Origin of the sequence: Rhizobium sp. Leaf453 (assembly GCF_001425605.1) — a bacterium.
Lineage (GTDB): Bacteria > Pseudomonadota > Alphaproteobacteria > Rhizobiales > Rhizobiaceae > Pararhizobium.
In genome coordinates this window covers 1-57,671 of the sequence record NZ_LMRG01000002.1, presented here as the reverse complement: position 1 = coordinate 57,671, position 57,671 = coordinate 1, and the positions used below count along the sequence as shown (strand labels likewise).

48 protein-coding genes are annotated in these 57,671 nt (G+C 60.8%); 30 read left to right on the top strand and 18 right to left on the bottom strand.

Annotation, left to right across the window (positions count from 1 at the left end; all coding sequences use genetic code 11):
• Positions 1 to 143: 143 nt before the first annotated feature.
• Entirely contained in the window at positions 144 to 1,079 is a 936-nt protein-coding gene (locus ASG68_RS04955) for a helix-turn-helix domain-containing protein (protein ID WP_062585060.1), read from the top strand.
• A 20-nt stretch (positions 1,080 to 1,099) separates the two neighbouring features.
• On the opposite strand, the gene ASG68_RS04950 is transcribed toward ASG68_RS04955, so the two are convergent.
• Positions 1,100 to 1,834: a TetR/AcrR family transcriptional regulator gene (locus ASG68_RS04950; protein ID WP_162243559.1), complete on the bottom strand. Its 735-nt coding sequence runs from the start codon at positions 1,832 to 1,834 to the stop codon at positions 1,100 to 1,102.
• 67 nt (positions 1,835 to 1,901) lie between these two features.
• Here ASG68_RS04950 and dctP point away from each other — a divergent pair, with 67 nt between their 5' ends.
• The 6 genes from dctP (at position 1,902) to ASG68_RS04920 (ending at position 8,148) form a co-directional block, all read left to right on the top strand.
• Positions 1,902 to 2,987: a TRAP transporter substrate-binding protein DctP gene (dctP, locus tag ASG68_RS04945; protein ID WP_062585053.1), complete on the top strand. Its 1,086-nt coding sequence runs from the start codon at positions 1,902 to 1,904 to the stop codon at positions 2,985 to 2,987.
• Positions 2,988 to 3,341: 354 nt separating this feature from the next.
• Positions 3,342 to 4,169, top strand: a complete 828-nt coding sequence (locus tag ASG68_RS04940) for a transporter substrate-binding domain-containing protein (RefSeq protein ID WP_062585049.1) — start codon at positions 3,342 to 3,344, stop codon at positions 4,167 to 4,169.
• A 69-nt stretch (positions 4,170 to 4,238) separates the two neighbouring features.
• The gene (locus tag ASG68_RS04935) at positions 4,239 to 5,519 is read left to right on the top strand and encodes an NAD(P)/FAD-dependent oxidoreductase (RefSeq protein WP_062585817.1); all 1,281 of its coding nucleotides are present in this window, start codon (positions 4,239 to 4,241) and stop codon (positions 5,517 to 5,519) included.
• A 15-nt stretch (positions 5,520 to 5,534) separates the two neighbouring features.
• A complete protein-coding gene (locus tag ASG68_RS04930; protein ID WP_062585047.1) occupies positions 5,535 to 6,506 on the top strand; it encodes an amino acid ABC transporter permease in 972 nt (323 codons plus the stop codon).
• Complete coding sequence (locus ASG68_RS04925; RefSeq protein ID WP_244484108.1) at positions 6,496 to 7,383, top strand: DMT family transporter; 888 nt, start codon at positions 6,496 to 6,498, stop codon at positions 7,381 to 7,383. The genes ASG68_RS04930 and ASG68_RS04925 overlap by 11 nt, the downstream gene beginning before the upstream one ends.
• A gap of 15 nt (positions 7,384 to 7,398) precedes the next feature.
• Entirely contained in the window at positions 7,399 to 8,148 is a 750-nt protein-coding gene (locus tag ASG68_RS04920) for an amino acid ABC transporter ATP-binding protein (protein WP_082478102.1), read from the top strand.
• A gap of 63 nt (positions 8,149 to 8,211) precedes the next feature.
• Here the strand turns inward: ASG68_RS04920 and ASG68_RS04915 are convergent, their stop codons facing one another.
• Complete coding sequence (locus tag ASG68_RS04915) at positions 8,212 to 9,024, bottom strand: PfkB family carbohydrate kinase (protein ID WP_062585814.1); 813 nt, start codon at positions 9,022 to 9,024, stop codon at positions 8,212 to 8,214.
• Positions 9,025 to 9,107: 83 nt separating this feature from the next.
• Positions 9,108 to 10,121 (bottom strand): SIS domain-containing protein, encoded by a 1,014-nt coding sequence (locus ASG68_RS04910; protein WP_062585043.1) that lies wholly within the window; start codon positions 10,119 to 10,121, stop codon positions 9,108 to 9,110.
• Positions 10,122 to 10,347: 226 nt separating this feature from the next.
• On the opposite strand from ASG68_RS04910, the gene ASG68_RS04905 reads away from it, so the two are divergent.
• Complete coding sequence (locus tag ASG68_RS04905; protein WP_062585041.1) at positions 10,348 to 11,079, top strand: GntR family transcriptional regulator; 732 nt, start codon at positions 10,348 to 10,350, stop codon at positions 11,077 to 11,079.
• Here ASG68_RS04905 and ASG68_RS31115 read toward each other — a convergent pair.
• Positions 11,056 to 11,274, bottom strand: a complete 219-nt coding sequence (locus tag ASG68_RS31115) for a hypothetical protein (protein WP_156384811.1) — start codon at positions 11,272 to 11,274, stop codon at positions 11,056 to 11,058. The two genes, ASG68_RS04905 and ASG68_RS31115, sit on opposite strands and share 24 nt — an antisense overlap.
• On the opposite strand from ASG68_RS31115, the gene ASG68_RS04900 reads away from it, so the two are divergent.
• The 10 genes from ASG68_RS04900 to ASG68_RS04855 all read left to right on the top strand — a co-directional run bounded on the left by ASG68_RS04900 (position 11,239) and on the right by ASG68_RS04855 (position 30,681).
• Positions 11,239 to 11,631: a hypothetical protein gene (locus tag ASG68_RS04900; RefSeq protein WP_062585039.1), complete on the top strand. Its 393-nt coding sequence runs from the start codon at positions 11,239 to 11,241 to the stop codon at positions 11,629 to 11,631. The genes ASG68_RS31115 and ASG68_RS04900 overlap by 36 nt on opposite strands.
• Before the next feature lie 233 nt (positions 11,632 to 11,864).
• Complete coding sequence (locus ASG68_RS04895) at positions 11,865 to 13,259, top strand: FAD/NAD(P)-binding protein (RefSeq protein ID WP_062585037.1); 1,395 nt, start codon at positions 11,865 to 11,867, stop codon at positions 13,257 to 13,259.
• A gap of 269 nt (positions 13,260 to 13,528) precedes the next feature.
• On the top strand, positions 13,529 to 18,982 hold the full coding sequence (locus tag ASG68_RS04890; RefSeq protein WP_062585035.1) for an alpha-2-macroglobulin family protein: 5,454 nt from the start codon (positions 13,529 to 13,531) through the stop codon (positions 18,980 to 18,982).
• 47 nt (positions 18,983 to 19,029) lie between these two features.
• On the top strand, positions 19,030 to 21,066 hold the full coding sequence (gene pbpC, locus ASG68_RS04885) for a penicillin-binding protein 1C (RefSeq protein ID WP_244484116.1): 2,037 nt from the start codon (positions 19,030 to 19,032) through the stop codon (positions 21,064 to 21,066).
• A gap of 187 nt (positions 21,067 to 21,253) precedes the next feature.
• Positions 21,254 to 22,180, top strand: coding sequence for a cellulose biosynthesis protein BcsN (gene bcsN / locus ASG68_RS04880; protein ID WP_062585031.1), 927 nt, complete (start codon positions 21,254 to 21,256; stop codon positions 22,178 to 22,180).
• A 105-nt stretch (positions 22,181 to 22,285) separates the two neighbouring features.
• Positions 22,286 to 24,472, top strand: a complete 2,187-nt coding sequence (gene bcsA / locus ASG68_RS04875; protein WP_062585028.1) for a UDP-forming cellulose synthase catalytic subunit — start codon at positions 22,286 to 22,288, stop codon at positions 24,470 to 24,472.
• Complete coding sequence (locus ASG68_RS04870; RefSeq protein WP_062585026.1) at positions 24,469 to 26,835, top strand: cellulose biosynthesis cyclic di-GMP-binding regulatory protein BcsB; 2,367 nt, start codon at positions 24,469 to 24,471, stop codon at positions 26,833 to 26,835. Before bcsA ends, ASG68_RS04870 begins: the two co-directional genes overlap by 4 nt.
• Positions 26,835 to 27,884, top strand: a complete 1,050-nt coding sequence (locus ASG68_RS04865) for a glycosyl hydrolase family 8 (protein WP_062585024.1) — start codon at positions 26,835 to 26,837, stop codon at positions 27,882 to 27,884. The genes ASG68_RS04870 and ASG68_RS04865 overlap by 1 nt, the downstream gene beginning before the upstream one ends.
• A complete protein-coding gene (locus tag ASG68_RS04860; RefSeq protein ID WP_062585022.1) occupies positions 27,881 to 30,067 on the top strand; it encodes a tetratricopeptide repeat protein in 2,187 nt (728 codons plus the stop codon). The genes ASG68_RS04865 and ASG68_RS04860 overlap by 4 nt, the downstream gene beginning before the upstream one ends.
• 62 nt (positions 30,068 to 30,129) lie before the next feature.
• Positions 30,130 to 30,681 carry a glutathione peroxidase gene (locus ASG68_RS04855; protein WP_062585020.1) on the top strand — a complete coding sequence of 184 codons (552 nt, stop codon included), beginning with the start codon at positions 30,130 to 30,132 and terminating at the stop codon, positions 30,679 to 30,681.
• Between the two features lie 17 nt (positions 30,682 to 30,698).
• Here ASG68_RS04855 and ASG68_RS04850 read toward each other — a convergent pair whose 3' ends face one another.
• From ASG68_RS04850 to ASG68_RS04825, 6 genes are all read right to left on the bottom strand, one after another.
• A complete protein-coding gene (locus ASG68_RS04850) occupies positions 30,699 to 32,408 on the bottom strand; it encodes a dihydroxyacetone kinase family protein (protein ID WP_062585018.1) in 1,710 nt (569 codons plus the stop codon).
• Positions 32,405 to 33,358: a sugar phosphate isomerase/epimerase family protein gene (locus ASG68_RS04845; protein ID WP_062585015.1), complete on the bottom strand. Its 954-nt coding sequence runs from the start codon at positions 33,356 to 33,358 to the stop codon at positions 32,405 to 32,407. The genes ASG68_RS04850 and ASG68_RS04845 overlap by 4 nt, the downstream gene beginning before the upstream one ends.
• A 38-nt stretch (positions 33,359 to 33,396) precedes the next feature.
• Positions 33,397 to 34,935 carry a tripartite tricarboxylate transporter permease gene (locus tag ASG68_RS04840; protein ID WP_062585014.1) on the bottom strand — a complete coding sequence of 513 codons (1,539 nt, stop codon included), beginning with the start codon at positions 34,933 to 34,935 and terminating at the stop codon, positions 33,397 to 33,399.
• A gap of 33 nt (positions 34,936 to 34,968) precedes the next feature.
• Positions 34,969 to 35,469, bottom strand: coding sequence for a tripartite tricarboxylate transporter TctB family protein (locus ASG68_RS04835; protein WP_062585011.1), 501 nt, complete (start codon positions 35,467 to 35,469; stop codon positions 34,969 to 34,971).
• Between the two features lie 61 nt (positions 35,470 to 35,530).
• Positions 35,531 to 36,520: a Bug family tripartite tricarboxylate transporter substrate binding protein gene (locus ASG68_RS04830; protein WP_062585009.1), complete on the bottom strand. Its 990-nt coding sequence runs from the start codon at positions 36,518 to 36,520 to the stop codon at positions 35,531 to 35,533.
• A gap of 71 nt (positions 36,521 to 36,591) precedes the next feature.
• Positions 36,592 to 37,620, bottom strand: a complete 1,029-nt coding sequence (locus ASG68_RS04825; RefSeq protein ID WP_062585007.1) for a 4-hydroxythreonine-4-phosphate dehydrogenase PdxA — start codon at positions 37,618 to 37,620, stop codon at positions 36,592 to 36,594.
• A gap of 183 nt (positions 37,621 to 37,803) precedes the next feature.
• On the opposite strand from ASG68_RS04825, the gene ASG68_RS04820 reads away from it, so the two are divergent.
• From ASG68_RS04820 to ASG68_RS04810, 3 genes are all read left to right on the top strand, one after another.
• On the top strand, positions 37,804 to 38,484 hold the full coding sequence (locus ASG68_RS04820) for a GntR family transcriptional regulator (RefSeq protein WP_062585812.1): 681 nt from the start codon (positions 37,804 to 37,806) through the stop codon (positions 38,482 to 38,484).
• A gap of 97 nt (positions 38,485 to 38,581) precedes the next feature.
• On the top strand, positions 38,582 to 38,803 hold the full coding sequence (locus ASG68_RS04815) for a hypothetical protein (RefSeq protein ID WP_062585005.1): 222 nt from the start codon (positions 38,582 to 38,584) through the stop codon (positions 38,801 to 38,803).
• A gap of 31 nt (positions 38,804 to 38,834) precedes the next feature.
• Entirely contained in the window at positions 38,835 to 39,041 is a 207-nt protein-coding gene (locus tag ASG68_RS04810; protein ID WP_062585002.1) for a hypothetical protein, read from the top strand.
• A gap of 77 nt (positions 39,042 to 39,118) precedes the next feature.
• Here ASG68_RS04810 and ASG68_RS04805 read toward each other — a convergent pair whose 3' ends face one another.
• The 4 genes from ASG68_RS04805 to ASG68_RS04790 all read right to left on the bottom strand — a co-directional run bounded on the left by ASG68_RS04805 (position 39,119) and on the right by ASG68_RS04790 (position 44,664).
• Positions 39,119 to 39,322 (bottom strand): hypothetical protein, encoded by a 204-nt coding sequence (locus ASG68_RS04805; RefSeq protein ID WP_062585000.1) that lies wholly within the window; start codon positions 39,320 to 39,322, stop codon positions 39,119 to 39,121.
• 120 nt (positions 39,323 to 39,442) lie between these two features.
• Entirely contained in the window at positions 39,443 to 41,713 is a 2,271-nt protein-coding gene (locus ASG68_RS04800; RefSeq protein ID WP_062609146.1) for an MHYT domain-containing protein, read from the bottom strand.
• A 380-nt stretch (positions 41,714 to 42,093) separates the two neighbouring features.
• Positions 42,094 to 42,852, bottom strand: a complete 759-nt coding sequence (locus ASG68_RS04795) for an alpha/beta fold hydrolase (RefSeq protein ID WP_062584996.1) — start codon at positions 42,850 to 42,852, stop codon at positions 42,094 to 42,096.
• A gap of 42 nt (positions 42,853 to 42,894) precedes the next feature.
• Entirely contained in the window at positions 42,895 to 44,664 is a 1,770-nt protein-coding gene (locus ASG68_RS04790) for a cytochrome c biogenesis protein DipZ (protein WP_062584994.1), read from the bottom strand.
• Between the two features lie 312 nt (positions 44,665 to 44,976).
• On the opposite strand from ASG68_RS04790, the gene ASG68_RS04785 reads away from it, so the two are divergent.
• The 7 genes from ASG68_RS04785 to ASG68_RS04760 all read left to right on the top strand — a co-directional run bounded on the left by ASG68_RS04785 (position 44,977) and on the right by ASG68_RS04760 (position 50,361).
• The gene (locus ASG68_RS04785) at positions 44,977 to 46,017 is read left to right on the top strand and encodes an alpha/beta fold hydrolase (protein ID WP_062584991.1); all 1,041 of its coding nucleotides are present in this window, start codon (positions 44,977 to 44,979) and stop codon (positions 46,015 to 46,017) included.
• Positions 46,018 to 46,106: 89 nt separating this feature from the next.
• Positions 46,107 to 46,847 (top strand): response regulator, encoded by a 741-nt coding sequence (locus ASG68_RS04780; RefSeq protein ID WP_062584990.1) that lies wholly within the window; start codon positions 46,107 to 46,109, stop codon positions 46,845 to 46,847.
• An 11-nt stretch (positions 46,848 to 46,858) separates the two neighbouring features.
• Positions 46,859 to 48,169 carry a sensor histidine kinase gene (locus ASG68_RS04775; RefSeq protein ID WP_244484107.1) on the top strand — a complete coding sequence of 437 codons (1,311 nt, stop codon included), beginning with the start codon at positions 46,859 to 46,861 and terminating at the stop codon, positions 48,167 to 48,169.
• Between the two features lie 148 nt (positions 48,170 to 48,317).
• On the top strand, positions 48,318 to 48,734 hold the full coding sequence (locus ASG68_RS04770) for an organic hydroperoxide resistance protein (RefSeq protein WP_062584984.1): 417 nt from the start codon (positions 48,318 to 48,320) through the stop codon (positions 48,732 to 48,734).
• A 15-nt stretch (positions 48,735 to 48,749) separates the two neighbouring features.
• A complete protein-coding gene (locus tag ASG68_RS32720; RefSeq protein WP_274534203.1) occupies positions 48,750 to 48,878 on the top strand; it encodes a hypothetical protein in 129 nt (42 codons plus the stop codon).
• A 91-nt stretch (positions 48,879 to 48,969) separates the two neighbouring features.
• On the top strand, positions 48,970 to 49,554 hold the full coding sequence (locus tag ASG68_RS04765) for a TetR/AcrR family transcriptional regulator (RefSeq protein WP_062584982.1): 585 nt from the start codon (positions 48,970 to 48,972) through the stop codon (positions 49,552 to 49,554).
• 60 nt (positions 49,555 to 49,614) lie between these two features.
• Positions 49,615 to 50,361 carry an SDR family NAD(P)-dependent oxidoreductase gene (locus ASG68_RS04760; protein ID WP_062584980.1) on the top strand — a complete coding sequence of 249 codons (747 nt, stop codon included), beginning with the start codon at positions 49,615 to 49,617 and terminating at the stop codon, positions 50,359 to 50,361.
• Positions 50,362 to 50,448: 87 nt separating this feature from the next.
• On the opposite strand, the gene ASG68_RS04755 is transcribed toward ASG68_RS04760, so the two are convergent.
• From ASG68_RS04755 to ASG68_RS04740, 4 genes are all read right to left on the bottom strand, one after another.
• Positions 50,449 to 51,468, bottom strand: coding sequence for a LacI family DNA-binding transcriptional regulator (locus ASG68_RS04755; RefSeq protein ID WP_062609155.1), 1,020 nt, complete (start codon positions 51,466 to 51,468; stop codon positions 50,449 to 50,451).
• Positions 51,469 to 51,618: 150 nt separating this feature from the next.
• Positions 51,619 to 52,629: a zinc-dependent alcohol dehydrogenase family protein gene (locus tag ASG68_RS04750; RefSeq protein ID WP_062609144.1), complete on the bottom strand. Its 1,011-nt coding sequence runs from the start codon at positions 52,627 to 52,629 to the stop codon at positions 51,619 to 51,621.
• An 11-nt stretch (positions 52,630 to 52,640) separates the two neighbouring features.
• Positions 52,641 to 53,411 (bottom strand): L-iditol 2-dehydrogenase, encoded by a 771-nt coding sequence (locus ASG68_RS04745; RefSeq protein ID WP_062585808.1) that lies wholly within the window; start codon positions 53,409 to 53,411, stop codon positions 52,641 to 52,643.
• Positions 53,412 to 53,546: 135 nt separating this feature from the next.
• Positions 53,547 to 54,860: an ABC transporter substrate-binding protein gene (locus tag ASG68_RS04740; RefSeq protein WP_062584975.1), complete on the bottom strand. Its 1,314-nt coding sequence runs from the start codon at positions 54,858 to 54,860 to the stop codon at positions 53,547 to 53,549.
• Between the two features lie 313 nt (positions 54,861 to 55,173).
• Between ASG68_RS04740 and ASG68_RS04735 the strand changes: the two genes are divergently transcribed.
• Together ASG68_RS04735 and ASG68_RS04730 are read left to right on the top strand one after the other, a co-directional pair.
• Complete coding sequence (locus tag ASG68_RS04735) at positions 55,174 to 56,166, top strand: sugar kinase (RefSeq protein ID WP_156373706.1); 993 nt, start codon at positions 55,174 to 55,176, stop codon at positions 56,164 to 56,166.
• A complete protein-coding gene (locus tag ASG68_RS04730) occupies positions 56,163 to 57,440 on the top strand; it encodes a D-tagatose-bisphosphate aldolase, class II, non-catalytic subunit (RefSeq protein WP_062584971.1) in 1,278 nt (425 codons plus the stop codon). Before ASG68_RS04735 ends, ASG68_RS04730 begins: the two co-directional genes overlap by 4 nt.
• Positions 57,441 to 57,671: the final 231 nt, after the last annotated feature.

Below are 57,671 nucleotides of genomic sequence, written 5' to 3'. Positions count from 1 at the left end.
AATTGGCCGTCAGATAATGACGCGCCGAACTCTGGTCCCTGTCCACCGATCTCCTCCCTGGTAATTCGGCGCCCATAGGCAATTTGTGACATGACATAATCGCATCTTTGTCCAAGAATGAATTGACGAAGGCGAGGAAAAAGATGGACGAAATTGAAGGTGGTATTCTTTCCAGCATTCCACCCGCTGCCTTGACCATGAGGCTGACGCGGGCGGCAATCCGGATGGAACATTCGCGCACCTGGCGGATCGACAAGGAAAATCCGGTCGACGATCTGGTCATCTGTCTCGAGGGCAGAGGGCATTATCTGGTCGACGGCGAACCGCGTGTGATGGAGCCGGGGGATACGATGCTGATCTCTCGTGGGCAACGTTTTGTCGGCTGGTGTGTGGGCGACACAGTTTACAAGGGGGTGGCGCAGCACTTTACCCTTGATATCTACGGACGGCACAACCTGATCGCGCAGATGGTTCTTCGTCCGAAAATCAGACTGAGCCGTTGGGCGATGCTTGAACCGCTCGTCCGCCATTACCGGCAAAGCGCACCGCCATCGTCGGTGACCTTGGGGCAGCATCACCTTTTCATGGTGCTGCTGATCGCCTTCATCGAGGATGCCTTTGTCGGATGGCGGGGCGGTGCAGCCTATCAGCCGGAGGGGGCCGACGCGCTTGATCTGGCCGTCATGAAAGCCGCCACCATGATTTCGGCCAATCCTCTCGATCTCGACATCGCCGCGCGCGCAATCGAGGAATCGCCCTACAATCGGGACTATTTCCTGCGCGAATTCCAGAAGCGTGTTGGAAGGACGCCGCGAAAATACCAGGAATTCAAGCGGATGGAACGTGCCATGCATATTCTCGAAGCGGGGACGACGGTGGGGGCCGCTGCCGTCGAGGTTGGATATACCGATCCCTATTATTTTTCGCGCATGTTCAAGAAAACGCTCGGGGTCAGCCCGCGGGATCATTTGCGTCGCATGCACCGCAGCCGGGTTGGTGGCCTGATGGGCCTGGACGAGACAGACCAGGAGCTCATGCTTTCCGGCAACTGGAAGGACGAGGCGTTCGCGGGACGATGATCGGGCTGGACCATGCCGTCCTATTGGGCGGCTGCTGCCTCGAGATAGGCTGTCGCGAGCAGGACTGCCTCGTCTCGAAGCCTCTCTAATACCTGTTGATCAGATGCCACTGCTCCGAAACTGCTGCGTGCCAGCCCGGCCAAAGCCGAAAGCAAGGTGAAGGCTGTCTGTCTGGTGTTTTGGAAGGATGCATCGGATGCATTTTCGAGCAGGTGAACCACGGCAGCTTGCAACCGTCTGTAGACATCCGGAGACAACCGGAATTGGTCGATGGCGCCTGCAACCCGGTAAAGGGCAGCGGTCGCATCCGGCCGGGACACCTTCACGGAAACATAGGCTTCGGCGATGTTTTTGGCCAATTCGCGCAACGATCGTTTGCCATCGTGCTTTCCCACATGTTCGATGGCGTCAGCCATCTCCTCGAAATGCAGCTGGAGGATGGCAAAGAGCAGCGATTCCTTGTTTGGAAAGTACTGGTAAAGCGTGCCGACCGACACACCGGCTCGTTCGGCCACCCGGGTGGTCGTCAGCCGTGTCAGCCCATCGGCAATCAAAACCTGAATCACGGCTTCGTGAATGGCATCGACCGTCGCGCCGGACCGCGCCTGAGCCGGTGATTTCCTTGGTTTCAGACGTTGCGGAACGGGCGGAGAAGCGTTTTTCAATATGCGAATTCCGGCCTCTGGGTCACTCAGATATAGTCTTGGAATAACGGAGCGGTCAACCGAAGGTCTTGAGACGCGACCTTCGATCATTGCCCGATCCGTTGAACACGCAGGGTTTGCGAAGTGCCCGCGCAGGGTGACGAAAGGATATTCAAGGATGAAAGACAGCACGAAATCACCGGAGAGCGGCATCACCCGCCGGCTCTTTCTGGCCGCGACTGCCGGCACGATCGCTTCCGCGTCATTACTGTCCGATGCGGTCGCGCAGGGGGCTCCCCGCGTTCTCAGGTTCAGCGATCACGAGCCTCTCGGCGGCATGCGGACCCGTTTCCTGAAGGACGTGCTCTTTCCGGCGATCGAGCGCGAATCCAATGGGCGCCTCAAGATCGAGGATCACTGGAATGGCGAGATAGCCGCGGCCTATGACGGGCTCGGCGCGGTCAGCGCGGGGAAGACGACGGATATCGCGACTGTGGTGCCGGAATACACGGCCAAGGAAATGCCGCTGCACCAGATATTCAAGAGCTTTCCCACCGGTCCGAGCGGCGGCCGGCAGGTCGATTTCTTCCGCCGGGTCGATGCCGAAGTCCCTACTTTTGCCGCCGAGCTTGAGAAGAACAATATCGTCCAGCTGTTCTTCGCGACCGGTTATCCTGTGGCGTTCTACAGCACCGAACCGCTGGCCGCTCTCGATGGGCTGAAGGGCGGCAAATGGCGGTCGGCAAGCTTCTGGCACCTCGATTTCCTGCGCAATGCCGGCGCCACGCCCGTGACCATGCATTGGGGGCCTGAAGTCTATGACGCCCTCAAGGCGAAGACACTCGATGGGCTGATGGTCAACGTCGATAGCGGCTATATGCTGAAGGTCCACGAAGCTGCGCCCAATGTGCTGGTCTCGAAGGATCTTTGGCTGGGTCATGTCTACATCGTGGCGATCAACAAATCCGTCTGGGACGGCTTGACCCAGGAGGACAGGGATGCCATCCGGCGTGCCGGTGAAACATCCTACGCAAGTCTTGGCTCGGTCATGGACGCGAGTTTTGAAGCTCAGTTGGATGAATTGCGAAAAGCCGGTTCGACAGTGCGGGTTCTCGACTCCGAAGAGCCCCGGCGTTGGGCAGAGGCCACGCGATACAAGGATGCACAGGCAAGCTGGGCCAAGGATCAGGCCGGCAAGGGTACGTCCGATGCGGCCACGGTCATCGACCAGGTCGCGGCCATCATGAACGACATGGAAGGATAGTCAGCGCTGGCTTGCCGGCTCTTTGAGACAGGACCTCGTTTTTCGGAAAACTGCGGGAAGTGAGGTCCTGTGCTGTTTCCATCGCCTCGTCGATGCGGGGAGCGAAGGCACCTTCGACAAGACTTGACGGGGTGTAATGTGCTGGTGCTGGTCACCGTGCATTGAAATTCCATCCCCTTGAACGGGCGCGACCGCCGTTGCGACGTCATCACGAAAAAGCATTGCCTCATCAATTTCTTTCATTCTTCCGACCCTTTCCATCGCTTGACTCATGGTGGGGATTCACCTCTACATAATGTTGTCTGACATCTTACAAAATGGGAACCAGGGCGACAATCGCTCAAGGAGGAAGGCATGAAGAAATTTTTGACACGTCTGGCGATCGGCATTGCCGCACTGGGTGTCATCACGTCGGCGCATGCGGGAGAAACGCTCGATCGCGTGATGGGGAAGAAGACGATGGTGGTCGCGACCAATAGTGGCTGGCCACCCCAGAGCTATCTCGACGACAACAATGAAATGGTAGGCTTCGATATCGACGTGTCGCGCGAGATTGCAAAGCGCCTCGGCGTCGAAGTCAGCTTCGAGACCCCGGACTGGCAGACGCTGACCGGCGGGCGCTGGCAGGGACGTTATGATCTGGGTGTCGGCTCCGTCACGCCCACCAAGGCACGCGCGCAGGTCATCGATTTCGTCGGCGTCTACTATTACAGCCCCTACGTTTACGTCGTTCACAAGGACAGCACGGCCAAGTCGGTCGCGGACCTCAACGGCAAGATCATCGGCGTTGAAACTGCAACGACGTCCGAGGATTTCATTCGTCGCCAGCTGGAAATCGATGCGCCGGGCCTGCCGCCGATCGAATACAAGCTGGAGCCGGGCGAAATCCGCACCTTCGCCGATTCCATGCTGCCGTTCGACGACCTGCGCCTCGGCGCGGGCGTCCGTCTCGATGCCGTGATCGCGCCGGAGCAGACGGCCGCCAACGCCATCAAGAACGGCTATCCACTCCGCATCCTCGAAGGCGACTATGCCTTCAAGGAGCCGCTGGTGGTCATCGCCGAAAAGGTCGATCCGGAATGGACCGCCAAGGTTGGCGGGATCGTTGCCGAGATGAAGAAGGATGGCACGCTGGCCACGCTGACCACCAAGTGGTACGGCAAGGACTACGCCGCCGACTGATATCCCTTATCGCACGGACGGTTCCCGCCGTCCGTGCGACCGTCGATGCGCAAGCTTGCGAGCAAGAACATGTCCTATCCCGATACCTATTATCGACGCACGATGACGGAAGAACAGGTCAGACCTGTGCTCAATGGCACGGCAGACTGCGACACAGTCATCATCGGCGGGGGGCTCGCTGGTCTGACAACCGCGCTTCAGCTGGCACGTGCGGGGCAGTCTGTCGTGGTTCTGGAAGCCGAGAGCGTCGGTTTCGGTGCTTCCGGGCGCAATGGTGGTTTCGTCAGTCCGGGATTTGCAACGGGGAGCGACGAGATTGCCAGCATGGCCGGCAAGGAGGCCGCGCGAAAGATTCACCTCTTGTCGATCGAGGGCGTTGATTTCGTTCGCGACACCATTCGTGATTTAAAAATCGAAGGGGCGCGTCCGCAACCGGGCATCATGAGCGTGCTACGCCATGATGACGGCCCCAGCCTCAAGGTCTATGCGGATCAGGTCGCGCGCAACTACGACTATCAACTCGACTATCTGGAGCGTGATCAGGTCCAATCCGTCCTGAAATCCAGCCGCTACTACCAGGGGCTGCGGGACGCAAAGGCATTCCACATGCATCCGCTGAACTATTTGCGCGCCATTGCCACGGAAATCGAACGGCTGGGCGGACGGATTTACGAGGGCTCGCCGGCCACATCGACCGCCCTCCATGCTGCAGAGAAGATCGTCAGTACGGCCAGCGGCCGTGTGAAGGCGCGCCACGTCGTGTTCACGACCGGCGGCTATACCGGCGCGCTCAACGGCCGGTTGAAGCGGGCCTTCCTGCCGATCGCCACCTATGTGATGCTGAGCGAGGAAGCGCCCGACCTGATCCGCCAAGCGATCGCGACGACCGATGCGATCGGCGACAATCGCCGCGCCGGAGATTATTACCGGCTTGTCGATGGCGGCAAGCGCATCCTGTGGGGCGGGCGGATTACCACGCGTGCGGCATCGACTTCTGCCCTTGCCGGCGAACTGCGCCGCGAGATGACCGGAACCTATCCGCAGCTTTCCGGGCTCAAGACCGAACTCGCCTGGTCCGGCCTCATGTCCTATGCCCGTCACCTCATGCCCCAGATCGGCCAGATGCAGCCGGGTGTCTGGCATTGCACGGCCTTTGGCGGACATGGGCTGAACACGACGGCGATTGGCGGCAAGCTGGTGGCCGAGGGAATTCTAGGCCAGAGCGACCGCTATACCCTGTTCAAGCCGTTCGGGCTCGTCTGGGCTGGCGGCCTTGCCGGGCTGGCAGTCGCACAACTCACCTATTGGAAATTGCAGGCTCAGGATCTCTGGCGCGAGCGCGCGGCCTGACGGCGGAGGATGGACATGATTGGCCGTTTGATACTGACTTACCCCGATGCCGCGCGACGCACGGGAATTGCCTTCGTCCTCTGCATCATCACCCTTGGCCTGTACGCCATGGGTATCAGCTCGGCCTGGATCGGATACCTGATCCCGGCTAGTGCAACGTGGCTTGCCGACAACATCGCTCTCGGGCGTCTGTTCGCCGCCGGCATGATCGCGCTGATCCTTGCTGCCAACTGGATGGCGCTTCGCCAGCTCTCCCGCCGTCAGCAGATTATCGGCGTCTGGATCGAGCTCTTCCTGTTGCTGATGCTGTTCTTCTATTCCTTCAACCTTTCCCTGCCGTTCATCGGCAAGAAGATCGGATATCTGATCTCGCAGGGCGTAGTGACCACGCTCTATATTTCCGCGATCTCCATCGTTCTGGCGACGGTGATCGCGCTCGCGGGCGCAATCGCGAAACTGTCGAAAAACGGCGTGATCTACGGGCTGGCGACATTCTACACCTCGCTGTTTCGCGGGCTGCCGCTGTTGATGCAAATCTACATCATCTATCTCGGCCTGCCGCAGGTCGGCTATGTTATCGGTGCGGTTCCCGCCGGCATCCTGGCGCTCTCGCTCTGCTACGGCGCCTATATGACGGAAATCTTCCGGGCCGGTATCGAGAGCATTCCGCGTGGGCAGTCGGAAGGCGCAACGGCGCTGGGATTGAGCTCCAGCCAGACGATGGCACTTGTCATCCTGCCGCAGGCGATGCGGGTGATCATTCCGCCGACCGGCAACCAGTTCATCGCCATGCTGAAGGATTCCTCGCTGGTCTCCGTCGTCGGGGTCTGGGAAATCATGTATCTCGCCCGCACACAGGGCCAGACGGAATTCCGGCATATCGAAATGCTGATCACCGCCTCGATGATCTACTGGATCCTGTCGATCGGGCTCGAATTCCTGCAGTCTCGTATCGAAGAGCGCTTTGGTCGGTTCAATGCCCGCTGAGATAATTTCCAGCCAGATGCGGAGCGACTCGGTTGCCCAATCCAATCTGCGGGCCGTCCTCGTCGTGCTTCTGGCTTTTTGCGTATTTTCCGCGACGGATGCCATCGTCAAGCTTCTGGCCCAGCGCTTCGCCGTGCCGCAAGTTACCTTCATGGTGACATCGGCAGCCCTCGTGCTGATCGTGGCGCAGGCCGCGATCACCCGCAACGGCGGCGTTCTGTTGCCGCGCTATCCTGGTCTCGCTCTTTTGCGAGCATTGCTGCTGGCCGCCGATACAATTCTCATCCACTACGCTTTTGCCGTGTTGCCGTTGGCTGAGGCTTATCTGCTTGCATTTCTGACGCCGCTGATGGTGGCGGTGCTGGCCTTCGTTCTTCTCGGCGAGCGCTTGTCGATGCTTGCCTGGTCGGGTGTCTTGATTGGGTTCGTCGGCGTGACGGTTGCGTTGCGACCGGGCGTCGAGCCGCTGAACCTCGGTCATGCTGCGGCCGTTGGATCGGCGCTGTTGTTCGCGCTGTCGCTCATTCTTTTAAGACGCGCGAAACCGGGCGAATCCGACGGTGCGCTCGTCGCCACATTGCTGGCGGTACTGGCCGCGCTGGCGCTGGTCGTCGCCCTCGTCAATGGCGGGCTGACGCCGGTCACCATCACGGATGTCGGATTGGCCTGCCTTGCAGGTGCCTTTATGTTTGCCGGCCACATGCTGCTGGTCCGGGCCTTCCGTATCGGCAAAGCCTCGATCGTCGCACCCTTTCAGTACAGCCAGATCATCTGGGGCATGGTCTATGGCGGGCTGCTGTTTGCGACACCGGTCGAGTTTCACACGCTGGCAGGCGCCGCCATCATCATTCTGTCGGGCTGGCTTGTCCTGAAATAACCCTTGGAGACGTCGATGAACCCTTCCATGCAGAACGCGCAGATTGTGCTGCGCAGCGTCCACAAATGGTTCGGTGAGTTCCACGCGCTCGATGACATCAACCTGTCCATCGCGCCGCAGGAGAAGGTGGTGATCTGTGGGCCGTCCGGCTCCGGCAAATCGACGCTGATCCGCTGCGTCAACCGGCTGGAAGCACACCAGCAGGGCCATATCCTTGTCGGCGGTGTCGAACTCGACGATGACGAACGCAAGGCCGATATGATCCGCCGCGGCATCGGCATGGTGTTCCAGCAGTTCAACCTATTCCCGCACCTGACGATCCTCGAAAACTGCATTCTGGCGCCGATGTGGGTCAAGAAACTGCCGCGCAAGCACGCCGTCGATATCGCCATGACCTTTCTGGAGCGTGTCCGCATTCCCGATCAGGCAAACAAATATCCCGGCCAGCTGTCCGGCGGCCAGCAGCAGCGCGTCGCCATCGCCCGGGCGCTGTGCATGAACCCGAAGGTCATGCTGTTCGACGAGCCGACTTCGGCGCTCGATCCTGAAATGGTCAAGGAAGTGCTCGATACAATGGTCGAACTGGCGGGGGAGGGCATGACCATGGTTTGCGTCACGCATGAAATGGGCTTTGCCCGGCAGGTCGCCGACCGGGTGATCTTCATGGATCGCGGCCGGATCGTCGAGGAAGGCAAGCCGGAGGATTTCTTCGCCCATCCGAAGACCGATCGGGCCAGCCTCTTCCTCAGCCAGTTGCTTCATTAGGGGAGGAAATGCCAGAAGGCGGACGCAAGGTCGCCTTCTGGTCCTAGGTCATTGTCGTTGAAATCAAAGCGGGGCGGGAACCTGCGGGAAACCGCCGACATGGCCGCAGGTCAGCGCGGCGCGATCCCGTCCGGTCTCAAGGCACTGTTCGAGCGGCAGGCCGCTGATATGGGCCGATAGAAACCCGGCAATGAAGCTGTCGCCGGCACCGGTTGTATCAATGATTTCGACAGGTGTGATGCCCATTACCATCGTGTAGGTTCCGTCGCTTGCACTGGAACCGAGCGCGCCGCGCGTGACGACGGCAAGTCGGGCACCCTGCTGGAGAAGCTCCGCCGTCATCTGTTCGGCTATCCGGCCATCTTCGCCAGCCGAGCCGAACGCGATAGTGAGCCCATCCGGGCTTCGATTGGCCGGGTCGGCATTGACGGAGAGGTCCTGTGAAACGCTGATGTCGGCGGCGGATAGCGCGCGTTTCAAAGCCCCGCCATCGTCCAGCCAGCCAATATGGACATGGTCCATGGTTTTCAGGATATCGACCTCCGCAAGGGAGGGCGCATAACCTGCACAGACGCCGAATTCCTCGTAGGTCATGACACGGTCGCCCGATTCCAGCACGGCGATATCCGTATAGGCGGTGACGCCTGCCCGATCCTGCAGATGGTCCGTGAGGACGCCGTTTTGCTGCAGGAGAAGCCGCGTCCTTGTGCCGTCTGCGTCGGTGCCGACAGCGCCGAAATAAAAGCAGTCATGACCGAGTGCAGCCAGCTGGACCGCGACATTGACGGCGTTTCCGCCAACCAGCGATTGCCCAACCGGTGGCTGGAAGCGATCGATGCAATTGTCGCCGACGGTTGCGAAACAGAGTTTTTTCATGCGGGTCCCCGGCAGGATTGCGACGGCGAAGGCCGCGCATGCCAGCTTGGCATGCGCGGCCTTAACGCGATTGCAGGATTGCCTCAATAGGCGACGCGCTTGTAATAGCGGCGGGTGGTCAGCGGATGGTTGCGCAGGACTTCGAGATGGGCGCTGATGCGCTCCAAAACCGTTGCCAGCAGCACCGGAGAAATCATGGCGCGAACCTCCGCGGAAATGCCGGGCAGGTCGAACGTTGCCGTGTCCAGCACCGTCAGCTTGTCAGTGTAATTCGGGACGAAGTTCTCGACGCGGTCGGCGAGTGGCCGCAAGGCATCCTCGCCTTTGAAGAGAATGACGCTCACGCCTTTTTCCACCAGTTCCAGCGTGCCATGGAAGAAATCGGAAGCATGGACGGGGCGGGTGCGGATCCACTGCATTTCCTCCAGGATGCACATGCCGTAGTAGAAGGCCTGCGGCCAGACATTTCCGGCGCCGGTGATGATGTGATAATCCGACGCCGCAAGCGTCCGGGCGAAATCCTCCGCCTTCGGCTCATAGGCGCGCTTGACCTCAAGCAGCAGCGCCGGAAGTTTTACGAGTTCGCCCACCAACTGATCGTAATTGGCGATCTCGCCGCGATGTTTCATGATCGAAAGCGCGATGATCAGGGACTGCAGGTAGAAGGATTCGCAGGACGTATCGTCCTCGGCGAAGTTGACGAAGACATGGTCTCCGCCCTTGCCGAGCGGGGTTTCCGCGTGACCGACGAGTGTGAGCACGGTCGCGCCGATCTCCTTGAGCTTGGCAAGCAGCGCCACGCTTTCCTTCGTCGTGCCCGACAGGGACGGCATGACGACGATCGATTTTTCGGTCAGGTTTGCCGAGCCAGTGATCGCCAGCTCAGCCGGCAGGCCGTGGAAGGCCGGGAAGCGCGACTTCGTCTGCAGCAGTTGCGCCGCTGGCTGCATGAGGATCGCCGCGCCGCCCGTTCCGAGGAAGAACACATTCTGCGCGCCGGCCGACAGGCAGGAACCGATAACCTGATCGAGCCGGGCATGCAGTCCGACGGCGCCATTCTGAATCCGCAGGAAACGTTGTTCATCGAAATTGAGCATGGCGGGTCTCACTTGTTTCAGGCCGAGAGGCCAGTTGGTCAAAAATGTTGTAAGACAACTGACATCTATGTTTTTTATTGTCAACCACTGGGTCGTGCGGATTTTGCATGGATTGATGCGGGAGCGCCATGGATAAGCCGAATGCAGTCCAAAGCCAGCAGTTGACCTTTGCAAATTTGTCAGACAAGAACAAACAGCATTGCCATAAATTAGCAAGAGGTCATTATTGGACGAGCCCATTCGCGATACCCGCACATTGGTCATCCAGTTGCGCGACCGTATCGCCAATCTCATCAAGGACGACGGACTGAAGCCGGGTGACAAGCTGCCAACGGAGGCGCAGCTGACGCAGCGGTTCAAGATTTCGCGCCCGGCCGTGCGCGAGGCACTGAAATTACTTGAACAGGACGACGTCATCTTTGTCGAGCATGGGCGCGGCAGGTTCGTCTCCGCCATGTCCGCGGTGAGCGTCGACCGGCCGATCACGGTGTTCGAGAGCGTCACCGATATGACGCAGCACTATGGCTACAAGACCGACAATCGAGTTCTTTCCATTGCAGAGGAAGAACCGGACTCGGCCACTGCCGAGCAGCTGCAGCTTGCGACCAGCGAGCGGGTAATCCGGCTCGAACGCCTGCGGCTGCAAAATGACGAGCCGATCATGTATTGTATCGACTACATACCGCGCCAGATCATTCCGGCACGTCTGTTCGACGTGGACTGGAGCGGTTCGTTGTTGTCCTTGCTTGAACGCTATCGCCACCGGCCTCGGATGTCCTCCGCCAAGGTCTCGGCCGTGATGCTGCCTCATGATGTCGCCGAGCGCCATGATCTGCGCGGCTTCGGCCCGGCACTGCTCATCCGTGAGACCTGTTTCAATACAGCCGGCGTTCCGGTCATCCATGCAATAGACTACCATCGCGGCAGCCATTTTTCATTCAGCCTCGTGCGGAAATAGGGCACCGAACATCGTTTCAGGCAAAGCCATTTGCCAACTGAACTGAAGGCTGCAAATTTTTTTGCAACCGCGTGGAACAAACCCGTTCCTGGCGTGTTTTGGCGTCAGGTCGATTTCTGTCGGCACCAGCACCGTGTTAACAACGATGAGGATGTGCAGATGAACAACCTGTTGCCCGACCTTCATGAAGGTCATGCCCCCATCACCTTGCATCAACTGTTTCGGGACGCGCTTGAAGCCTATGACGACTGGGTCGACGGCGACGATGTCCCGATGGTTTATCATCAAGGCATGCCCGTCTCTATCGCAGCCGTTTTCGATCGCATGCGGGACTGCACGGATATCCTGCCCAACAATATGGTCAGTGCAATCACCGAACGCCTGACCAAGCCCTGGAGCAGCGATAGCCCGCTCGACGAAATGACCTTTTCAACGGCTGCCCGGGTCATGGGCGTCATGGTGCGCAAACGGCAGAAGCGGCATGGAAGCGGTGATATCGACGCCTTTATCCGTCGATTCGAAAAACCGCGTGGCAGTGTCATCCATCGCTAGGATCAATCCCATCCGATTGACGCCGCCCCGACCCATTGGGGCGGCGTTTCTCGATGTAGGCGGGATAAGTAACAGAAATATTTCAGAGAATTTCCGGATGTGAAAACGACTTGAATCCGGGCCTTCTCCGTGCCTAAAATGGACAAAATAGATAGAGTATGCCGTATATTTGGCGTTTGCATGTGGGTGCCCAGGTTCAACCATCCAGCCGCATGATGCGGGGAGCAAATGATATGACGGTACACGGATTTTCGTCGCCTTTCGGCCTTAGGGACGAGCCCTTGCAGATCGCCGTTGTCGGTCATGGCTTTTCCGGCCTGATGATGGCGATCGCGCTTTTGAAGACGGTGAGCCAGCCCTTCCAGTTGCGCCTGTTCGATCCCCGGCCGATCGTCAGCGGTGGTCAGGCTTTGGCCACCGCCCGGTCCACCGAAATCCTCAATAGCCGTGCCCGTGACCTGTCGGTTTCGACGGGCGAGCCGAAGGATTTTACCCGTTGGCTGCAGGCCAATGCGCTGTTCCGCGAGGCGGTGTCGGCCGCCATTCCCGGTTTCGGCCAGATCTTCGTACCGAAATCAACTTTCAGCGACTACGTGTACCAGCGGTTTTCCGAGGCGCTTGCCCAGCGCAAGGATGTCATCGTCCAGATGTCCAACGAGCGCATTACCGGGCTGCGCCGCAATGACAATGGCCTGTTCACGCTTGGCCTCGATGACGGCAGCGAAGCCGTCTATGATACGGTGATCCTAGCGACCGGCTACGGCATGAAGGCGCCGGTGGAGCCAGTGCGCGAGGAGCGACAGACCCGTTTGCTGCAGCCGGCGGCAGCATCGCGGCATGTTGTCGTGATGGGCAATGGCCTGCGGGCTGTCGATCAGGTCCTGCAATTGCGCGACGGCGGCTTTACCGGACGCATCACAATCCTGTCGCGCCGGGGGTTCCTGCCGCAGCCGCATACGCGCATGCCGGCGGATGCCGTCTTCCCGACGCAGCCAATGCCGTCGCAACTGCGCAGCATTGTCCGTTTCGTTCGCAAGGCTTGCGCCCAGGCGGAGGAAAATGGCTGGAGCTGGCAGGCGGCGATGAACGGCCTGCGCAAGCGCGCCCGCACGCTCTGGGCATCCTTGCCTCCGGCCGAGAAACGGCAGTTCAACCGGCATCTGCGCGCCATCTACGACAGTCACCGCAACCGTCTGCCGGCGGACGTTCATGCGCGGTTGGAGCGCGAGTTCGCGGGTGGCCTGACCGAACTGAAGCGAGGGACGACGCTCAGGCATTTGTCCGACGGTCTGCTGGTTCGCTGGGCCGGACAGTCCGACGAGGAAAAGCTCGTCGCTGACGAGGTGATAGACTGCCGGTGTCTCTCCCCTGATCTCACGGCACCTGTTGTCAGCGATCTGCTGCGGGCGGGTCTCGCCACCACGGACGAGTTGAACCTCGGCCTCGCGGTCAACCCGTCCGGCGAGCTGCTAACCGAGAGGGGCCGGCCGGTCGGCCTGTTCGCAATCGGTCCGTTGGGGCTCGGCTCGCTCCCCGACATTGATCTGGTCCCGGAAATCGTCACGCAGACCTATGCAGCCGCGACGCTGATCAATGCCCGGTCTCAGCCGCAATTGCAGGCAAGCTGATCGATTTGACGCTTCGGGACGCTGCACGACGGCGTTTGAGAACGCCGACAGCCCGTTCGCGTGCTGTTTCGCGAGGTGCATTTCGTAGCTTCGGGAAAAACGCGGGTAGCACTGTTTTTCTTCGCTTCGCTGCGATTAAACCGTGACCTTCAACCGTTAACCAGCGCAGAGACCACGATCGGTCGCTGCCCATCCTCGGTTGACAAACTCCAGGCGAGCTTGAAGAGTACAACCGGTCAGAACGGCAGCGTTGGGGAGGACTTATGTCTATGCGCGCGTTTATCCGATTTTCTGCGATTATTCTGGGTACCCTGGTGCTTTCACCCGCCTCGCACGCGGCGGAGACCGGGCGTCATATCGTGACAACGGAAAATTCCGATTACTTCGGCTTCGATCTACGCACGGAGCAGGACGTGTCGCTGGCCGAATGCAAGGCAGTGTGCATCGCCGACTCTTCCTGCCGGGCCTTCACCTACAATCCGAAGGTGAAATGGTGCTTCCTCAAGTCCGACTATAACAAGCTGAACACCTTCAACGGTGCGATCGCAGGCAAGATTGCGGATACCGCGTCCACCGAGCCTGACATTGGCGCGCCGCCGGCGCTGCCCTTCGTCACGGAGCAGTTGCTGAGCGATGCCCGCACGGCAAAGGACAATCTGGCCAGCTTCAAGGAGCAGGATGTTCAGGGGCTGTATGGCCGTATCGCGGCCGGTAACCGTGAACTGGCAGCTGGCAATGTCGCTCCGGCCGTGAAGGCTTTCGTGGGCGCGCTGGCTATCACGCCGGATGATGGTGAGCTTTGGCTCGAAGCTGCGAAGGCGGGAAACCGTGTCTATGGCAACACCGATTTTGCCGTGCAGGCCTCTCTCGCCGCGCTGAATGCCTACCAGTTGTCGCGGACGACCCGGTCGCGCGCCGATGCGTTGGCGGAACTGGCGACGGCCTACAAGAATTCGGAAAACTTCCGCCCGTCGCTCGACGCGTATAAGGCGAGCCTGGCACTGGCCGAGTCAAAGTCCGTTCGCGCGGCCTATCTCGATCTGCGCTCGCGTCAGGGCTTCCGCGTTACCGAACATACGATCGATTCCGACGGCGCCATCCCGCGCGTCTGCGTCCAGTTCTCGGATCCATTGGTCAAGCTCGGCGTCGATTACACACCCTATGTCACGCTTGATGGTGACGCTCCAAAGGCGCTCGAAGCCAAGGGAAGCGAAATCTGCGTCGAGGGCCTGAGCCACGGCCAACGCTACAAGCTTGCCTTCCGCGAGGGCCTCCCGTCCTCGATCACGGATGAGCCGCTGGCGACGACCGTCAATCTCGACGTCTATATTCCCGATCGCACGGCCATGGTCCGTTTCACCGGCGACAGCTTCGTTCTGCCCGGCACGGCTCGTCGCGGCATTCCGCTGGTATCAGTCAATACCTCCAGCGCCAATCTCAAGCTCTACCGTATCGGTGACCGCAATATCGCCTCGCTGCTCACAACCTCGCAATTCCTGACCCAGCTCGATGGCTATAGCGCCCAGCGTATCCAGGACGAGAATGGCGAACTGGTCTGGCAAGGCGCGATCGATATCGCCACCGACCTTAACAAGGAAGTGGTGACCAGTTTCCCAGTCGATGAGGCACTGCCGCAACGCAAGCCCGGCGTTTATGTCCTGACGGCTGTCTCGGAGACGGCGCCCAGCAATGAATGGGATAGTCAGGCAACGCAGTGGTTCGTGATTTCCGATATCGGCCTGTCGACCTTTTCCGGCACTGATGGCCTCTCGGTCTTCGCCCGTTCGCTGGCAAGCGCCAATCAGCTTGATGGCATAGAGCTGACGCTGCTCTCCAAGAACAACGAAGTGCTCGGCACCGCAACCACCGATGCCGATGGTCGCGCGACGTTCGACGCCGGCCTGCTGCGCGGCACGGCCGCCATGGTGCCAGCCGTCATCACCGCGAAAAGAGGCAATGACGATTATGTCTTCCTGGACCTGACCCGCGCCGGTTTCGACCTGTCGGATCGTGGTGTCACAGGACGTACTGCGCCGGGCGCGATCGATATCCTGACCTGGACCGAGCGCGGCATCTACCGGGCCGGCGAAACGGTGCATGTTTCCGCGCTGGCCCGCGACAGCGCGTCAGTGGCGATCGAAAAGCTGCCTCTGACCTTCGTCTTTATGCGTCCCGATGGCGTCGAAGACCGTCGCCTCGTCAGCGATGGCGGACAGGCGGGTGGTTACGCCGTCGATCTGCCGCTGCAGCCCAATGCCATGCGCGGTACCTGGATGGTGCAGATATTTACCGATCCGAAGGGCACGGCGATCAGTGAAAAGCAGTTTCAGGTCGATGACTTCGTGCCGGATCGGATCGAGTTCGATCTGGCCAGCACAGTCAAGCAGATCGATCCGGAACAGCCGACTCCGGTCACCGTTGATGGTCGCTTCCTCTATGGTGCGCCGGCTGCAGGGCTGGAACTTGAAGGCGAACTCGCTCTTAAGCCGACGCGCGAAAGCCCGGACTTCAAGGGCTATTTCTTTGGGCTTGCCGATGAGGAAGCCACGGAAGATAGCCGCACGACGCTGGAAGGCCTCGAGCCGCTGGACGAGGACGGCAAGGCGACCTTCGATGTTGACCTGACCGACACGCCCTCCACGACGCAGCTCCTCAACGCCACGATCACTGTGCGGGTGCAGGAAGCTGGTGGCCGGGCGGTCGAGCGTTCGCTCAGTCTGCCGGTCAAGCCGGAAGGCGAGACGATCGGCATCAAGCCGGAATTCACCGGCGAGCTTGCTGAGAACGCCGTTGGCAAATTTCACGTCATCGCTGTCGATGCCACCGGTGCGAAAGTGGCCAAGACCGGACTGGGCTGGAAGCTTCTGCGCGTCGAGCAGGATTACCAGTGGTATCGCGACGGAACCTCGTGGAAATACGAGCCGGTAATTTCGACCAAGCAGGTCTCCACAGGTCGCCTCGATGTGACGCCGGACGGCGGCGAGATTGCCGTCTCGGCCGATTGGGGCCGTTACCGGCTCGAAGTCGAGACGGCGGATCTCGATGGGCCGACATCGAGCGTCGAGTTCGATTCCGGCTGGTATGTCGCGGCAAGCTCGACTGAGACGCCGGATGGTCTGGAGATCGCCCTCGACAAAGAACACTATGCCATCGGCGAAACGGCAAAGCTTCGGGTGTCGCCACGTTTCGCCGGCGAGGTTCTCGTTACCATCGGCTCAGAAAAGCTGATCGGTACGAAGACGGCGACCATTCCGGCCACGGGCGGCGAGGTGGATGTCCCGATCACCGCTGATTTCGGCGCCGGCGCCTATGTCACCGCGACGCTCTATCGTCCCGGCGATGCACAGGAAAGCCGCATGCCGATGCGCGCCATCGGCGTGAAGTGGCTGGCTGTCGATCCGGCAGACAGGAAACTCGCGGTCAAGATCGATCTTCCGGAAAAGACGCTGCCGCGCCAGACGCTGAATATCCCGGTCTCGGTGACCGGTGCAGGGGTGGGCGAAGAGGCCTATGTCACGGTTGCCGCCGTCGACGTCGGTATTCTCAATCTCACCCGCTATGAAGTGCCCGATCCCGACGGCTGGTATTTCGGCCAGCGCCAGTTGGGTCTCGAAATCCGCGATCTCTATGGACGCCTGATCGACGGCTCGCTCGGTGCCACCGGCCGGCTGCGCACCGGTGGTGACGGTGGAGAGATGCCGCTGCAGGGAAATCCGCCGACCGAGCAACTGGTGGCCTTCTTCTCCGGCCCGGTCCAGCTAGACGAGAATGGCAAGGCCATCATCAGCTTCGACATCCCGCAGTTCAACGGTACCGCCCGTGTCATGACCGTCGCTTGGTCGAAGACCGGCGTCGGGCATGCAAGCACGGATATCGTCATCCGCGATCCGGTCGTCGTCACCGCAAGCCTGCCGAAATTCCTCGCCCCCGGGGACAAGGCCGAACTGAGGCTCGATATCTCCAATACCGACCATCCTGCCGGGGATCTGACGCTCAAAGTCAGCAGTAATTCCCCGGTGGCCATCGATGCGGCCGAGGCGCAGCAGACCTTCAGTGTCAAGCCGGGCGGGAAGTTTGACCTGACCCTGCCTCTGTCCGGCGTTCACCCCGGCAATGCCGCCATCTCGATCGAGCTGGCGAGTGCGGATGGCCTGTCGCTGCAGCAATCGGTCTTCGTTCCGGTTCGCCCCGCCGCGCTGCCGGTCACCACCCGTCACCCGGTCACCCTCCAGCCGAATGCCAGCCTGAAAGTGGATGGCGAGCTTCTGGCCGAAAGCATGTTGCAAGGATCCGCCGTCAGCATCAGCGTGACGCGGTCGGCGGCCTTCGATATTCCGGCGCTGCTGACATCGCTCGAGCGTTATCCCTATGGCTGCGCCGAGCAGACCACGAGCAGGGCGTTGCCGCTGCTGTACTTGAGCGAACTCTCCAAGCAATCCGGCCTGCCGGATGAACCGGATGTCCAGAAGCGGGTGCAGGAAGCGATCTACCGCGTTCTGTCCTACCAGTCCTCGACCGGCAGCTTCGGCCTGTGGTCCCCGGGCTCGGGCGATCTCTGGCTCGATGCCTATGTCACGGATTTCCTGACCCGGGCGCGCGAGCAGAAGTACCAGGTGCCGGATCAGGCCATGGTGCAGGCGCTCGACAATCTGCAGAATTCGCTGAGCTATGACAGCGACATCAAGAGCCAGGGCAATGAAATTGCATACTCGCTCTATGTGCTCGCCCGCAACCGCAAGGCCGCGATCAGCGACCTGAGATACTATGCCGATACGAAGCTGTCGGAATTCCCGACTCCGCTCTCGAAAGGTCATCTGGCTGCGGCGCTTGCCCTCTATGGTGATGCGCAGCGTTCGCAAAGCATCTTCGAGCAAGCGCTGGCGATGTCGACGGCCACGACCAATGCCAGCCTCGACCGGTCGGACTACGGCTCGCCGCTGCGCGACGATGCCGCTGTCCTGACACTGGCTGCTGAGGCCCGGCCGGTGCCGACGATCATTCCGCAACTGTCCAAGATCGTTGCCCGCGAATGGGAGCATCAGTCCTACACCTCAACTCAGGAACAGATGTGGACGCTTTTGGCCGCACGCGCCATCCAAGGCGGTGACCAGGACCTGAAGCTCGATATCAACGGAACGGCGCGCAGCGGTGGTTATTCCGCCCGCCTGACCGGCGACGAGGTTCTCGACCAGCCGATCACGATCAGCAACAAGTCGAGCGATCCGATAGCTGCGGTCGTTACAACGCTTGCCGCGCCAGCCTTCCCGTTGCCCGCCGGCGGCAATGGCTTCAGCATCCAGCGCACCTACTACACGCTGGATGGCGAGGAAGCCAATATCACCCAGGCGAAGCAGAACGAGCGCTATGTGGTCGTCATCAACGCGACCGAGAGCAATGCCTGGTCGTCGCGCGTGCTGATCACCGACCTGCTGCCGGCCGGTTTCGAGATCGACAATCCGACTCTCGTCGATAGCGCCAAGCTTTCGAATTTCGAGTGGATCGGCGAGGTTGAGGCGGCGCATACGGAGTTCCGAAGCGATCGTTTCGTTGCGGCTTTCGATCGGTCGAGCGGTGACGACCGGGCGATCACCGTCGCCTATGTCGTCCGCGCGGTCACACAAGGCACCTATGATCATCCGGCCGCCAGCATCGAGGATATGTACCGTCCGCAGTTCTCCGCGCGCACCGCCATGGGGCGCATGGAGGTCCAGGCGGTCGAATAATGTCCATCTGGTGGAAAGCACTGGCTGCACTGACCGGCTCCGCGCTGATGTGCGTCGCCCTGATAGCCGGCATCGACGCGGCGGATCGCGCCTATCCGCCGCCGCTGGCGAAGGCAAGCATGGTCTCAGCCGAGGTGCTCGACGCAGACGGGCAGTTGCTGCGCGCCTTCGCGACGCCGGAAGGCCGCTGGCGGCTGCAGACCAAGGCCGCCGATGTCGATCCGCAATTCGTCCGCATGCTCGTCGCCTACGAGGATCAGCGGTTCTTCGAACACAAGGGTGTCGACCCCTGGGCGCTGATGCGCGCGGCCTATCAGTTCGCCATCCATGGGCGGATCGTGTCCGGCGCGTCCACCCTGTCCATGCAGGTCGCCCGTCTGATCGAGCCGCGGGAAGGGCGCTCTTTCGGCGCGAAACTCCGCCAACTGGTTCGGGCCGTGCAGATCGAGCGGCGTTTGAGCAAGGGCGAAATCCTCGATCTGTACCTCACCCATGCGCCCTATGGCGGCAATCTGGAGGGCATTCGCGCCGCAAGCCTCGCCTATTTCGGCAAGGAACCGCGCCGCCTGACAGTTTCCGAAGCTGCCCTCCTGGTCGCCCTGCCGCAATTACCGGAGCGACGTCGACCGGACCGGCATCTGAAGGCTGCGGAGACAGCCCGCCAACGTGTCCTGGAGCGCATGGCTGTTTCGGCCGTGATCGGGGAAGGGGAGGCGCAGCGCGCGGCGTCCTTTGCGGTGCCGACGCGGAGACTGCAATTGCCGGCCTTTGCAGCCCATCTGGCTGAAGCCGCCCTTCGCAAGGAACCGAAGGTGATGCAGCATCACACAACGCTTCGCCGGCCGATCCAGAAAGGGCTTGAGATGGTTGCCCGCGAAGCTGCGGGCAGGCTCGGTCCCAGAGTATCGATCGCAATGGTGATGGCTGATGCGCGAACCGGCGAAATCGTCGGCGAGGTGGGGTCGGCGGATTATTTCGATGCCAGCCGTTCGGGCTGGATCGACATGACCCGGATGCCGCGCTCTCCTGGCTCGACCCTCAAGCCGTTCATCTACGGTCTCGCCTTCGAGGAAGGTCTCGTTTCGCAGGAAACGATCATCGAGGACCGCCCGGCCGATTTCTTCGGCTATCGTCCGCGCAATTTCGACATGACCTATCAGGGCGATGTCAGTATCCGCGAGGCATTGCAATTGTCGCTCAATGTGCCTGCCGTCCGGTTGTTAAATGCTGTCGGGCCGAGCCGCCTGATGATGCGCTTCCGTCGCGCCGAGGTTCGACCGATCCTGCCGCCGAACGAGGCGCCGGGATTGGCGATCGGCCTCGGCGGCCTGGGCATCAACCTGAAAGACCTCGTGCAACTCTACGCGGCGCTTGCCAACCGCGGCAAGCCGGTGAAACTCGGTGACGGCATTCAGGGCGAGCCCGGAGCAATCGAGAGCGAACCAATACTCGATTCCGTCGCTACCTGGCAGATTGCCGACATTCTGTCGGGTGTCTTGCCGCCGAAAGGTGCGGTCCAACGCGGTATCGCCTACAAGACGGGAACGAGCTACGGATATCGTGATGCCTGGTCTGTCGGTTTCGATGGGCGCTATGTTCTGGGCGTGTGGGTCGGTCGGCCGGACAACGGTGCCGTCCCGGGCCTCACCGGCTACGGCACCGCCGCACCGATCCTGTTCGAAGGTTTCGCCAAGTCGGGTGTTGCCATCACGCCGCTGCTGCGTGCGCCTGCCGGGGCGGTGCGCATCGCCCAGTCGCAACTGCCGATCAGCCAGCGCCGTTTCTCGCTCAATGCCAGCGGTCTCGTCTCCGCCTCTATCCGGGAAGCGGCACCGCAGATCGTCTATCCGCCGGAAGGCGCCAGGGTTGAGTTGGGTGTCGATACTGCAGGTTCGCCGATGCCCCTGGTCCTCAAGCTGCAGGGCGGCCGCGCGCCGTTCCGATGGTTGGCCAACGGCAAGCCACTCGCCGAGACATCGCGGCGGCGGGTCAATCAATGGGTTCCGGATGGTGCCGGTTTCTCGACATTGACGGTCATCGACGCCGCCGGTCGGGCCGCGACCGTTCGGGTGTTTCTCAACTGAGAACATCCGCCGGTTAGTTTTAAATCGCGGGCCGCACCCTAAATTAGCAACTCCAAATTGTAACCTGTCATGAATTGGGATTCACGAATGCGGCCGCATCCTTTAACAGTGGCTATGATTCGACGTGCCGTGATTCGAAAACCGGATTTGGCATTTGGTGGTTTCCGGGGAATAAGACGGGGTTTTTTTGGCTTTTCCAGACGTCACATTCTTGCGCGCTGCCTTCGCCGGCATCGCTCTGACGCTGGTTCTTACCGGCTGCGCCGCGCGCGAGGGCGTACGACTTGCCGATAGCGCAGTGACCGTTTCCGAGGAAACTGCGCTCGCCATGCCGCCGCCTGGCGGTCCGGCCATCGTCAATATCGTCGAGCGGCGCTTCAGCAACGCAACCCAGCAGGACATTTTCCTGTTCACCTCAGCCTCGACGCCCGGTCAGAATGTCATGCGCGTGCAGTTGTTCGGCCCGGTCGGCTTCGAGCGTGATAGCGACAAGACCCTCGGCTATTCGTCGATCCGTGCGACCGACATCGCCAAGGAAATCCGCCGGGAATTGCCGGGTGTTGCGCTGCGACAGTCGCCGCTCTACCTGCAGAACAATTATGGCCCATTCGGCTATGCCTTCGGCAAGAGCCATCAGAATGATTCCTGTCTCTATGGCTGGCAGCAGATCCGTTCACCGGAGGCCGCACGAACTGTCTTCCAAAATCGCGGCACGATCCAGGTTCGTTTGCGCATCTGCGAAGAAGGTGCCAGCGAGGAAAGACTGCTCGCGATCATGTATGGATACACGATACGCGCCGGCTTCAGCGCTCCAGGATGGAACCCCTATGGCGAACCGCCGAGCGCCGATCCGACATTGGGGCAGACCGGAAATCCGATCTATCCGAAGACCGACGCGCTTCGAAACGCACCGTCCCTGACCGAGGACGAACCGGAGCCGCGCCCTGTTGTGAGGCGGGTTCGCACCGCTCCGCCGGTCAAAAAAGTGGAAACGGTCAAACAACCGGCCGCTGAAGAAACCATTCCTTTACCAACAACCACGGATATAGATGCAGTCGTTGTTCCTTCTCCCGACTGTGTGACACAGTCAGACGGCGCCACGCAGTGCAAGTAGCCTCGGCACAGTGCTGACTGCCACGGCAGTTCAAGTCGACCGCGGCATTCAGGCTAAAGTCGACCAGCATTGCAGCATCGGTCGGCCTCGTGAAAGGCAGCAACCATGCGCAAGGCCGGCATTATTCTATTCTGGGGAATAACATCCCTTTGCCTGCTCGCGCTGGTCAGCCTTCCGATCAATCTGCAGACCCAGTTGATCGCCAGCATCACTGTCGTCACTTTCATGGCGGTCATCAAGATCCTGCGAGCTGAAGGGATCTGGCGTTTGACGGCGCTTGCCTTCGGTACGGCGATCGTCATGCGCTATGTTTACTGGCGCACCACCAGCACGCTGCCGCCGCTTAACCAGCTTGAGAATTTCATTCCCGGCTTCCTGCTCTACCTCGCCGAAATGTACAGCGTTACGATGCTGGCACTCAGCCTGTTCGTCGTCGCCATGCCGCTGCCCCCGCGTCCGTCGCGCGCGGCATCCGAGGGCAAATATCCCAGCGTCGATGTGTTCGTTCCGACCTATAACGAGGACGAGGCCCTGCTCGCCAACACGCTGGCCGCCGCCAAGGCAATGGACTATCCCGCTGACAAACTGACAGTGTGGCTGCTGGATGACGGCGGTACCGTCCAGAAGCGTAACTCGGCCAATCTCTTGGAGGACCAAGGGGCGAAGGCGCGGCATCAGGATTTGCAGGTCCTTTGCCACGAACTTGGCGTGAATTACCTGACGCGCGAGCGAAATGAACATGCCAAGGCGGGCAACCTCAACAACGGCATGGCCCATTCGCAGGGTGAATTGCTCGCGATCTTCGATGCCGACCACGCGCCGGCGCGTGATTTTCTCCTGGAGACCGTCGGATATTTCGAGGACGACCCGAAGCTTTTCCTCGTCCAAACGCCACACTTCTTCCTTAACCCCGACCCTGTCGAGCGAAATCTCAGAACCTTCGAGCGGATGCCGAGCGAGAACGAAATGTTCTACGGCATCATCCAGCGCGGTCTCGACAAGTGGAACGCCTCCTTCTTCTGCGGCTCGGCAGCGGTTTTGCGCCGTAAGGCACTTGAGCAGACCGGTGGGTTCAGTGGTGTCAGCATCACCGAAGATTGCGAGACGGCAATCGATCTGCATGCCAGCGGGTGGAACAGCGTCTATGTCGATCGCCCGCTGATTGCCGGGCTGCAGCCGGCAACCTTCGCCAGCTTCATTGGCCAGCGGAGCCGTTGGGCGCAGGGCATGATGCAGATCCTGCGGTTCAAGTTTCCGCCGCTCAAGCGCGGCCTGTCGATCCCGCAACGGCTTTGCTACACCTCATCGACACTGTTCTGGCTGTTTCCGTTTCCGCGTACGATCTTTCTCTTCGCGCCGCTCTGCTATCTGTTCTTCGATCTCGAGATATTCACCGCGTCCGGTGGTGAGTTTCTGGGCTACACGCTTGCTTACATGCTCGTGAACTTGATGATGCAGAACTATCTCTATGGATCGTTCCGCTGGCCCTGGATCTCGGAACTCTATGAATACGTGCAGACGATTCATCTGTTGCCAGCCGTCGTGTCCGCGATCCTCAATCCGCGAAAACCAAGCTTCAAGGTGACGGCGAAGGACGAGTCCGTTCTCGTTAGCCGCCTGTCGGAAATCAGCCGCCCATTCTTCGTTATCTTTGCTGTTCTGCTGCTTGCGCTGGTGGTTACCGTCTACCGGGTTTACACAGTACCTTACACCGCCGACGTGACGCTGGTGGTCGGAGGCTGGAACCTGTTGAACCTTATTCTCGCCGGTTGTGCGCTCGGCGTCGTGTCGGAGCGTGGCGAGTACAGTGCGACGCGAAGGGTAAAGGTGACACGGCGCTGCGAATTCGGGCTGGACGACCAGTGGTATCCGGCCACGATCGACGATGTGTCCGCCAACGGTGCTCGCGTCAATGTCTTTGCCAAGAATCTTGCGTCGCTACCAGTCGATACGCGGGGCATGATCCGGTTCAAGACCCATGGCGGCGATACCGAGGAAATCCTTCCCGTCGCGGTCCGCAATACGTCGGTCGCCGGCGACATCATCACCATCGGCTGCCTTTACCTGCCGGAAGTGGCGCGCCATCACAGCCTCGTCGCAGACCTGATCTTCGCGAACTCGCAGCAATGGACCCAGTTCCAGCTGTCGCGCCGGGGCAATCCGGGCCTGTTTCGCGGTACGATCTGGTTCTTCGGCCTGGCCTTCTACCAGACCACGCGCGGTCTTCTCTATTTCTTCAGCAATCCGGCCGCACGCGACAAGGCGCGCAGGCTGGCGGAGGCAAAGAAATGAGGCGATCCGTCGTTCTTGCGTTCGCGCTGCTCGCCCTCTCGCATGTTTCGGTGCATGCCCAGACGCTGCCGTTCGACATGACGCCGGACCGACCGGCCGACAGCCCTGTTTCCAATACACCTGCCGTTACAGTGCCGGCGGATGGCGCGGGGGCCGGCGACACACCGGCGACAGGTGTTACGGATACTCAAGCCGATCCGTCCGCAACCGCGGCCGAACCGTTCCACCGGTTCATCCTGCCCAACGGCAATCTCGGATTGACCGGTGAATTCGACGACCGCACATGGTCCGTCTATCTGACGCCGCAGCAGGCGGCTATCGGCTCAAAGCTGAATATCGGTTATCAGAATTCCATCTTCGTCGCACCGGAAGTGTCGCGCCTCTCCCTGGAGGTCAACAATGCCCGGATGGCCGACGAGCCCGTGCGTTCACCCGACTCCGTGTCCGACCTGAGCTTCGATATCCCGAAAGGGCTGCTCAAGCCGGGCGCCAATCTGATCCGGCTGCGCGCGAACCAGCGCCACCGCACCGATTGCACCGTTCAATCGACCTATGAACTCTGGTCGAATATCGATGCGCAAAGGACCTATCTGAGTTTTGCCGATAATTCGGCCCAAGCGCTGCAGAGTTCCGACGACATTCGTGCCATCGGTGTCGATGAGAATGGACTGACGCGGTTCAATTTCATCGTGCCCGCATTGGAGCAGCCGGGAGCGACGATACCGCTGATGCGACTTTCGCAAGGTCTGGCGCTGCTCGCCAATATGCCGAACCAGGCCTTTTCCTTCGAGACACAGGGACTGCCGGCACCCAAGGCCGGCGAGATGACGGTCCTGGTGGGGACACCGGCCGAAATCCAGCCGCTTCTGTCAACCGTGCCTTTGGGAGCTGCCTCGGCGCCGGTTGCAGGATTTGTAACGGACCCCAACACCGGATCGCCCATCCTCGTCCTCAGCGGGCCGACATGGCAGGCCATCCAAACTGCGATCGAGAGTATCGTCGCGTCGACTGATGTCGACGTGACCACGCGTCGCGAACTCTTGGCAACACAAAACTGGCGGTCTCCGGATGCGCCCTTCCTCTTTGCGGACACCCGGCTCAGCTTCGCCCAGCTTGGCCTGAAGACCGAGCAATTTTCGGGTCGTCGTTTCCGTACGAATTTTACTGTTGGTATCCCCTCCGATTTCTACGCGGACGCCTATGGAACGGCTCTCATCCTACTCGATGCCGCCTATTCGGAAGCAGTGCTGCCGGGCAGCCATGTCGACATTTATGTCAATGGTTCGATCGCCTCGACTGTCCCGATCACCTCTTCCGGCGGCGGTATCCTGCGGCATTTGCCGATCAACGTGACGATGCGGCATTTCCGGCCGGGCGTGAACACGATCGCCATCGAAGCCCTTATCGAGACCGAGGATGACAAGGTTTGCGCTCCGGGTGCAACCGGGGTGGAGACGCCGCGTTTCGCACTATTCGATACGTCTGAATTCCACATGCCGGATTTCGCTCGCATCGGTCAGTTGCCGAACCTGGCCGCCCTGTCGGGAACGGGCTTCCCCTATAATCGGAGCCAAGAAGCCATTCCGCTTTCCATCGACCGGGTCGATGCCGACACGCTGTCCGCGGCGGCAACGGTTCTCGGACGCATGGCCGTCGGCGCCGGGCACCCGATTCCGGTCGAAACCATCGCATCGCCGGCCCTAATCGGCAACAGGAGCGCGATCTTCATCGGTTCGCTCTCGCAGATGCCGCAGATGGTTTTCACCCGGATGAATATTGCCGAAACCGCCCGCAACACGTGGGGACCCGATCCAGGCGACGAACCGGAGGGAGTCGATACGGAGGCGACATTCGATGAATGGCGGCAGAAATTGCGTGGGGGCATTTGGAGTGGACAGATCAGTTCCTTTGAGGACTGGGTGAAACGCAATTTCGACATCTCCTTGTCGTCGCTGCGTTTTGCGCCGACCACCGAGAGCAGCTTCACGCCCTCGAACGAAGCGTCGCTGCTCATTGCGCAAGGGGCGAGCCCGGACGGGACGGGCACGTGGTCCGTAGTCGCCGCTCCCAGCGGGCGGGATTTGCGCGAAGGCGTCGAAGCGGTCAGCACGCTCGCCAACTGGTCGCAGCTTGCAGGCCACATCACCACCTATCGACGTGGCACGAAGACTGTCGAAACGGTCCCGGTGAACGCATTCAACTTCATGCCCACCCAGCCGGCGTCGGTTTCGAACTATCGGCTGATCGCCGCCAATTGGCTGTCGACCAACATCCTGTCCTACGCCATGCTGCTTTCGGCACTGGGCGTTCTTCTCGGGCTTGCGACTGCAGCGCTGCTGACCAATCTCGGACGGAGAAAATGATGGGCAGGATGCTTGCAGCGCTTCTTGCAGGCATATTCGGCGTCTGCCTTGCAGTTGCCCCAGTCGCGGCGCAGCAGCCTGTCATCGCAGCCGAGGCATGGAGTGCGTACAAGGCCAAATTTCTCGATCCGTCTGGCAGGATCATCGATGATGGCAATGGCGGCATCAGCCATAGCGAAGGGCAGGGCTATGGGCTGCTTCTCGCAGTGCTCGCCGGCAGCCAGCCGGATTTCGATTTCATCTGGTCTTTCACACAGACGGAACTGTTGCTGCGTGACGACGGACTTGCCGCCTGGAAATGGAGCGAAGCCGCAAAACCGCATATTACCGACATCAACAATGCGACGGATGGCGATATTTTGATTGCCTATGCGCTCGGTCTCGCCGGGCGGCAATGGAATAGACCCGACTACACCCAAGCGGGTTCTCGCATCGCCCGCGCCATCCTTGACCGCACACTTCTCCATCAGGGAGACCGAAGTGCGCTTCTGCCCGCCGCTACAGGGTTTTCGGCCCGCGATCGAAAAGACGGCCCCGTGGTCAATCCATCCTACTGGATTTTCGAAGCCTTTCCTGTCCTTGACCAGTTGGCGCCATCGCCCGAATGGGCAAAGCTGCGTAACGACGGCATTGCTCTCATCACTGATTTCCACTTCGGCCCAAAGCAATTGCCCGCAGACTGGGTTTCGCTGATGTCTCCGCCGAAACCAGCGGAGGGCTTCCCGGCAGAGTATGGCTACAACGCCTTGCGCATCCCGCTTTACCTCGTGCGTGCCGGCTTTACAGACCGGCAACTGCTCGACCGGTTTCGCCGGCAAACCTTCAGCGCAAACGGCACATTTACAACCATTGATTTGGAAAGCGGGAACATAAGGAGCAACCATTCCGATCCAGGTTATCGAATTATTAACCATATTCTGGCCTGTGTAGTGGACAAAACGAGGCTACCGGCAGATCTCAAACAGTTCACGCCGACGCTTTATTATCCTTCGACGCTCCATCTGCTGGGGTTATCGTTTATCGCTGCAAGTCAGCCGGAGTGCTTATGAAGTCGACCTTCATCGCTTTGTCAGCAGCGATTATCGCCGTCGGCGTTGTCAGCGTGAAGAAGCCTGATTATGTGAAGCATATCATCAGCGTGTTTTCCCCGGCGGGCGAGGAGGAGCGTACGCCGTTTGTAACGCGCGTTGCGGAGCAGAAGGTCGAGGCGCCCGCAGAGAAAAAGCCGGCGCCGGTCTTTCAGGAAGTGAAGCGGCCGGTCCAGCCGCCCGTCGATACCGTGGTGACGGCTGCGATGGACAAGAAGGTGGACGAAAGCGCTCTGCGTTATTTTGCGAGCCGTGGCGATACCGCGCGATTGCAAGCCGAAATTTCCCGCCTGAAGGCGCTCTATCCCGACTGGACGCCTCCCAAGGATCCGCTGGCTATACCTCAGAACGAGGACAAGCAGCTTGAAACGATGTGGGACCTCTATGCGCAGGGGCGCTACACCGATGTCCGCAAGGCAATTGCCGAGCGGCAGGCAGCAGAACCCGCCTGGAAAGCCCCGGCGGACCTGATCGACCGCTTGGCCGTAGCGGAGGCGCGCACGCGCTTGATCAATGCCTCCGATCTAAAGCAATACGAAACGGTGGTTCGGATCGGTTCGGAAACGCCGAGCCTCTTGACGTGTAGCGAAGTCGATGTCCTGTGGCGCGTCGCGGAAGCGTTTTTTCGCACCAACAAGGCGCAGCGGGCCAATGACGCCTACACCTATATTCTTGCCAATTGCCAGAACAGCGCGGAGCGGCTTGCCACTGTTCAGAAAGCAGCGGCTCTCCTTCCTGCCAAGGATATCGAGGCACTTCTGACCCGCGAAAAAGTCGCGCCGGATGGAGCAAGGGAATTTGACAGTATCCGCGACGATCTCGCGCGCCGCTTTGTTGCCGAGGCCAATGCGGACGGCAAGATCGTTGTTTCACCGGAATACGTGTCCCGCGTCGAGCGGCTTGCGGAAACCGGCGGCCTTGCGTCTGACGCCTTGCTACTGGGCTGGTACTACCTGCCGCGGGGCGACATGGAGGATGCCGAGAAGTGGTTCCGCCGCGCCCGTGACAAGGAGGATTCAGCCTCTGCGTCCCAAGGCCTGTCGCTTGTCCTGATTGATCGTGGCGTACCGCAGGATGCGGAGGATGCGATGTATCGTTGGCGCGATACATCCGAGGATGCAAAGGCGGTCTATCTTGCCGCAACCGCCAACCTGCTGGCGCTCGATCCACCCGCGTCGATCAAGAGCGAAGTCCTCAAACGTATTGCCACGGAAACGATCAAATCGCGGGATGCGGCCACTGCGCAGCAATTCGGCTGGTATGCGCGCGCGCTCAACCAGCCGCAGACGGCAATCAAGTGGTTCAAGACCGCCCTCGGTTGGAAACTCGATGACGAGCCGTCTGCCTATGGTCTCGCCGTCACCTATCTTCAGGTGGAGGATGCAAAGGGCCTGGCCGAAATTCAGCGGCTTTGGGCCGGACGTTCTGAGCGCATCGCCAGAGCCGGCGAGGAAGAACAAACGGAAGAGAAGACGACCGAGTTGCAGGTGCCCGCCACCGAGGAAGCTGCCGTTGTTGGTGGCCAGGCACGTAGACCGGCGGCCCGAGTTGTCGTCGTGGCGGGTGAGCCACAGGAAACCGAGATCGTTGTCGAGCGTGTCCGCCCACGCGGGACCGCGAACACGGGACGTGGATGCAAGACAACCGTTGACCCACAGATGCTTGCACCGGAAGCAGCCCTGACACGCGGCTGGTGCCTGATGGAGATGAACAGACCGATGGAAGCAGCGGCCGCTTTCGAGGTCGGCTTGCTCGGTTCCTCCGCCAAGACCCGCGAAGACGCCGCCTATGGCCAGAGCCTCGCCTATCTGCGTGCCGGATTGGCGAGCAAGGCTGCGGTTTCCGCCGTCAAGGCACCGCAGAATCGCAAACGGGCCTATGAGCTTCAGAGCGCTATTCTTGCGGACAAGGCTGTGGCCGCCTTCGATGCCGGACGTGCGCGTGAAGCAATCCTTGTTCTTGACCAGTTGAAGCAGATCGGGCCGGAACGGACGGACCTTCTGTCGCTTCGGGGCTACGCCTATCTGAAACTGAAACGCTACGCGGACGCGCGTCAGGTGTTCGAGGCGCTGGCCGCGATCGGCAATCGCGACGGTCAGCGTGGACTTGGCATCCTCTACCGGATATTCAACGACCACGAATGATCGGCGCAGCGGAGAACTGACGCCGGTGCCATTGAAACGTCGTTGAAGCGGAGTGGAAAATCGTGACATCGTCCCCCTTGGATATCCCGGTCAAGACAGCGGACGGCAGCCAGACGACGCTTGAGGCATATCGCGGTCGTGTGATGCTCGTCGTCAACGTCGCCTCGAAATGCGGACTGACGGTTCAATATGAGGGACTGGAGAAACTGTTCGAGGCAAAGCGTGACGAAGGCCTCGTCATCCTGGCTTTCCCGGCGAACGATTTCATGGGGCAGGAGCCCAGCACCGAGGCTGAAATCGTCGAATTCTGCACCAGCACTTACGACGTGCAGTTCCCGATCTTCGCCAAGATCTCCGTCAAGGGCGCTAGCGCCCATCCGCTCTATCAGAGCTTGACGGAAACAGCGCCCGAGGCGATCGGTGAAGGGCCGATGCGCGAGCGTCTGAAGGGCTATGGCGTCGTATCCGACGATCCGGCCGACGTGCTGTGGAACTTCGAAAAATTTCTGATCGGCCGCGACGGTCAGGTTGCCGCCCGGTTCGCACCGGATGTCACGCCGGATGATCGCCGGCTGGTTTCGGCGATCGAGAAGGAATTGGCGCGCCACAACTGACGCGCCAGCTAGTCAAGTTATTGGCGGGAGAGATAATCCCGCGCCACCCGGGTGACCATCGCCAATGAAATCGCACCGGCATCCGGGTGCCCGATGCTCTTTTCAGCCAGAGGACGGGCACGGCCCAGTTTGGGCGTCAGCGCAGATGTTGCGTCCGCAGCAGCCGTTGCGGCGTTTGCCGCCGCCGCCCAGGCTTCTGTCAGTGACTTCCCGCCGGCGGCTTCTCGTTCCAGCGCCTCGACAAATGGGACCAATGCATCAACGAGCGTCTTGTCGCCTACCCGCGCCCGCCCGAGACGGGTGACGCCATCGAGCGCCAGTCGCGCACCCTTGACGGCGGCGTCCTTTTCGATGGCCTCGTTGTCGCTCAGCGCATTACTCCAGGAACGAAGCAGCAATCCCCAGATCGCACCGGATGTGCCACCGGCCCGATCGGCCCAGGCATCGCCGGCCACGGCAAGGACGCTGGCCGCCCCGGCACCTTCGGCAACGGCGGCGTTTGCCGCATCCAATGCCGCCGCTGAGCCGCGACGCATGCCCTGTCCGTGATCGCCGTCGCCCGCCTGCGCATCGATCCGGCCGAGTTCTTCCTCGGCATCCTTCAATGCCCCGGCGATTTGCGACAGCAGGCCGCCGATGCAAACGCCTGCGGCCTTCGACGCTGCGGAAGAGGGGGCAAACACGCTCTGTCCGTCGGCGTCCTCGATAGCGTCGGTCGCCGGTTCGGTGGCAAAGGACGCACCACGCCGCAGCACCGGCGTATCGCAGGGCGCCGACCACAGCGTTTCCAGTTCGTCATCCAGCCAGAGCAGTGTCAGCGAGCAGCCCTGCATGTCGAGACTGGTGACGAATTCACCGGCTTCCGGTGCGACAATCTCCAGTTCGGCATCGGCGAGAAGTCCAGAAATTGTCGTCCAGAGCACGAACAGCTCTTCATATTTCGTGGCACCGAGGCCGTTCAGGACAACGCCGACCTTCTTCGTCCCGGCAGGGCGTTCGACGAGAAGCTTTTCGGTCAGCAGCTTGGCCAGATCCCTGGCCGAAACGATCTTTTCTTCCTTGATGCCGGGTTCACCGTGAATGCCGAGACCGAGCGCCATCTGGCCGTGCGGAACGGTGAAAAGCGGGGCAGGCGCGCCGGGAAGGGTGCAACCCTTGAACGCAACGCCGAAAGACACGGTGCGGCCGTTGGCAAGCCGCGTCACGCGCTCGACCTCATTGAGGTTCATGCCGGCTTCCGCTGCCGCGCCCGCGATCTTGAAGACCACCAGGTCACCGGCAATGCCGCGGCGCTTGGTGCTTTCTTCGGCGGCAGCGCTCGCGACATCGTCCGTGACCGGCACGATCCGGACGTCGATGCCCTCTGCCCGAAGCCGCTCGGCCGCAACGCCGAAATTCAGAACGTCGCCGGCATAGTTGCCAAAGCCCAGTAGGATGCCGCCGCCCTGGTCGGCGTGACGGCAAACGCGCGCAACAGCTGCCGTCGATGGCGATGCAAAGACGTCGCCGGCCACCGCGGCATCGGCAAGGCCGGGACCGACATAGCCTGCAAACGCCGGGTAGTGCCCGGAGCCGCCGCCGATGACGACCGAAACCTTGCCCTTCGGCACCTTGGTCGATCTGACCACGCCGCCCTTCACATGGCGGACATAGCGGCTGTAGATCGCGGCAAAACCGGCCAGGGCAGTGGAGGCAAATTCCTCCGGAGCGTCGAAGATCGTAGTCATGGCTTGTGTCCTTGGTCGCGAGGCAGGATTCGCCTCAGATAGTCGCGGTTCGTGGCGCCGACGGAAAGCCCGTCACCACCATAATGTTCACAAAGAAACGGGCTCGAAAAGCCATGCGCAAACGCCATCCGAATTGCGGTGCGATAATTGATGATCCCGGATTCGAGTGGTGCCGGATGCGTCACGGTCACGCCCGATGCCGGATCTTCCGTGCGGGTGTAGTTCTTGACGTGCCAATATTTGGCATACGGCGCGACCTTGGCCATCATCTCCTGCCAGTGCTCCACAGGCCTGTGCAGGCGGATAAGGTTGCCGAGATCCGCGTTGATGCCGACATTGGCAAGGCCGACATCCGTCACGAAGCGAACGGAACTGTCGGCCGTTCCGAGATAGGTATCCTCATACATTTCGAGCGAAACCTCGATGCCGAGTTCCTCTGCGTGGCGGCCGAGTTCGCGGATGCGCGACACCGCCTTTTGCCAGATGGCCGGATCATCCGGGTTCTTCGCGCCATCGACAGTCCAGAACCAGAGTGCCTTCTTCTGCGCTGATGTCAGCGGTTCGAACAGGCCGAAGGAGACGGAGCCTGCTCCGATCGCCTTTGCCGTATCGATCACCCGATGCCCATAGGCCAGGTGTGCATCGCCGTCGCGGGCGTCGATGACACTGCGGCGGGAGGTGGAGATGGCCGGGACAGTCAGCCCCAGCGACCGGGTGAGGCTCATGAAATCGTCGAGTCGTGACGCCGGAAGATCGGCCAGCCGCAGCCAGCTGTCGGTTGGGTCGAGCTCGGTGAAGCCGGCGTCGACGACATCGTCGAGCGTCGCTGCCCATTCCTCAACGGACTGGTCCTGAACGGACCGGCCATCCGGGAGAAAGCCGGGATACTGGATCATTGCGGCCGCGATCGGCCAGGTTTCTCTGTTCCATCGACGCGGTTCGGCTGTCATGGTGCTTTCCTTGCGATTTCGGGAGGGTCGGCGGTCGTTCAGACCGCCGGTTTGCCATCGTGGGTGCTGGTCTCGATTTCGGTCTTGCGGCCACGGGCAAGCCCGATCAGCCAGAAGACCAGCGGCGAGAGTAGCAGTGCCAGCCCGAGCGCCATCAGGCCGGTGACGAGGCCGTTCGACCAGAAGATCGACAGTGAACCGTTCGACATCAGCATCGATTGCCGGAAGGCATCCTCAGCCTTGTCCCCGAGAACCATGGCCAGCACGAGCGGCGCCAGCGGATAATCGAGCTTCTTGAAAATGTAGCCCAGGATGCCGAAGCCAATCACCAGCCAGATATCCATGACCGAATTGGCGACCTGATAGGCGCCGGAGAAGATCACGGCGACGATGATCGGCCCGATGATGGCAAACGGCACGCGCAGGATCGAGGCGTAGAGCGGCACGGTGGCAAGCACCAGGATGACGGCGACGATATTGCCGAGATACATCGAGGCGATCAGGCCCCAGACGAAATCCGGACGGTCGGTGAACAGGGTCGGACCAGGCGTCAGGCCCCAGATCATCAGTCCGCCCATCATTACCGCTGCCGTGGCCGAACCCGGCACGCCGAGCGCCAGCATCGGCAGGAGCGCAGAGGTTCCGGCCGAGTGATCGGCGGTTTCTGGCGCAACGATGCCGCGCGGGTCGCCCTTGCCGAACATCGATTTGTCACGGGCCGACCGGCGGGCAACGCCATAGCTCATAAAGGAGGCTGCAGTCGGCCCGGCCGGCGTGACGCCCATCCAGATGCCGATGATGGTCGAGCGCAGGATGGTGAACCAGTAGCGCGGCATTTCCACCAGCGTGCGGCCGATTTCCGAGAGGCGTACGCGCGCCTTGATTCCTTCGAAGCGCAGGCCTTCCTCGGTCGTGAGCAGCAGTTCACCGATGCCGAACAAGCCCATGACGGCGATCAGGAAGGAGACGCCCTTGATCAGTTCCGGAATGTCGAAGGTCAGCCGCAGGTTGCCGGAGATCGTGTCCATGCCGACCGAGGCCAGCGCAAAGCCGAGCATCATCGAGACCAGCGTCTTGAAGGGCGATTGCGCGCCCATCGAGATGAAGCTGGCGAAGGCCAGGAAATAGACGGCGAAATATTCAGGAGACGAGAAGCGCAGGGCGAAATTCGCGACCCAGCCGGACAGAAGCGTGATCATGACCACGCCGGCCAGGGCGCCGATACCGGCGGAGACGAAGGCTAGCGTCAGCGCACGGCTCGCCAGTCCGGCCTTGGCCATCGGATAGCCATCGAAGGTCGTGGCGACGGACGAGGGTTCGCCGGGAATATTGAACAGGATGGAGGTGGTCGAACCACCGAACAGCGCGCCCCAATACATGCAGGAGAGCAGGATGATCGCCGAGATCGGGTCCATCGAGAAGGTGAGAGGCAGGAGCAGCGAGACACCGTTGGGCGCACCCAACCCCGGAAGGACTCCGACGAGAATGCCGAGCGTGACGCCGAGCATCATCAGCAGGATGTGGTTGAAGCTCAGGATATGGCCGAAGCCGTCGATCAGGAGACCGATATTTTCCATGTCTTTCCTCCTAAAGACAAGAAGGCGGCGGGATCAGTAGATCCCGAACCATGCCTCGACCGGTCCTTTCAGGAGCGGAACCTTGAAGCCGATTTCGAAAACGACGAAGAAGAAGAGGGCGACCGCAATGCCGGCGGGCGGGCCGATCCACCATTTGTAGCGCCCCTGGAATGTCATGGCGCCGGCAATGTAGAGCGCCGTGCCGACATAGAGACCGAGAAAGGTGGAAATGCCGGCAAAGGCGACGAGCGGCAGCAGGAAGGACAGGACCACCTTGAAGCGTGCGGCCTCGAAACTGATCTCGCCGCTGCCGCGATGCTTGATGAGCGCGGCCACGAGATTTGCGATACTGCCGAGCGCGATCAAGAGGCCGATATAGAAGGGAAAATATCCCGCATCCGGCCCCATGTCCGTCCATCCCGTTCCAGCCTCGCTAGACCCAATGCAGACGGCAATACCGAAGGCGCCAGTCAGGAGGGCGACGCCCACCTCCATGGCGAAACGGGAAACTCCGCTGGTGCTGTTCTCACTCATCGTTTGACCTTTCCGATGGGAGCGGACGCCATCATGGCGCCCGCGAGGAACCTTGGGAGGTTCAGTTTGCCAGCCAGCCTTCACGCTTCAGCACTTCGCTGACGGATGCTTCGTTGCCCTTGATGAAGTCGGCCAACTGGGGGCCGCTCAGATAGTTCGGCGATTGCGAGGTATCAGCAAGATATTTCGCCCATTCCGGCGTTTCGGCTACCTTCTTCAGCACGCCGGCGTAGAAATCCACCACCTCTTGGTCGACGCCAGCCGGAAGCCAGACAGTGCGCGGCATGGAATAGCTTTCGATCGGAATCCCGGAGTCCTTGCAGGTCGGGATGTCGCCCCAGGACTGTTCGCCGGCAACCTTGTCGGTGCTCTGCAGCTTTTCCGTCTTGAAGACGCAGAGCGGCTTCACCATCCCGGCCTGCCACTGGCCGAGATTTTCGCTGGGATTGTTGACATTCGCCGCGATGTGCTCGCCTGCCAGCTGAACGGCCGCTTCGCCTCCGCTCTTGAACGGAATATAGCCGAGCTTCGCGCCGGTCGCGTCGTTGATCATCGAGGTGAGGATCTGGTCGACATCCTTCGACTGGCTGCCGCCGACCTTATAGTCGCCGGCTTCCTTGGCCTTGGCGACGAAGTCTGCAGCGGTCTTCACTTCGGCCTTGCCGTTGACCCAGAGAATGAACTCGTCGGAGGCAAGCGCCGCAACGGGCGTCAGGTCAGCCGACTTGTAGGGGACCTTGGCGCGAACGGGCAGGAGATAGGCATTATTGGTGCCGAAAGCCAGCTTGTAGGCATCGCCGCTGTAACCAGCCGTGTAGACGAAGCCTTCCGCGCCACCCGCGCTGCCCTTGTTGGTAACGATGACCGGGGCCTTCATCAATTCGTACTTGCCGATGATCGCCTGGATCGTGCGGGCGAAGATATCAGTGCCGCCGCCGGGGCCGGCGGTCACGACGAATTCGACCGGACGATCCGGTTCGAAGGCGAAGGCCGGGCTGGTAACGCCGAAGGCGGCAACCATGATGCATGCAAGAGAGACGGACGTTTTCATCTTAACTCCTCCTTTGGATGGGTTCCGGCGCGAACCTCCTCCACGCCGGTATAGGTCGAAACGGATCGAATTCAGGCGGCGGCCGCCTGTGCTGCGCTTCTTTTCGCCATGCGGGCAGCAAGCAGGATGGCTTCGCGGCTGGCGCCGACATCGGCAATGCCCTTGCCGGCAATGTCGTAGGCCGTGCCATGGGCGGGGGTGCACAGCGCAAAGGGCAGTCCGCCCATCATCGTCACGCCCTTGTCGAAACCCATCATCTTCATCGCGATCTGGCCTTGGTCGTGGTACATGGTGAGCACTGCCTGGAAACCATCCTTCAGGGCGCGCAGGAACACCGTGTCGGCCGGGAAGGGACCATCGACATTGTAACCCTGCGCCCGCGCCGCTTCGATGGCCGGCCCGATGATGTCGATTTCCTCCATGCCGAAGCTGCCGCCGTCGCCGGCATGCGGGTTGAGGCCCGCGACCGCGATCTTGGGCACATCATATCCCGCATCTTTCAGGCAGGCCTGGGTCAGTTCCAGCTCGGCAAGGATTGCTTCGACCGAGAGGCTGGACGCCACTTCGGACAGCGGGATGTGAGAGGTAACGCGCGCGTTCCAGACCTTTTCCAGCACGTTGAATTCACGAACCTTGCCGGTGAAGCCGATGACGTCGGCGACAAAACGGATTTCGTCGTCGTAGCCCGGATAGGCATAGCGCATCGCCTTCTTGTTGAAGGGAGTGAAGCAGACGGCCTGTGCGCGGCCGTGATGGGCGAGTTCCAGTGCCGTGCGGAAATTGCGGGTGGCGAATGTGCCGCCGGCAAGAGTTGCCTCCCCGCGCTCCACGTCGGCCGGGTCGAGGTGGCCGAGATCGATGAAGACGTGGCGAGTCGTTCCGGCCGCCTCGAAATTTTCCAGCGAAGCCGATGCCAGGTCGAGTGTGAGACCGGCGCAGGCAGCGCCTTCGTCGAGGATGCGGCGGTCGCCGATAGCAACGATATGGGCGGCGTCGCGGATATCGCTGAGCGAAAGCAGGCGCGCGGTCAGTTCCGGGCTGATGCCGGCCGGATCGCCCATGGCGAGCGCGATGACGGGGCGCTGGGTGTTGTTGGTCATGATGAAGGTCCTCCGCTTCCTGCTGTTGAAAGGTTCATACGTCATTCAAAATTTTGTATCAAGTCTTTTGCATTCTGTATGCAGCATTTTTTGTTGACGATGGAACTGGCAGTCTTCATGCTCAAAAATGCGGAGACGTTGATTCAGGCGCTCACGCCAAGAAGCGGGACGGATACACAGACAATGGACGAGATTTCCTCAGTGCAACGCCGCGCCGATGCCGGCCCGATCCGCCGAACTGCGCTTCACGACACGCTGGTCAGCCATTTGCGCGACATGATCATCGAGGGTGATCTTGAACCCGGCACGCGCCTGCATGAGGGCCAGCTCGGCGAACAGCTCGGTGTCTCACGTACACCGCTTCGCGAAGCGATCAAGTATCTGGCGAGCGAAGGGCTCGTCGAACTGGTGCCGAGCCGTGGCGCCGTGGTGAAGCGCTTCAGCCCGAAGGACGTGCGGGACATGCTGACTGTCCTGCGTACGCTGGAGGAACTGGCCGGCCGGCTGGCTTGCGAGACGGCCACGGACGCCGAGATCGCCCAGGTGCGGGCTTTTCACGACCAGATGATCGACTGCTACAAGGCGGGTGATCGCCTTCAGTATTACAAGCTCAATCAGGAAATCCACACAGCGATCGTCCGGCTCGGCCAGAATGCCTCGCTTGCCGACATCCACGCCATGCTTCAGACGCGGTTGAAGCGTATCCGCTTCATCGGTCATGAAGGCCCGGAAAAATGGGCGGCGGCTGTCGCCGAACATGAAGAGATGATACAGGCGCTGGAAGGGCGCGACCAGACGAAGCTGTCGGAAGTGCTCGGACGCCACCTCTTTAATGCCTGGGACAGGGTTCGCGATTCACTCTGAAACCTTTCCAGCGGGTGTGATATTCTCAGGGACATGCCGTTGACTTGGAACCTATGTCCGGCCCGGCCGTTCTCATTTCCGTTGGAAGGTTCGCCCGATGAAAAAAAGCCACGCTGCAGAAGATGACCTGCATTCCATCCTCGACAGAAAGTTGACCGCTTTGTTCCGCGAAATGGAAGACGCGGACTGGAGAGCGGACGATATTGCTTCAGCAATCGACGACATCGTTAAAAGGCGATGGCTAAACCAGGCGCAATCCTTGCAAGGCGTACGAGACGTAATGTCTAAGAATTTCGTGTCAGATGGAAACGAGGGATAGTGGCGCCCTGTCGAGTCGAAAGGAAACGCACATGCCTGCCAAGTTTCAGGTTGTGGCTCTGAGTTCAAACGATCCGGATGGCATGGACCGGCATAATGAGCCTCAGCTTGCCTATCCCGATGCGCTGAAGACCGCGCAGTCGCTGAAATTCCAAGGCAAGGCTTTTCGCGTGTTCATCGACGGGGAGCACTCCGAGGAAGAAATCCGGTCGTTTCGAAACCTCGGTGGACTGATGTAATCAGTTTCCTGTAGATCACGGCGACGATCAAGAGTCGCCGCATTCTTAACCCGATCCAACTTGATCGAAGCAATCGCTCAATGAGCTTTCGATCTTGAAGTCTGTTTTTCGCCGGCGCTTTTGCCATCGGCACTTTTTGACCGTTCTTCAACGCGATCGGCACCCTTTGCCAGGTCTGAACCCTTGCTGGCCTCCACTTTGCGTTCCTCCGCAGCGGTGCTGCGGCGCAGGCCGCGAGCCGATTGCTTGCCCTGTTTCGTCGGGGCTTGTTCCACGCCCATGAGAGTATCCTCCGTTGAATATCATCAACGGGTGAAACGGTTTTCGATGGGCATTGTTCCCGGATGCCGTAGGATTGTGACGTTGGAACACAGGATAGGCTTACTTTTCGCAGATTGATGTCAGCGGCTTCTTCGATCGAAGGGGACAACTTCGCCTCTGGTTCCGAATATGACGCGTCCGATCACCTTCCCCAGCGCGTCCTCGGTGAACGGCTTGGCAATCGTTTCATAGGATGCGATTTCGCCGGGTAACTCAGCATATCCGGTCGCGATCACGATCGGGAGGTTCGGCTTCTTGACGCGGATGGCGGCAGCCAGTTGAGCGCCGGTCATGCCCGGCATCGCGTAATCGGTGATCAGGCAGGAGATTTCCGGATGCCGCCCGAACAGTTCCAGCGCTTCCAGTGCTGTCGTTGCGGCAATGACCGTTGCGCCAAGCTCCTGCAGCGTGGATTGAGTGTTGATCAGGATCAGCGCCTCGTCATCCACAACAAGAACGGTGTGCCCGTCGAGCCGGACAACGTGATCAGAGGATATGTCCGATCGAGCCCGATCGTTCGCCTGCATGGTGGCGCTGGCGACCGGAAGCCAGACGGTGATGGTCGTGCCGATACCTTTCTCACTGCTGATTTCGAGCGTGCCGCCGGACTGTTCTGCAAATCCGCTGGCCATTGAGAGACCTAGCCCCGTGCCCTTGCCGACACCCTTCGTGGTAAAGAACGGTTCGCGCGCGCGCAGCAAGGTCGCTTCGTCCATGCCAGCGCCCGTATCGGTCACCCGAATGCAGACGAAGGAGCCACCGTGGAGGCTGGGGGGCGCCGGAACCGGCCCGTCAGCAGCAAGCATGATTGTTCCGCCCTCCATCGCGTCGCGGGCGTTGACGACAAGATTGAGCAGAACCATCTCGAGTTGATGCGGATCTACAAAGATTGCGGGCAGCCTATCGGGAAAACGGTTGATGACCCTTATTCTCGGCCCCAGTGACCGCTCGATCAGGTCATGCATCCCTTCCACGAGGTCGCGGATCTGCAGGATCTGAGGGCTGAGGCTCTGGCGACGGGAGAAGGACAGCATACGCTGGGTAAGCGCCGCGCCGCGTTGCGCGCCCTCGATCGCATTGTCGACCATGCGGGTGACCCGCTCTGCTTCGGAAACATGCTTGCGGATCATTTCGAGATTGCCGAGGATGATGGCCAGGATGTTGTTGAAATCGTGCGCGACCCCGCCCGTCAGTTGGCCGATGGCCTCCATTTTCTGCGCTTGCCTGAGTGCCTCTTCCGCCCGTCGCCGCGCCGTGACGTCGACCAACCCGCCAACGGCCCAGATGAAAGCACCATTGCCATCCCGCTCGATGCGGGAGGTGGAAAGCACATCGATGAACTCACCCTGGCGGCTCACAAGCCGGTATTCCCGTTCGTGTAGTTCACCTTCCGCAAGCAGCCGCTGCCAATCACGAATGCGTTGGCGGGCCGATTCTTCCGTCATGAAATTGATGAGGGGGCGGCCGATCACCGAATCCCGATCATATCCGAGCAGCGCCAGCCAGGCGTCGCTGACATCTTCGATACGGCCATCGGCATCGAGAGCATGCAGGGGGAGCGGCGTGCGCCGGTAGAGCGAGCGGAACTGCGCCGCGCTTTCCTTCAGGGTAAGGGCTTCCTTTGTCGCGAGCGCCGCAAAGCGCCGATCGAAGATTGCCGCGACGATGGCAGCGAGCAGGATCAGGAAAGTAATTCCGGAAATCGCAAGCGCCAGGCTGTTCTGGTTGACGCCGTCACCGACCGGGGCATCCGTCCCGCCATGCATGTGGAACATTGCGGCCTTCATGCCCGCGAAATGCATTCCTGAAATGGCCAGACCCATTGCAAACGCCGAAACGACCTTTTCCACGAACCGTGCGCCACGGAAGGCGAGCCAAAGGGCGGCGATGGATGCGGCGAAAGCGATGAAAACGGAAACGAGTACCCAGACCGCATCATATTGTAGATCGGCATGCATCCGCATTGCCGCCATGCCGATATAATGCATTGCCAAAATGCCGAATCCCATGAAAAGCCCGCTTAAGACGAAGGCTACTGGGCCGGTTTCGGCGCGCGCAACCACCGAAAATCCCACTCCGGTAACAAGGATCGCGGTCAACAGCGAAAACGCGGTCAGCCAAAGATCATAGGAGATGTCCATGCCGGGAATGACATAGGCGAGCATCGCCACGAAATGCATTGCCCAAATTCCACCGCCCATGCAGATGGACGCGGTGCAAAGCCAGCCAAGTGAGGCGAGGCGCGATGCCGCCGCCGACATTCGCGACGCAAGATCAAGCGCCGTATAAGACGCCGCCATCGCGATCATCACGGCAAGGATCACAAGAAAGCTGTCGTGTGATCCGATCATTCCGCTATCCTTAGCTCCTTCGAAACGATAGACGGCGATATTCGGTCAGCGAAGTCCGGTTCACCTGCTCGAAGTTGTATCGCCTGATTCATTCGGATTCTGTCACGTGTGGTTGTCTTTGCCCATAGGCTACATGTTGGGGTTATCGGAAAAACTGTTCTGCTGACAGCAGCCGATTTCCCCGCTGTTTCAGGCTACGTCGACGCTGACAGGTGAGGCGTTTTCAAAGCCCGCCTTGGTCCGGTCCGCATCATGATGTTGAAACCGGAGAGGGGGACGCGTGGTGCTCGCCACTGTCAGGTGATTTGCCCCGGCTGGCAAAAGCCGCCCCTGGTCGGAGCGGCTCACCGTGATGTCTGGTAATCTTCGGGACGTTTCCTTCATTCGGAAAGCTGGCGCGCCGCGTTTTCAATGACCGAAGCAACTTTCTCCGGCTGAGAGGCGAAAACGGCGTGACTGGCCACGATCTCGCTCACCTGGCTGCCCGCACGTCTGGCCATGTCGCGTTCCAGGTCCGGATTGATCGAGCGATCCTGCGTGGCGACGATCGCCCAGCTTTTCTTCACCTTCCATGCCGGCTCTCCCACTTTAGCGGTGAATGCCTGCTTCGAGGCGAAGACCTGCGACCGTGCCAGAAAGGCGGCGTCCTCCGGTGGCAGGTCCGCCGCGAAGTCGTTCGCGAAGGCCGCCGGATCGAGATAGAGATATTTTCCATCCTTCGTCTCGCGGATGTTCATGCCGCCGGCCGGTTTGGAGCTGGCTAGGCTGATCAGGCTTTCGCCCTTGTCCGGCTGGAATGCGGCGACATAGACAAGGCCTGCGACAGTCGGGTTGTGGCCCGCCTCGGTGATGACCATGCCGCCATAGCTGTGGCCGACGAGCAAAACAGGACCTTGCTGCAGATCGAGGACACGGTTCGTTGCGGCAATGTCATCGGCAAGCGAGGTGATCGGTTGCTGGACGATCGTGACGTTAAACCCGCGCTTTTCGAGGATTTCTGTGGCCTTTCTCCAGCCGGAGCCATCGGCGAGAGCGCCATGGACGATGACGATATTCCGGACCTCGGCGGCCTGGGCCGCATAGGCAATGACGCTGGTCGCAAAGGCGATGGCAAGGGCGGAGATAGAACGACGATTCATCAAGATATTCCTTTGAGTGTTGGATTTTTGGATGGGGAGGGTTCAGCCGAAAGTGAAGGCGTAGGCTTCGACGCCGGGATCGAGAAACCGGATCTGGAAATCGCGCGGTTTGACGTCAGCCGACTGGCGAACGAGTTGGTAGAGCCGGGTCGTTGTCACGGTACCGTTGCCATCCGCGTCGGTATCTGCTCCGTGGTCGGCGCCGGGCGGTTTGCCGTCGAGCGTCACCTGGAAACGCACGGGCTTGCCGGAGTCATCCGGACCGAGGACCAGATGCAGATCGCGTGCGCTGAAGCGATAGCCAATGGCGCCCTCGGCCTTGTCGAGCTTCGCCTCTTCCGCGCCAACGGTCCACGTGCCCGAGAGACCCCATTCGTTCAGTTGCAGGGGCTTTGCCGAATAGTCCCGGGCAGTATCTGCCTGCATCGCCTCGAAGGAGGAAAAGCTCGTGGCGCGCTGGTAACCGAGATAGGTTTCGCCGGAGCCTATATTCTGGAGATCCGGGGCGGCCTCGGCCCCTTTCGCGTCGGGGTTCACGGATGCGCTCGCCTTCATGTCGCTTCCGGCTTCGCGCAGCAGGTCCTGGATCGCCTGTTCGGTCTGTTGATAGTTGCCTTCGCCGAAATGATGGTAGCGGATCTGCCCCTTGGCATCGATCAGGTAGTGGGCGGGCCAGTAGCTGTTCTCGAAGGCACGCCAGATCGTGTAGTCGTTATCGACGGCGACGGGATAGCCGATCTGGAAATCTCCGATCGCCTTTTTGACATTGTCTATTTTCTTCTCGAAGGCGAATTCCGGGGCGTGAACACCGATCACCACCAAGCCCTGATCCTTGTACTTCTCAGCCCAGGCGCGGACGAAGGGCACCGTTCGGATGCAGTTGATGCAAGAATAGGTCCAGAAATCGACCAGCACGACCTTCCCGCGCAATTGCTCGATCGTCAGCGGCGGCGAGTTCAGCCATTCGACAGCGCCGTCGAGCGATGGCGCTTGACCCTCGATCGGCAGATCGGCATGGAACGGGCTTGTTGTATCGAGGGCCATCATACTGTTGCTGGCGACTTCAGAGGACGGGGCGGGTGACCGCGCCGTGTGCAGTTTGTCGAGGACAGCCTGTTCGAGGGATGCGGTGCTGGCATAGGACAGGCGCGCCAGAAGCCCGGTATCGAGGCCGAGTGCGATGACGCCAACGCCGGCCAGAACCGCGGCTCCGAGGCCTTGCCGCAGCCGTTCGCTGATGCCGAGCGACCGCTTCATGCCGGCAAAAATCCGGCCGCCGGCGAAAAGGGCGACGGCAAGCGAGGTGGCAGCACCGGCGGCATAGGCAGCGAGCAGCAAGGTCGTTTCGAGATTGGCGCCCTGCAGGGCGGCCCCTGTCAGTACGAGGCCGAGGATCGGTCCGGCGCAGGGTGCCCACAGGAGCCCTGTCGCCACGCCGAGCATGAGAGAACCCAAGGCGGTTGGGGCAGAACCGGGCATGCTGGAAGCATTTGTCAGCCTGTTGCCGAAATCGACGATCGGGCGGGTGATCGCGTTCGCAAGCCGGGGCGACATCAGGCTGAGGCCGAAGATCGAAAGCAACACAAGCGCTGCCAGACGGCCATATTCGTTTGCTTGGATCGCCCAGGCACCGCCGACAGCGGCGAGCGTTGCGACAGCGGCGAATGTGATCGCCATGCCGGCGAGCATCGGCAATGTGCTGCGCACGAAAGGCTGTCCGGCGCGGGCGAAGACGAAGGGAAGAACCGGCAGGATGCACGGGCTGAAAATGGTCAGCACCCCTCCGAGATAGGCAATGATCAGAAGTGTCATCGTCGTTTCCTCTGAAAACGGATTTCGTATTCCGGGGCAGGGTGTGGATGGCCCGGCGACGATGGAAGTTTGATCGGTGCCGAGTATCCCGGATGTGTCCGGCCGGGCGGCGAAGTGTATCGGATTGTAGAATTGGGGCAGGGTGCCGGCGGCCGCTTCAAGCCGTGGTGCTGGGTTTGGCCAATTGTACCAGACTGTATCAGGGCGGCCGGAGGCTACATCCGCTTGCAATAGGGTGCCGAGGGCACACACCAAGGATACATGCCCGTTGTTGTCTGTCGATCGTGATCAACACGGATTGGAGAGAAAACAATGGGCAACGACATCAATCTTGGACGCCGCCATTTCTTCGGCATCGCTGCGATGACCGTCGCAGCGGTAGAGTTCGGCGCAATGTCAATCGCGCAGGCAGGAACCGCACCATCCGCCACCGCGATGAAGAAGGGCACGCATACCTCGTTCGATGCCTTGAAGCAGATCGATGCCGGCGTGCTCAATGTCGGTTACGCGGAAGCGGGGCCGGCAGATGCTCCGGTCGTCCTGCTGTTGCACGGCTGGCCCTATGACATTCACAGCTATGTCGAGGTTGCGCCGATCCTGGCTTCGGCGGGCTATCGCGTCATCATTCCCTATCTTCGCGGCTATGGCACGACCCGCTTCCTGTCGAAGGATACTCCGCGCAACGGACAGCAGTCAGCGCTGGCTGCGGACATGATTGCACTGATGGATGCGCTCGGTATCGAACAGGCGATTGTCGCCGGTTACGACTGGGGCGCGCGCACCGCCGATATCATGGCGGCCCTCTGGCCTGAGCGCTGCAAGGCGCTGGTCTCCGTCAGCGGCTATCTGATCGGAAGTCAGGAAGCCAACCGCAAGCCCCTGTCTCCGAAGGCCGAGCAGTCCTGGTGGTATCAGTTCTATTTCGCTACGGAACGCGGCCGGGCGGGTTATGCGGCCAATACCCACGCGTTCGCCAGGTTGATCTGGGAAACGGCGTCGCCGACCTGGAGGTTCGATGACGAAACCTTCAACCGTTCGGCAAGCGCCTTCGGTAATCCCGATCATGTCGAGATCACCATCCATAACTATCGCTGGCGGCTGGGGCTGGTTGATGGCGAAGCGCAATACGATGCTTACGAAGCACGTCTCGCCAAGGCGCCGGTGATCACGGTTCCGACCATCACCATGGAAGGCGATGCCAATGGTGCTCCGCATCCGGATCCCTCAGTCTATGCCGCCCGGTTCTCAAGTCGGTACGAGCACCGGCTGATCACCGGCGGTATCGGGCATAATCTTCCCCAGGAGGCTCCGGAAGCTTTTGCCCAAGCCGTGCTCGATGTGGCGAAACTCTAGGATCGACGTCGATCGCCGAACAAATCGCTTTACTCCCGGCGGCCGATTATCGATCTAATACGCGGCCTTGGGGCGGATGAAGGACAATCATGGACCATATCGATCATATCCTCGTCGTCGACGACGATCGCGAGATTCGTGAGCTTGTCTCGCGCTATCTGATCAAGAATGGGCTTCGCGCGACAGTGGCGGCCGATGGCCGCCAGATGCGGTCGTTCCTTGAAGGCAACACGGTCGATCTGATCATTCTGGATATCATGATGCCCGGCGACGACGGGCTCGTGTTGTGTCGCGAATTGCGCGCCGGAAAGCACAAGGCGACGCCCATCCTGATGTTGACCGCCCGCGACGACGAGATGGACCGGATCATCGGTCTGGAAATGGGCGCCGACGATTACTTGCCGAAGCCGTTTGCGGCGCGCGAACTTCTCGCCCGGATCAAGGCTGTATTGCGTCGCACCAGAATGTTGCCGCCGAACCTGCAGATTTCGGAGGCCGGCCAGCTTCTCACCTTCGGTGACTGGCGCCTCGATACGGTTGGGCGTCATCTTCTGGACCAGCAGGGAACGGAGATCGCCCTGAGTGGCGCGGAGTATCGGCTGCTGCGGGTGTTCATCGATCATCCGCAACGCGTGCTCAACCGGGATCAGTTGCTGAACCTCACGCAGGGGCGGGACGCGGAATTGTTCGATCGCTCGATCGATCTGCTGGTCAGCCGGCTGCGCCAGCGGTTGGGTGACGATGCACGGGAGCCCACCTACATCAAGACGGTGCGCGCCGAGGGCTATGTCTTCTCCGTCCCGGTCGAGATTTCGGAGCCGAGGATATGAGGGACGGCGGCATGCTGTTGAATGGCTGGTGGCCGCGCACGCTCCGCTCCCGGTTTTTTCTCATCCTGCTTGCCGGATTGGCGATCGCCTACGGACTGTCCTTCAGCATTCTCTTTCTCGAACGCTACATGTCGGCAAAATCTGTCATGCTCGGAACGCTGGAAAGCGATCTCGCCACATCGATCGCGGTGATCGACAGGCTGCCCGCGGATGAACGGCCGCAATGGCTCGATCGGTTGAGCCGCGGCAGCTACCGGCTTGTACTGGGTCCCGGGCTTCCCGGCGTGCCCGACATGTCGGGCCGGGGAGCCGAAATCGCTGCACGGATCGAGGAGGCAGCAGGCCACAAGTTTCCGCTGAAGGTCGAAGCGATTCCCGGTGATAGCGGCAGGCTGCAGGGTCATCTTACCCTGTCGGATGGATCTCCGCTGACGATTGACGTGACGCCCAGAGGCGTCATGCCGCTCGCGGGTTGGCTGCCCTATGTCTTTGCGGTCCAGATGGCGTTGCTGGTGCTTTGCACCTGGTTTGCCGTGCGGCTGGCATTTCGTCCGCTGGGCGAGCTGGCGGCCGCGGCCGATGCGCTCGACCCGAACGTCAAGGGCGCGCCGATGCCCGAGGATGGCCCGAGCGAGGTTGCCCATGCCGCGCGCGCCTTCAACGCCATGCGGGACCGCATTGCCCATCACCTGGAAGAACGGGTGCAGATTCTCGCCGCCATCTCGCACGATCTGCAGACGCCGATCGCGCGCATGCGTCTGCGGGTCGATATGGCGGACGATACGCCGGAGAGGGACAAGCTCGTCAGCGACCTCGGTGAGATCGAGCGGCTGGTCAAGGATGGTATTGCCTATGCCCGAAGCTCCCATGGCAATGGCGAGAAATCGGCCCGCATCGACCTCTCGTCCTTCATCGACAGCATTGCCTATGACTACCAGGACACCGGGAAGGCGGTCAGCGTGCTCGGTGTCGTGCAGGGTACGGCGGTGACGAAGCCCCACGCCCTCCGGCGCATTCTGACGAACTTCATCGACAATGCCATCAAGTTTGCCGGTGCTGCCGAAATCAGTGTCGAGTGGGGGGAGGGCGATGGTGTCGTCATCACTGTTCTCGATCGCGGGCCGGGCATTCCCGACGATATGCTGGGTGCGGCCATGCAGCCCTTCTTCCGGCTGGAGCAATCGCGCAACCGCGAGACCGGCGGCACAGGCCTCGGCCTGGCAATTGCCCAGCAGTTGGCGACAACGCTAGGCGGATCGGTGCGCCTTTACAATCGAACGAGTGGAGGACTGGCGGCGGAACTGAGCCTCGAGAGAAAATAACCCGCGTTGCAAGGCAGAGTGTCGTTCCGGGGCGCTGCTAAACTCTGATACACTTCGGCCTCAGCAGGAAACACACCGGATACGTCGACCCCTCAAAACACTCCTCGTCAGCGGATATCGCTGCGAACGACGAACCAAGGAGTGTTCCATGTCCATGATCGAAAATGTTCTCTACACCGGCAGAACCCATACCACCGGCGGGCGTGAAGGCTTTGCACACAGCGACGATGCTGCGCTCGACGTCAAGCTGTCGCCTCCTGGAAGCGGAAAGCCGGGTACGAATCCCGAGCAGCTTTTCGCCGCCGGATGGTCAGCCTGCTTCATCGGCGCGATGACGAGGGCTGCCGGAAAGCGCCAGCTTCGGCTTCCCGCCGATACGGCCGTCGATGCAGAAGTTGATCTCGGAACCACCGAAGGCGAGTTTTTCCTGCAGGCACGCCTGAACATCAGCCTGCCGGGGATCGAACCGGATACTGCCCGGTCCATCATCGAGGATGCCCACCAGATTTGCCCCTATTCCAAGGCGACACGGGGCAATATCAACGTCCAGCTCAACCTCGTCTGATACGGGAGCGAGATCATGCGCGTGAACAAGGCAGTCATTTGCATCCTCGTCGCCATGGTGGCCGTGACCCCGTGCATTCTCGATGTTTCATCGACGGAACCGTCGCCACTTGGTACATTGATCACAGCTGCCCTCGATCCTTGAGGGCACCCACCAATCCAGCCTTCTGAGAAGACAGGTGCGATGAATCATTTGTTATTGACTGATATGTCAATAACTGCATAAAGTCTTCGTCATGGTTAGACCAAGAGAATTTGATCGTGACGAGGCCCTTCAGAGGGCGATGGAGGTCTTCTGGTCGAGGGGTTTTGCCGCCACCTCGACGGATGACCTCCTGCAGGCCATGAATATCGGCAGGCAGAGCCTTTACAACGCGTTCGGCGACAAACGGACGCTCTATCTCGAAGCACTATCCGCCTATCAGCTGAAAACCACCTCTGGCCATCTCCGGCGCCTGTCGGAGCCGACGTCGGCTCTGGAGGGTATCCGGGCGTTGCTGCGGGGGCTGATTGCCGAAGACGACCGCGTCCGTTGCCTCGGTTGCATGGGTGTCGGTTCGGTCGGCGAGTTCGGCACCACCGACGCCCTGCTCATGGAGCAAAGAGCCAAGGTCAGCGCGGCGCTCGGCACGCGGATTACCGAACGAATTCGGGAGGGACAGGCAGGCGGAGAAATCGACAATGGTCTCGACGCGGAGGAAGCGTCCGCATTCGTACAGGTGACGATGACGGGACTGCAACTTGCGGCGCGCGCCGGCGGTGGTCTTGAGGAGTTGAGGGCGATTGCATCTTTTGCGACGGACCGGCTGAGAGCCGTGTAGATCGAAAAGGATCGTCTTTTTATTTGGTTAGTTATGGACTGTTTAGTCAAAAAAAGGAGAATGAACGTGACAGATGAAATAATCAAGGGGACGAAAACTGCGCTTGTCTTCGGCGGTTCGAGAGGCATCGGCGCTGCAGCCGTCAAACGCCTCGTCGAGGATGGTTTTGCGGTTGCCTTCACCTATGTGTCTCGTCCCGATCGTGCGGTGGCTCTCGTGCAGGAGATTGAAACGACGGGCGGCAAGGTCAGGGCGATCCACGCAGATAGTGCAGATCCCCAGGCCATTCGGGATGCGGTCGCCAAGGCCGTCGATGCCTTCGGCCCGCTCGATGCCGTGGTCGTCAACGCTGGTATCCTCAGGCTCGGTACGGTGGATGCAGTCAGTCTCGAGGATCTCGAAATGATGCTGACGGTCAATGTGAGAGGCGTGTTTCTTTCGATCCAGGCTGCCGTTCCGCATATCAGGGATGGTGGACGGGTGATCACCATCGGGTCGAACGTCGCCATCCGCACCGGTTTTGCAGGTTCGAGCGTCTATCAGTTCACCAAGGGCGCCGTCGCGGCCATGGTCAAGGGGATTGCGCTGGATCTCGCGCCACGCCGCATCACCGTGAACAACATCCAGCCAGGACCGACCGAAACGGATATCACCAGCGATATGCTGGACATGCTCTCAGAAAGGAGCCCTCTCAAGCGAGTGGCCGATACCAGTGAAATCGCCGGCGTCGTCTCCTATCTTGCCGGACCGGAATCGTCCTACATGACGGGCGCGAGCCTGACGATCGATGGTGGTTATACGCTCTGATCGAGCACAACAATCGGTGTCGCGGTGACCCTCTCAACATCCCGCGACGCCGGTATTCGGCGCACAGAGTTGTAAGGCAGGATAATATCAGGCGGATTTCCGCAGCATCAGTTCGGCCTTGAGCAGGATTCGGTTCTGGGTCAGCAGCATATCGTCCCCCGGCGTGTCCTCGCCGAGCTGCTTGAACAAGAGGCCGATGGCGAGCCGGCCGATCTCATTGTAGTTCTGGGCAACGGTGGTGATCGGCGGGCAGGTATATTGCGACAGGGGGTGATCGTCGTGACCGGCGACGCGGATATCGCATCCGGGGCCATGGCCGACCTTGAGACCCTTTGCCCAGGCGGCGGCGATGACGCCGAAGGCGAGGCGGTCGTTGGCGCAGACGATCGTGCGAGTCGGCAGGCGCGACGGCGCGTCAAACAGGCGTGAAGCCTCTTCCATGGCGAAGCGTTCGAAATCCCAGGTGGCAACCGCAGACAGCTTGATCAGCTCCGGCGTCAGGCCGAAACCGGTCATGGCTTCGACATAGGCATTGCGCCGCTCGACGGCATTGATGTTGACTTCGGGCATGCCGAAGAAGCAGGGCGGCTCGCCCGAGCGGCAGAGATAGTCGACGATCAGGCCGAAGCTCTGGCGGTTGTCGGTGCCGACGAACGAGGCTCCGCCATCGGTCGGGGTATCGACATACACAAGCGGAATATCGCGTCCAAGTTGCTCCAGCGTCGAGCTGCGGGTTTCCCGCCCGATGGGAGCGATGATCGCTCCGGCCACGTTCATGGACCGGAACGTCTTGATCGCCTCTTCCTCGATTTCCGGCTTTCCATCCGAGGACAGGACAAACGCAAGAAAGCCGGCTTCATTGGCGATGATCTCGATCCGCCGTGTCAGCGCCATGAAGAACGGATCGAGCGTATTGGGAATGACAATGCCGATGATATTGCTGCGGCGGCGATTGAGGTTCACCGCGAACATGTTCGGGCGGAACCCGGACTTCTTCAGCGCCTCCTCGATCGCGTCCCGTGTCTTCTTGCGAACGGAGCCGGGGTCGTTGAAGTATTTGGAGACGGTCGGCCGCGACAGGCCGACGAACTCCGAAAAGTCCTCCATCGTCTTAATCGTCTTGGCCAATCCGCATACTCCGTCGAATTCTAACTTACCGTCTTAGAGCGCTTCATTGTCAAATGGAAACAATGAAGCGTTCCAACGTTCGGTCTCCACTAGAAAAGCCGGAATGAACGATGATCTCGGCTGCCGCCGTCAGTCATCGACATACTGAACTTTCATCGTCGCCGGATCGCTCGGCTTGGTCAGGAAATAGGGCACCATCTCCGCAAGCGGCAACCGGTGGGTGACCAGCCGGGACATCCGCTCCCGGTCTGCGGACAGGACGGACAACGCATCGGGGATATTGCGGTTGAGCGAGTGCGAGCCGACGAGTTTCAATTGACGCCGGAAAATCTGGAACGGCGAGATGGAAACCCGCGCATCCGGCGCGCAGACGCCGAACAGCAGAGCGGTGCCGCCATCGGCGACGAGATCGATCATGCCCTCGACGACGCCGGGAATGCCAGTCGCGTCCGCAACGAAATCATAGGCCCGCTCGCTGGCGAGCAGTTCCCGCGATTCCGAGACAATCGGCGTGAAACCGAGGCTTGAGGCGGAGCCCAGCCGGCCTTCGTTGATATCGGCGAAGGTAACCTGTTCCGCCCCGGCCGACTTCAACGCAAGGCCGAGCAGCAGCCCGATCGGACCGGCACCGAAGATGAGGGCGTTAGACGGTGCGCTGGCCTTGTCCGTTATGCCGGCGGCGCCGACACCATTGAGAACGCAGGCCAACGGCTCGGCAAGTGCCGCCAGGTCGTAGGGCATGTCGCCGATATCGTGCAGATGATCGGCTCTGACGACGCTGAACTCGGAGAAGCCGCCATTGTGGGAAACGCCATAGGCCTTGAGATCGCGGCACAGATTGGTCAGGCCCTTGCGGCAAGAGGGGCATGTGCCGCAGGGCAGGTTCGGGTCCACGGCGACGCGGCTTCCCGTCTTGATGCTCCTGACGTCGGACGCGAGGTCGATCACCTCACCGGCATATTCATGGCCAGGCACGAGCGGGAATGCGCCCGCCCCATAGCGGGCGTGCAGCACGTCGATATCGGTGTGGCAAAGGCCGGCCGCCTTGACGCGGATAAGCGCATGGCCGGGTGGCAGGGCGCCGACGGGAATATCGCCGATCGTCGCCTTGCCCTTTTCAACGAATTGGATCGCCTTCATGACGGTGCTCCTCAGCTCATCCAGTTGCCGCCGTCGACATTATAGGTCTGCGCCAGAATGTAATCGCTGTCGGCCGATGCGAGGAAGACGGCCAGCCCCTTGATATCGTCGGGCGTGGCGAAGCGGCCGATCGGAACGGACTTGGCGACCTGTGCCTTCTTTTCACCGGCAGCAAGGCCTTCCCACTTGGCAAATTCGGCATCGACGATGTCCCAATGCTCGCCATCGACCACGCCCGGCGCGATCGCGTTGACATTGATGCCATGCTTCACCAGCGCCAAGGCTGCCGATTGGGTGGCCGAGATGATTGCTGCCTTGGAGGCGCAGTAGAGTGTCACGAGCGATTCGCCGCGCCGTCCGGCCTGGCTTGCCATGTTGATGATCTTGCCGCCGCGACCGCGCGCGATCATGACGTTGGAAACCGCCTTCATCATGAACAGCGGTCCCTTGAGATTGACGTCGAAGACACGGTCATAGCTGTCTTCGGTGATGGCGTTGATCGGTGCCATGTCGAAGATGGCGGCATTGTTGACGAGGATGTCGATCCCGCCGAAATCCTTGTCCACCTGGGCGACTGTCGCATCGATGCTGGAAAGATCGGTCACATCCAGCCGGACGGCAGAGGCGGAGGGGCCGATCGACGCCGCTGCTGCCGTTGCGCGGTCGATGTTGATGTCGCCGATCACGACCTTGGCGCCTTCCGCCACAAAAGCCTCGGCAAAGCCCAGGCCGATCCCGCGTGCGCCACCGGTAATGAGGGCGGTCTTGTTCTGCAATCTCATGATGGTTTCCTTCGCGGCCGGGACCTTCGCCACCGCATCGTCTGTTTGGTCTGGTAGAATGAGGCGCGAGGAGCCCGGCGATATCGGGCCGGACTCCCCCCGGGAGGGTCCACGCTCAAGGCGTGGACTGTTGGCTCACTTGATGTAGCCGGCGCGGGTCATGTCGCGTTCAGCCTGCGTCTGCGCCGCATTGAGCGCATCGTCGACGGACTGCTGGCCCGAAAGCGCGGCGCTGATCTGCTGCCCGACAAAGGTGCCGATCGCCTGGAACTCCGGAATGGCGACGAACTGCACGCCCGTATACGGAACCGGATCCTTGGTCGGCTTGGACGGGTCGGCCGACATGATGGCGTCGAGGACCGTCGCTGCGAACGGAGCCGCCTTCTGGTATTCCGGCAGCGCGTAGGTGGACTTGCGGGTGCCCGGAGGAACCGCGACCCAACCTTCGGATTCGCCGACCATCTTCACATAGTCCTTGGAGGTCGCCCACTTGAGGAACGACTTTGCCACATCGACCTTCTGCGATGTCGCGGGGATTGCGAGATCCCACGACCAGGACCAGGAGGAGCCATTCGGCGTGACCGCGACCGGGGAGCGCGTGAAGGCAATCTTGTCGGCGACCTGGCTCTGCTTCGGATCGAAGACGCGTCCGGCAGCCGAGGTTGCGTCGATCCACATGGCGCATTTGCCGGTGGCAAACAGCGTCTGGTTCTCGTTGAAGCCGTTCGCCGTCGCGCCCGGAGGGCCGTATTCGTTGAGGATCTGGACGTAGTCGGTCACGGCTTTCTTCCAGGGCTCGGAATTTAGCTGCGGCTTCCAGTCCATGTCGAACCAACGGCCGCCGTAGCTGTTCACCATGGTGCCGAGGAAAGCCATGTTCTCGCCCCAGCCCGGCTTGCCGCGCAGGCAGATGCCATATTGCTGGTTGGCCTTGTCGGTGAGCTTGGCCGCAAATTCCTTGATCTGGTCGTAGCTCGGCTGGTCCGGCATGGTCAGGCCGGCGGCTTCGAACAGGTCCTTGCGGTACAGGGTGAACGAGCTTTCGGTGTAGAACGGCACGGCATAGAGCTTGCCGTCGACCGTCAGGCCGGCCTTGATCGGGTCGAGCAGGTCGGAATAGTCGTAATCGTCGCCGAGATCGTCAACCGGCGTCAGCCAGCCGGCCTTGCCCCAGATCGGCGCTTCATAGCCGCCGATCGTCAGCACGTCGAACTGGCCGCCCTTGGTGGCGATATCTGTCGTGACGCGTTCGCGCAGCACGTTCTCTTCGAGCACGATCCAGTTGATCTTGTTGCCGGTTTCCTTCTCCCAGGCCGCCGACAGCTTCTGCATGATGATCATGTCGCCGTTGTTCACGGTCGCGACGTTGATCTCCTCTGCCTGGGCCATGCCGGCCAACAGGCCGACGCCGAGGGCGGATGACGACAGCATGCGCACATATTTACTCATGAAAACCTCCTCCTTCTCAAATGTTCCCGCATTTTCTTACATGCGTAAACTTTTTATCTTCAAATCGCAGACTTTTGTCAAGCGATCCGGGTGAGTATTTGCGCCCTGGAAGCGCAGGATGCTGAAATTTAAGGCTCTTTTTGTTGTTGTGCGCTGCAATATGCGTCGATGTTGGCCTTCGACACGTGTAGGCGATTTCTTTGCTATAATTTTACGCGTGTAAATTTAATGATTGACATTACACGCTTGCGATTATAATTCCGTCGTCGATATCAAAGGCGCGCGGCCATATGCGCGTCCGGGAGGAATGGGAATGAACAGTCGTCAAGCGCTCGCGCCGGAATCCTTCGGGCCGACCATCACCATCGGCGAAATCCTGGTGGAAATCATGGCCACGACGGTCGGTGAAGGGTTCCGTGAGGCGCAGTCGCTGATCGGGCCGTTTCCGAGCGGTGCGCCGGCCATCTTCATCGATCAGGTCGCCAAGCTCGGTGGTGCCTGCGGCATCGTCTCGGCTGTCGGCGACGACGATTTCGGCCGGCTGAATGTCGAGCGGTTGCAGCGCGATGGCGTCGATGTCTCCGCGATCGCTGTCCTGCCGGATATGCCGACCGGCAGCGCCTTTGTGCGCTATCGGCCGGATGGCGCCCGTGATTTCGTCTTCAATATCGCCAAGTCCGCGTCCGGCGGCACGACTATGACGGATGCCGCGCGCGCCCTGATCGCGCGTGCCGGTCATGTCCATGTCATGGGCTCCGCCTTCGCCATTCCCGGCATCGCACCGATCCTGCTTGAAGCCGTCTCGGTCGTGAAGGCGCGCGGTGGCTCGGTCTCCTTCGATCCGAATATCCGCAAGGAACTGGTGGGCGAGGGTGGCGAGGCCAAGCGGCAGCTTGAGGACATGCTTGCCGTCACCGACCTGCTGCTTCCGTCCGGCGAGGAACTGTCGCTGGCTGCCGGCATCGAGAATGAGGCCGGCGCGATCGAGAGCCTGTTGTCGCGCGGCATTTCGGAAGTCGTGCTGAAACGGGGGAAGGAAGGCTCCTCGCATTTCAGCCGCGCCCATGGCCCACTCCATTCGCCGGCCTTCTCTGTGGAAGAGGTCGATCCGACCGGTGCCGGCGACTGTTTCGGCGCCACCTATCTCACCTGCCGCCGCAAGGGGCATTCGCCCGAAGAGGCATTGCGCTACGCCAATGCGGCCGGCGCCCGCAACGTCACGAAGCAGGGGCCGATGGAGGGCACGTCTTCCTTTGCCGAACTCGACGAGTTCGTCGCAACGACCCGATCGGAGGTTTCGAAATGAGTTCTCTTCTTCTCGATCTGGCCAACGCCCGCCGCGAGGGGCGTCCTTTCGGTATCACCTCGGTCTGCTCCGCGCATCCGACCGTGCTGCGTGCCGCCATCCGCCGGGCCACGCTGACACAGCGTCCGGTGCTGATCGAGGCGACCTGCAACCAGGTCAATCATCTCGGTGGCTATACCGGCATGACACCGGCCGATTTTGTCGGTCTGGTAGAAGGCATTGCAAGGGAGGAAGGGCTGGACCGCAGCCTGCTGATCTTCGGTGGGGATCATCTCGGCCCGAATCCCTGGCGCAACGAAGCGCCCGAGAGCGCCATGGAAAAGGCGAAGGTGATGGTCGAGGCCTATGTGGCGGCGGGCTTCGGCAAGATCCATCTCGATGCCTCGATGGCCTGTGCGGGAGATCCCGCAGTTCTCGAAGACCGGACAATTGCGACGCGGGCGGCGGCGCTCTGTCAGGTGGCGGAGGCAACCGCGAAAGCAAATGGGCTCCCGCTTCCGGTCTATATCCTCGGGACCGAAGTTCCGGTTCCCGGCGGCGCCGATCATGTCCTCGATACGGTCGAACCGACATCGCCGGATGCCGCTGTCTCGACCGTCGCCATCCACCGCGAGGTGTTCGAGGCGGCCGGGCTGCAGGACGCCTTCGCCCGCACCATCGCCTTTGTCGTTCAGCCGGGCGTCGAATTCGGCAGCGATAATGTCATCGTCTATGATCCACCCAAGGCCGCCCGTCTGGCTGCGGTGCTCGACAGTTATGACAGCCTGGTTTTCGAGGCTCACTCCACTGACTATCAGCCTGAAGAAGCTCTTGCCGCGCTGGTAAGGGACGGCTTTCCGATTCTGAAGGTCGGCCCCGGTGTGACCTTTGCCTATCGCGAAGCGCTCTATGCGCTGGACATGCTGGCAGGCGAACTTGTGGACGGTTACGCCGAGCGGCCACTGCGAAAGGCGATGGAAAAGCTCATGATGGAGCAGCCGAAGGACTGGCGTGGCCATTATCATGGCGACGAGGCCGCCCTGCGGCTGCAGCGCCATTACAGCTACAGCGACCGCATCCGCTATTACTGGAACAGGCCGGAGGCACAGGCCGCCGTCGATTCTCTGTTTCGCGCCCTTGAAAAGGTGACGATCCCGGAAACATTGATTCATCAACACTTCCCGCAGTTCGAGGCGCGCGACCTCAGCGGACGGTCCGTCGAGGATATCCTGATCGCCGCGGTCGATATCGTGCTGGGGATCTACGACCGGGCTGTCCATCCGCACGTTGCCTGACGGGCGTCGGGACGGATCACGGCACAGCCGGTCAAGCCGGTGTTGTGAGGCAGGCATGCGCCGACGGGAGCCGGTCGCTGCAACAAGGGGGAGGGACTTTATCATGGCGACAACGAACACTCGTGGTCTGGCGCGATTGATGATGGCGCCGTCGGTTGGGTTGCTGTTGATCTGGATGATCGTGCCTTTGGCGATGACGTTCTGGATGATCGTGCCTTTGGCGATGACGTT

What these genes read in the sequence shown, in the direction of transcription:
- ASG68_RS04775 (WP_244484107.1), top strand. Translation starts at nt 46,859, where the DNA reads ATGCTGTTGAATGGCTGGTGGCCGCGCACGCTCCGCTCCCGGTTTTTT.
- ASG68_RS04895 (WP_062585037.1), top strand. Translation starts at nt 11,865, where the DNA reads ATGACGGTACACGGATTTTCGTCGCCTTTCGGCCTTAGGGACGAGCCC.
- ASG68_RS04910 (WP_062585043.1), bottom strand. Translation starts at nt 10,121, where the DNA reads ATGCTCAATTTCGATGAACAACGTTTCCTGCGGATTCAGAATGGCGCC.
- ASG68_RS04795 (WP_062584996.1), bottom strand. Translation starts at nt 42,852, where the DNA reads ATGAATCGTCGTTCTATCTCCGCCCTTGCCATCGCCTTTGCGACCAGC.
- ASG68_RS04920 (WP_082478102.1), top strand. Translation starts at nt 7,399, where the DNA reads ATGAACCCTTCCATGCAGAACGCGCAGATTGTGCTGCGCAGCGTCCAC.
- ASG68_RS04850 (WP_062585018.1), bottom strand. Translation starts at nt 32,408, where the DNA reads ATGACTACGATCTTCGACGCTCCGGAGGAATTTGCCTCCACTGCCCTG.
- ASG68_RS04815 (WP_062585005.1), top strand. Translation starts at nt 38,582, where the DNA reads ATGAAAAAAAGCCACGCTGCAGAAGATGACCTGCATTCCATCCTCGAC.
- ASG68_RS04765 (WP_062584982.1), top strand. Translation starts at nt 48,970, where the DNA reads ATGGTTAGACCAAGAGAATTTGATCGTGACGAGGCCCTTCAGAGGGCG.
- ASG68_RS04785 (WP_062584991.1), top strand. Translation starts at nt 44,977, where the DNA reads ATGGGCAACGACATCAATCTTGGACGCCGCCATTTCTTCGGCATCGCT.
- ASG68_RS04860 (WP_062585022.1), top strand. Translation starts at nt 27,881, where the DNA reads ATGAAGTCGACCTTCATCGCTTTGTCAGCAGCGATTATCGCCGTCGGC.
- ASG68_RS04940 (WP_062585049.1), top strand. Translation starts at nt 3,342, where the DNA reads ATGAAGAAATTTTTGACACGTCTGGCGATCGGCATTGCCGCACTGGGT.
- ASG68_RS04915 (WP_062585814.1), bottom strand. Translation starts at nt 9,024, where the DNA reads ATGAAAAAACTCTGTTTCGCAACCGTCGGCGACAATTGCATCGATCGC.
- ASG68_RS04935 (WP_062585817.1), top strand. Translation starts at nt 4,239, where the DNA reads ATGTCCTATCCCGATACCTATTATCGACGCACGATGACGGAAGAACAG.
- ASG68_RS04835 (WP_062585011.1), bottom strand. Translation starts at nt 35,469, where the DNA reads ATGAGTGAGAACAGCACCAGCGGAGTTTCCCGTTTCGCCATGGAGGTG.
- pbpC (WP_244484116.1), top strand. Translation starts at nt 19,030, where the DNA reads ATGTGCGTCGCCCTGATAGCCGGCATCGACGCGGCGGATCGCGCCTAT.
- ASG68_RS04730 (WP_062584971.1), top strand. Translation starts at nt 56,163, where the DNA reads ATGAGTTCTCTTCTTCTCGATCTGGCCAACGCCCGCCGCGAGGGGCGT.
- ASG68_RS04770 (WP_062584984.1), top strand. Translation starts at nt 48,318, where the DNA reads ATGTCCATGATCGAAAATGTTCTCTACACCGGCAGAACCCATACCACC.
- ASG68_RS04820 (WP_062585812.1), top strand. Translation starts at nt 37,804, where the DNA reads ATGGACGAGATTTCCTCAGTGCAACGCCGCGCCGATGCCGGCCCGATC.
- ASG68_RS04840 (WP_062585014.1), bottom strand. Translation starts at nt 34,935, where the DNA reads ATGGAAAATATCGGTCTCCTGATCGACGGCTTCGGCCATATCCTGAGC.
- ASG68_RS04950 (WP_162243559.1), bottom strand. Translation starts at nt 1,834, where the DNA reads ATGATCGAAGGTCGCGTCTCAAGACCTTCGGTTGACCGCTCCGTTATT.
- ASG68_RS32720 (WP_274534203.1), top strand. Translation starts at nt 48,750, where the DNA reads ATGCGCGTGAACAAGGCAGTCATTTGCATCCTCGTCGCCATGGTGGCC.
- ASG68_RS04925 (WP_244484108.1), top strand. Translation starts at nt 6,496, where the DNA reads ATGCCCGCTGAGATAATTTCCAGCCAGATGCGGAGCGACTCGGTTGCC.
- ASG68_RS04810 (WP_062585002.1), top strand. Translation starts at nt 38,835, where the DNA reads ATGCCTGCCAAGTTTCAGGTTGTGGCTCTGAGTTCAAACGATCCGGAT.
- ASG68_RS04790 (WP_062584994.1), bottom strand. Translation starts at nt 44,664, where the DNA reads ATGACACTTCTGATCATTGCCTATCTCGGAGGGGTGCTGACCATTTTC.
- ASG68_RS04800 (WP_062609146.1), bottom strand. Translation starts at nt 41,713, where the DNA reads ATGATCGGATCACACGACAGCTTTCTTGTGATCCTTGCCGTGATGATC.
- ASG68_RS04825 (WP_062585007.1), bottom strand. Translation starts at nt 37,620, where the DNA reads ATGACCAACAACACCCAGCGCCCCGTCATCGCGCTCGCCATGGGCGAT.
- ASG68_RS04930 (WP_062585047.1), top strand. Translation starts at nt 5,535, where the DNA reads ATGATTGGCCGTTTGATACTGACTTACCCCGATGCCGCGCGACGCACG.
- ASG68_RS04755 (WP_062609155.1), bottom strand. Translation starts at nt 51,468, where the DNA reads ATGGAGGACTTTTCGGAGTTCGTCGGCCTGTCGCGGCCGACCGTCTCC.
- ASG68_RS04760 (WP_062584980.1), top strand. Translation starts at nt 49,615, where the DNA reads ATGAACGTGACAGATGAAATAATCAAGGGGACGAAAACTGCGCTTGTC.
- ASG68_RS31115 (WP_156384811.1), bottom strand. Translation starts at nt 11,274, where the DNA reads ATGACCTTCATGAAGGTCGGGCAACAGGTTGTTCATCTGCACATCCTC.
- ASG68_RS04830 (WP_062585009.1), bottom strand. Translation starts at nt 36,520, where the DNA reads ATGAAAACGTCCGTCTCTCTTGCATGCATCATGGTTGCCGCCTTCGGC.
- ASG68_RS04955 (WP_062585060.1), top strand. Translation starts at nt 144, where the DNA reads ATGGACGAAATTGAAGGTGGTATTCTTTCCAGCATTCCACCCGCTGCC.
- bcsA (WP_062585028.1), top strand. Translation starts at nt 22,286, where the DNA reads ATGCGCAAGGCCGGCATTATTCTATTCTGGGGAATAACATCCCTTTGC.
- ASG68_RS04805 (WP_062585000.1), bottom strand. Translation starts at nt 39,322, where the DNA reads ATGGGCGTGGAACAAGCCCCGACGAAACAGGGCAAGCAATCGGCTCGC.
- dctP (WP_062585053.1), top strand. Translation starts at nt 1,902, where the DNA reads ATGAAAGACAGCACGAAATCACCGGAGAGCGGCATCACCCGCCGGCTC.
- ASG68_RS04870 (WP_062585026.1), top strand. Translation starts at nt 24,469, where the DNA reads ATGAGGCGATCCGTCGTTCTTGCGTTCGCGCTGCTCGCCCTCTCGCAT.
- ASG68_RS04750 (WP_062609144.1), bottom strand. Translation starts at nt 52,629, where the DNA reads ATGAAGGCGATCCAATTCGTTGAAAAGGGCAAGGCGACGATCGGCGAT.
- ASG68_RS04865 (WP_062585024.1), top strand. Translation starts at nt 26,835, where the DNA reads ATGGGCAGGATGCTTGCAGCGCTTCTTGCAGGCATATTCGGCGTCTGC.
- ASG68_RS04890 (WP_062585035.1), top strand. Translation starts at nt 13,529, where the DNA reads ATGCGCGCGTTTATCCGATTTTCTGCGATTATTCTGGGTACCCTGGTG.
- ASG68_RS04900 (WP_062585039.1), top strand. Translation starts at nt 11,239, where the DNA reads ATGAACAACCTGTTGCCCGACCTTCATGAAGGTCATGCCCCCATCACC.
- ASG68_RS04735 (WP_156373706.1), top strand. Translation starts at nt 55,174, where the DNA reads ATGAACAGTCGTCAAGCGCTCGCGCCGGAATCCTTCGGGCCGACCATC.
- ASG68_RS04780 (WP_062584990.1), top strand. Translation starts at nt 46,107, where the DNA reads ATGGACCATATCGATCATATCCTCGTCGTCGACGACGATCGCGAGATT.
- ASG68_RS04745 (WP_062585808.1), bottom strand. Translation starts at nt 53,411, where the DNA reads ATGAGATTGCAGAACAAGACCGCCCTCATTACCGGTGGCGCACGCGGG.
- ASG68_RS04845 (WP_062585015.1), bottom strand. Translation starts at nt 33,358, where the DNA reads ATGACAGCCGAACCGCGTCGATGGAACAGAGAAACCTGGCCGATCGCG.
- ASG68_RS04740 (WP_062584975.1), bottom strand. Translation starts at nt 54,860, where the DNA reads ATGAGTAAATATGTGCGCATGCTGTCGTCATCCGCCCTCGGCGTCGGC.